Below are 57671 nucleotides of genomic sequence, written 5' to 3' on the forward strand. Positions count from 1 at the left end.
GGGAACATGGCGGCCGTGGAGCCGAACTCCGGGCTCATGTTGCCGATGGTGGCCCGGTTCGCGAGCGGAACCTGGCCGACTCCTTCGCCGTAGAACTCCACGAACTTGCCGACCACACCGTGCTTGCGCACCATCTCGGTGATGGTGAGCACGACATCCGTCGCCGTGACGCCGGGCGGGATGGAGCCGTTCAGCTTGAACCCGACGACCTTCGGGATGAGCATGGAGACCGGCTGGCCGAGCATCGCGGCCTCGGCCTCGATGCCGCCAACGCCCCAGCCGAGCACGCCGAGGCCGTTGACCATCGTGGTGTGCGAATCGGTGCCGACGCAGGTGTCGGGGTAGGCCCGCAGCACGGTCTGGCCGAAGGAGTCGACCACCTCGCGGGTGTAGGTGACGCGCGCCAGGTATTCGATGTTCACCTGGTGCACGATGCCGGTTCCGGGCGGCACGACCTTGAAGTCGTCGAACGCGGTCTGGCCCCAACGGAGGAACTGGTAGCGCTCCCCGTTGCGCTGGTATTCGATCTCGACGTTGCGCTCGAGGGCGTTCTCGGTGCCGAAGAGGTCGGCGATGACCGAGTGGTCGATCACGAGCTCAGCCGGAGCGAGCGGGTTGATCTTGGTGGGGTCGCCGCCCAGGGCGCTGACCGCTTCGCGCATGGTCGCGAGGTCGACGATGCAGGGCACACCGGTGAAGTCCTGCATCACGACGCGCGCCGGGGTGAACTGGATCTCGGTGTCGGGCTCGGCCGTCGGAATCCACCCGCCGAGCGCCTTGATGTGCGCATCCGTGATGTTCGCACCGTCTTCGGTGCGGAGCAGGTTCTCGAGCAGCACCTTCAGGCTGAACGGAAGCTTCTCGTGCCCGGGGACCTTGTCGATTCTGAAGACCTCATAAGACGTGTCTCCGACCTTCAGAGTGTCTTTCGATCCGAAACTGTTCATTGCCGACACGTCGACCTCACCTTCGCTGACTCACGACAATCTTTGTTCGCGAGGGGGTGGATGGCTAGCAAGGCCAGCCTTACCGCCGGCCATCCCGAGCGACATCCACCGCTACCGTATTTATCTTGACGTCAAGATAAATATAGCGCATTCATTCGCGATCGGAGACGAGGCCCCGAGCGCGGGCGATGCGATACCACGCCTCGACGCCGAGAGCGCCGGCGACGCCCACCCCGACCGCGTAGTACAGGGCCGGGATGCTCTGCACCTCGAGCGCGAAGAAGTCGCGCGTGAGCGGCACCAGATAGGCGAGCACGAACGCCGCGCTGACGGCCGCCACCATTCCGATGCGCCAGCCGCTGAGCGGCCGGGCGAGCACGCAGAGCACCCAGAGCGACACGATGAACAGGGTGACGGTGGCCAGGCTCCGTGCCTCGCCGAGCGGCAGGGCGTCGCGCAGCACGGCGAAGCTCGCCACGCAGGCCGCAGCGGCGATGAGACCGGTCGGAATGGAGAACGCCAGCACCCGCTTCAGCACGCCCGGACGGTAACGCCGGCTGTTGGGTGCCAATGCGAGGAAGAAGGCCGGGATGCCGATGGCGAGCGACGAGACCAGGGTCATCTGCCGGGGCAGGAACGGGAACTTCCACAAGAGCACGGCGCTCACCAGGGCGAGCACGATGCCGTAGACGGTCTTGGCGAGAAAGAGGTTCGACACCCGTTCCACGTTCGCGATCACGCGGCGGGCGTAGGCGAGCACGGTGGGCAGACGGTCGAACCGCCCCTCGAGCAGCACGATCCGCGACACGGCGCGCGTGGCCGGCGTGGCGTTGCCCATGGCGATACCGAGATCGGCGTCTTTGATGGCCATCGCATCGTTCACGCCGTCGCCCGTCATCGCCACGGTGCGGCCTTGCGCCTGCAGGGCGTGCACCACGGCACGTTTCTGCTCGGGCGCCACCCGGCCGAAGACGCTCGACTCGCCCAGGGCGTCGACGACGGCCCCGTCGGCGGTGAGCGCACTGGCGTCGACGGCCTCGCCCGGTAGGCCGAGCTCCCCCGCGATGGCGCCGACCGTGACGGGGTTGTCTCCGGAGAGCACGACGACCCGCACGTCCTGCTCGTCGAAGTACTCCAACGTCGGGCGCGCATCCGGACGCACCGATTCATGGAACACGGCGATGGCGGCCGGGCGGAAACCGGCGCCGGGCGACTCGGTGTCGGCGTAGTCGCCCGCGAGCCCGGTGCCGAGCCCCAGGGCGAGCGAGCGGCGGCCCGACGCGGCGATCTCGGTGGCCTGCCGCAGCGCATCCGGGGCCCCGCTCAGAAGCCGCTCGGGTGCGCCGAGCAGCCAGGTCTGAGGTCGGCCGTCGCGCTCGAAGGTGATTGCGCTGAAGGCGCGCCGGGAGCTGAACGGCAGGCGTTCGAGCACGGGCGAGGCGTCGACCCCGAAATGCGGGCGCAGTGCCAGCGCGGTCTGGTTGGCGGCGACGTCGTGCGCGATGAGTCCGAGCACGGCGTCGAGCTCGTCGTCGCGGAAGCCGTCGTCGATCGTCACGAGACGCTCGAAGCCGATTTCGCCGGTCGTGAGGGTTCCGGTCTTGTCGAGGCAGAGCACGTCGACGCGCGCGAGCACCTCCACCGCGGCGAGCTCCTGCACGAGCACCTTCTGCCGGCCGAGCTGGATGACGGCCACCCCGAAGGCAAGGCTGGTGAGCAGCACCAGCCCCTCGGGGATCATGCCCACCACGCTCGCCACGGTGTCGAGCGCCGCGAGCCGCCAGGACTCGATGGGAACCTGCCCGAGGTCGGAGAGTTCGAACACCCCGTCGGGGCCGATCGCGCCGTAGACCAGCACGCGGCCGACGATCACGATCAGGATGACGGGGATGAGCAGCCAGCTGAGATACACCAGGATGCGCGTGGTCGCCGCCCGCAGCTCCGAGTGCACCAGGGTGTGCCGCTTGATCTCCCGGGTGAGGGTGTTGGCGTAGGACTGCGCCCCGACGGCCGTCACACGGCACTCGGCCGTGCCCGAGACGACGAGCGAGCCGGAGAGCAAGGTGTCGCCCGGCCGCTTGGCGACCGGTTCGGATTCGCCGGTCAGCATCGACTCGTCGACCAGCAGATCCGCGACCGCGTCGAGCTGCGCATCCGCGGTCACCTGATCGCCGGGGCGCAGCAGCATCAGGTCGCCCTGCACCACCTGCTCGGGCGCGATCACCACCACCTCACCGCCGCGGCGCACCACTGTCTCGGGAGCGGCCAGCAGCGCGAGACGCTCGAGGCTCGCCTTGGCCCGCAGCTCCTGCACGATGCCGATCAGCGAGTTCACGATCACGATGCCGAAGAACAACCCGTCGCCCAGGTCGCCGAGCAGCACCACCGCGAGGAAGCAGACGGTGAGGATGGCGTTGAAGAAGGTGAAGACGTTCTCGCGCAGGATGCTGCCGACCGACCGCGAGGTCGACGTGTCGGCGACGTTCGTCAGGCCGCGCGCGATCCGATCGGCGACCTCCGCCTCGGTGAGACCCCCGTCTCCCATCCCCGTCGCTCCCCCGAAGGCCGGATCAGGACGGCTCGGCGGATGCCGTGGGCCGGGACTTCGAATACGCGGCCCGCACCAGCAACCAGGTGACCCAGAGCATTCCGGCATAAAGAGGAACGCCGAGGATCAACTTGACCGAACCGAGCAGCTCGGTCTGGGCGGAGAGGTAGAGCGGCACCTCGAAGGCGAGGCGCGTCGCGAACAGGCCCACCCAGCACCACGTGGCCACGAGCACCACGCGCCCCTTGGCACGATCGGTGCGGTAGCCGCCCGGGTCGTTCACCAGCAGGCTCACGATCACGCCGATCAGCGGGCGCCGGGCGATGAGCGAGACGAGCAGCACGACAAGGCACACGATGTTGATCACGATGCCGAGCACGAAGTTGTCTTCAGCGCGGCCGGTGAACAGGGCGAGACCGGCGGAGACGCCGACACCGAGCAACCCGGCGACGGCAGGCATCACGGCGCTGCGGGTGACGAGCCGCACGATGACGAAGACCACCGAGAGCGCCACCGGCGCGGTGACCGAGAGCACCAGGTTCTTCGTGACGGTGAAGATGACGAGGAAGGCGAGCCCGGGCAGGATCGACTCGATCAGCCCGCGGACACCGCCGATCGCCTTGAGCAGCGACGATCCGGTCGGCGTCTCGCCCGGGGTGACCTGAGCGATGCCGGCGTTGCGCGCCGCCTGGGCGAAGGCCTCGTGGAAGGTGACGGGCTGCTGCGGCTCGTCGGGCGCATCCGGCACGCCTGCTGCGGCGGGGTCTCGGTCGTCGGGCATCGTCAGGAGGCCGCAGGGGCGGAACCGCCCGAGGCCGCGGTCTTCGGAATAGTGAGCGGGATGAGGTCGCGCGGCGGCATGGGCTGGGAACCGCGCACCACGACGACGCTGCGGAACAGGTCTTCGAGTGCGGTCTGAGCTGCGGGGTTCGTGATCGCGTCGCCCGCGATCACGCCGCGCAGGAGCCAGCGCGGTCCGTCGACGCCGATGAAGCGGGCGATCCGAAGCCCCTGTGTGCCATCGGGCGCGGTGGCCGGCACACCGGCGACGAGCTCGGGCCCGAAGACGCCGATCTGCGCGGTGCTCTGGCCACCCTGCTTGAGGATCTGGTCTTCGATCTGCTCGCGGATCTCGTGCCAGAGCCCGGTCGACCGGGGCGCGGCGAAGGCCTGCACCTGCAAAGTGGATCCGGCGTAGTCGAGGCCGACCGCCACCACGCGGTTGGTGCCCTCCTCGACCTCCAGACGGAGGTGGAGCCCCTCGCGGGGAAGGATCTTCAGGCCGCCGAGGTCGACGTAGGGCCGGGCGGGGTTCGCCTCGGTGGCGTCGAAGGGTCCGTTCGTCTCACGATCTGCCGGTGCCGACTTGGCGTCGCGATCGGCGTCGGTGTCGGGGGCGTCGAGGGCGTCGGCTTCGGCGCTCACCTCGAGCTCGGAGTCGGGCTGCGCGTCGCCGGGGACGATTTCGTTGTCGCTCATGACTGGTTTCCGTTCGTAGGCGACGAGTATCCGGTGGAGCCGAAGCCGCCGTCGCCCCGATGGCTCCCGGGGAGCGTCTCGACGGGCACGAACACGGCTCGCGTCACCGGCATCACGATCAGTTGCGCGATTCTGTCGCCGACGGCGATATCGTACGGCACCTGGCTGTCGGTGTTCAGGAGGATGACCTTGATCTCGCCACGGTAGCCCGCATCGACCGTTCCGGGAGAGTTCACGACGGTGATGCCGTGCTTCGCGGCGAGGCCGCTCCGCGGCACCACGAACGCGACGAAGCCGTCGGGCAGGGCGATCGAGACGCCGGTGCCGACCATCCGCCGCTCCCCCGGCGCCAGGGTGAGGTCTTCGGAGGAGAGCAGATCGGCACCCGCGTCGCCTGGGTGCGCATAGTTGGGCACGTTCTGCGCGCTGATGAGGATCTCGATGGAAGAAGTCACGAGTCGAGGGTAGTGCAGAAAGGATGATCGAATAGGGGCATGTCGCACTATCGGGAGAGGCTCTCTCCTTCGCTCTGGGTCTTCGTGTCCGTCGCCCTCGTCGTGCCGGCGAGCATCATCGTCTTCGCCCCGCTGACCACGATCGACGGGTGGCTGGTCGGCACGGTGGTGGGCGTGGTGCTCTACCTCGCGCTGATCGGCACCCTCTGGGCGATGAGCCCGGTGCTGGAGGTGTCCCCCGGAACGGTGCGCGTCGGGCGCGCCACGATCCCGGCCGATCTTCTCGGCGAATGCACGGCTTACCGAGGCGACGACGCTCGGGATCAGCGCGGCCGCCTGGCGGATGCGCGCGCCTGGCTCTGCATCCGGGGCTGGATCGATCCGGTGGTGAAAATGCAAATCGCCGATCCGCAGGATCCGACACCCTACTGGCTGGTGTCGACCCGGCGTCCCGGCGATTTCATCGATGCGGTGACGGCGTCGCGCTAAGAGGCGCACTCCACGCAAATTGCCCCGAGCTTCTCCTCGTGATCGATCTGTGAGCGGTGCTTCACGAGGAAGCAGCTGATACACGTGAATTCGTCGGCCTGCGGAGGCAGGACGACCACGTCCAGATCGAGGTCGGAGAGGTCAGCGCCCGGCAGTTCGAAGCCGCCGGGGTTGTCGGCGTCATCGACATCTACGACGCCGGACATCTTGTCCGGAACTCGCTCCTTCAGCGCTTCGATCGAATCGGAATCGTCATCGGTCTTGCGCGGTGCGTCGTAATCAGTCGCCATGCCCATCCACTTCTTGAATACAGCCCATTAACGAAATCGGCGGCGTTAGTTTGCATCAAACGGGCGCGAATAGCAAACCGTCGCATGAGCAGTAATTACTCACGGCCCTTGCAACTTGCGGCACGCCCGGAACATTCCCGGATTCCGGGGCGTCTCCGTGGCATCCTGTCAGCGAACAGTGACCTCTGGAGGCCTTTCACCATGCAGGATTTGACGGTAATCGGAGTCGAGAACGGCGCGTTGCTCGTCTCGAGCGACGGCGGCGAACGTTTTCGGATCGTGATCGACGACGTCCTCCAATCGCGACTCCGTCAGGGCGTCGCTGCCCAGACCAGTGGCAAGAAAGTCTCGCCGCGCGAGATCCAGACCCACATCAGGGCCGGCCTCTCCGCCTTCGAGGTGGCCGAACTCACCGGTGCCTCGGTCGAATACGTCGAGCGCTTCGAAGGCCCCGTGGTCGCCGAGCGTCAGTTCATGGTCGACTCCGCCCTCCGCGTTCCCGTGCAGCCCACGACTCCCGCCGACCCGCTCGGCGAAGAACCGCTCTCCACGTTCGGCGACGCCCTCGAGGAGCGCCTCGAGGGGCTCGACGCGAAAGACATCCGCTGGGCGAGCTGGAAAGACGAGACCGGCTGGATCGTGAAACTCACGTTCAGCTCCCGCGAGATCGAGCACGACGCCCGCTGGCAGTTCGATCCCAAGCGGCACGCGCTGACCCCGCTGAACAACGAGGCGACCACGTTGTCGCGGCACGGCGAGTTGAGCGAAGGCCTCATCCCGCGGCTCCGTGCGGTGTCGACCCCGGCCGAGGGCGGCGACGCGCGCTTCGACAGCGGGTCGTTCTCACCGCTCGAACGGGTGCCGGCCACGTCGGCCGAACCCGACGCCGAATCGTCGTCCGATGCCGCGACGACGGATGCGCCCTCGAGCGATCCGGCACCGGTCACCGAGTCGGCAGCCTCGGCCTCCGGCTCCGCCGGCGCCACGTCGACGGCCGCACTGTTCTCGGCCGGCCGGCCGGCGAAGGAGGCGCAGCGCCCCTACGACGGCTTCGCGGTGAAGCGCGCGCCCGACACCTCCGACACGGCCGACCACAACCAGACCGCCGATCTGCTCGAGGCACTGCGACGTCGCCGTGGGGAGCGCGAGGCGGCAGCCTTCGAGCCCGCGCACGACGAAGAGCCGGTGTTCGGCGGGCCGCGCCCCGTGCCGATCGATCCCGTCGACACCCCGTTGGAGGGTCTCGAGGCCGAGATCATCGTGCCGCCGATCCCGCAGTCGGGTTCGTCCGCACCCTCCGTCTCGAGCGGATCATCGGGCAAGCAGCCGTCGGCCAAGCGTCAGCGCGCCGCGATGCCGAGCTGGGACGAGATCGTCTTCGGCGCGCGGTCGGACGACGATCCGGCCTAGCTCCTCGCAGCCCTGTGCGCGCGCTCAGCGCGTGAAGATCGGGAGGCGCATCACTGGGCCAGGCGGTACGCCCCTGCCCGCAGCAACGGCACCAGGGTCTCCTCAGGGGTCATGGAGCCGTGCTGGCCGATCATCGAGCGCCCGGTCTCGTCGCCCCCGCGCCCGTCGTAGTAGGCGACCAGCTTGCGGGCGGCCACGATCACGTCGCCGATCCTCGGCAAGACCTCGGGGTCGACCGGTCCGAACCATCCGGCGTCGATCGCCTCCTCGCGGGTGGCGATCCAGGCGCGCCGCCCCTCGCGGGCGCGCCAGGCTTCGGCGAGCCGCGTGCGCGCATCCGTCGTCGCGTCCGGGCCCAGGTAGAGCTGCAGGCACCGCGGATCGCCGCCCACCTTCACGACCCCGTCGACCAGCTCGGGCGTCGCGCCGAACAGAATGTGCCCGGTCGTCGGAACGTCGACCACACCGTGGTCGGCGGTGAGCAACAACCCCTCGCCTCGGCGGAGCGTCGACGTGAACCGGGCGTACTCGGCGTCGAGCAGTTCGAGTGTGGCGAGCCAGCGGCTGGACTGCCAGCCGCGCGAGTGAGCGAGCTGGTCGAGTTCGGGAACGTAGAGGTAGATGAGCCGGCGGCCGCCCTCGTCGAAGAGGCGGCGGGCGGCGGCGAAGCGCTCGGCGATCGAGCCGGCCGCCACGTAGTCGGCGCCGCGCAAGATGGCCTGGGTAAGACCGGAGCCCGCATACTTCGCCGGGCCGATGGTGTTCGAGGGCACCCCGGATGCGCGCAACCGCTCGAAGATCGTCGGCAGGCGTTGCCAGGTGGCCGGCGGCATCGCCTCCGACCAGCCGGAGAGCTGGTTGACCACGTCGCCGAGCTCCGGCACGAGCGCTGTGTAGCCCACGATCCCGTGTTCGCCGGGGCGACCACCCGTGGTCAGGGTGGCGAGGGCAGCGGCGGTCGTGGTGGGGAATCCGCTCGAGATGGTGGTGCGCTTGGTGAGGCCGGCGTTCAGAGCCCGGGCATGGCCCGAGCGCGCTCGGAGGACTGTGGAACCGAGCCCGTCCACCAGCACCACCACGACGCGCTCGGCCGCCGGCAGCTCCAGTCGGTTGGGCTGGCCGCCCAGCGACGAGACGCAACTCGGCAACACGTCGGCGAGCGTCGGCCCCTCGGCCGCCCGCGTCGGTAGCATGGTGGACATTCGGCCCAGTCTGGCACACGACCTCCGGTCGCGGCCCGATACCCTCCGCGCCGACCGGAATCATCCGGAACCACCCCGACACGCTCGAGAAACACAGGAATGACAGCAGCCACGAACGATCCCACTTCCACCGATTCTGGCACGGGCGCTGAGAAGATCCTCGATGTCGACGTCTCGACGGAGATGCAGGATTCGTTCCTCGAATACGCGTATTCGGTCATCTATTCGCGTGCCCTCCCCGATGCCCGTGACGGCCTGAAGCCCGTGCAGCGGCGCATCCTCTACATGATGAGCGACATGGGCCTGCGCCCCGACCGGGGACATGTGAAGAGCGCCCGGGTCGTGGGCGAGGTGATGGGCAAGCTCCACCCGCACGGCGACACCGCCATCTACGACGCCCTGGTTCGCCTGGCGCAGTCGTGGACGATGCGGGTTCCGCTGATCGACGGCCACGGCAACTTCGGTTCGCTCGACGACGGACCCGCCGCCTCCCGGTACACCGAGGCCCGCCTCGACCAGGTCGCGATGGCGATGGTGGAGGGGCTCGACGAAGACGTCATCGACTTCGTGCCCAACTACGACAACCAGCTCGTGCAGCCCGACGTGCTGCCGTCGGCCATTCCCAACCTCTTGGTGAACGGCGCGAGCGGCATCGCGGTCGGCATGGCCACCAACATGGCGCCGCACAACCTGATCGAAGTGGTGGCAGGCGCGCGCTACCTGATCGAGCATCCGGATGCCACGCTCGACGACCTGATGTCGTTCATCCCCGGCCCCGACCTCCCCGGAGGAGGCACGATCGTGGGCCTCGCCGGGGTGCGCGACGCCTACGAGACGGGCCGCGGCAGCTTCAAGACGCGCGCGAAGGTGTCGATCGAGACGCTGAGCGCCCGCAAGACCGGGCTCGTGGTGACCGAGTTGCCCTATCTCGTGGGGCCGGAGAAGGTGATCGCCAAGATCAAAGACGGCGTCACCTCGAAGAAGATCCAAGGCATCAGCGACGTCACCGACCTCACCGATCGCACGCACGGCCTCCGCCTCGTGATCGGCATCAAGACGGGATTCAACCCCGAAGCGGTGCTCGAGCAGCTGTTCAAGCTCACCCCGCTCGAAGACAGCTTCAACATCAACAACGTCGCGCTGGTCGACGGCGGCCCGCTCACGCTCGGGCTCCGCGATCTCCTGGTCGTCTACGTCAACCACCGCATCGACGTCGTGACACGGCGCACCCGCTACCGACTCGATCGGCGCCGCGAGCGCCTGCACCTGGTCGAGGGCCTGTTGATCGCCATCCTCGACATCGACGAGGTGATCCAGGTCATCCGCACCAGCGACGACACCGACCAGGCGCGTGTGCGACTGATCGACGTGTTCGAGCTGAGCGTGCTGCAGGCCGACTACATCCTCGAGCTTCGCCTGCGCCGACTCACGCGCTTCTCCCGCATCGAGTTGGAGGCCGAGCGCGACAAGCTGCGGGAGGAGATCGCGCAGCTCGAAGCCCTGCTCGCCGACCCGGCGCTTATCCGGGCCACCGTCTCGAACGAACTCGACGAGGTGGCCGAGAAGTTCGGCACACCCCGTCGCACCCTGCTCACCGAAGCGCGACCCTCGCTCGCCACCACCTCGAAGAAGGCGCAGCCCGTGCTCGAGGTGGCCGATGTGCCCTGCACCGTGTACCTCAGCACTACCGGGCGCGTCGTGCGCGTCGATCGCGAAGAGAGCGACGAAGAGCGAGGTGACGGGCCGGCCGTCAACATGCGACGCAGCAAGCACGACGCCATCCGCAGCCAGGTCGACACCACGCGCCGTTCAGAAGTTGGGGCGATCACCGACACCGGCCGGCTCATCCGGATGCCCGTGATGGACCTCCCGGCGGTGCCGGCGAACTCCGTGCAGCTCGGGGCCGGCGTGAAGGTGGGCGACTACCTCGCCATCGACTCCAAGCGCGAGAAGATCGTGGGCCTGGTCTCGTTGAGCTCAAGCGTGCCGATCGCTCTCGGCACCGCCCAGGGCGTCGTCAAACGGGTGACGGCCGGCGCCTACCCGCCTCGGCCCGACTTCGAGGTCATCGCGCTCAAGCCCGGCGATTCGGTCGTCGGCGTCGCGCAGCACGCCGAAGAAGACGAACTGGTCTTCATCACCTCGGATGCGCAGCTGCTGCGCTTCTTCCAGGCGAGCGTGCGGCCGCAGGGCGTGGCCGCGGGCGGCATGGCGGGCATCAACCTCGGCGCGGGTGCCACCGTCATCTGGTTCGGTTCGGTGCCCGATGGCGACGACGCCGTGGTGGTCACCGTCTCCGGCAGCACCTCGACCCTCGCGGGCACCGATGCGGGGTCGGGCAAGGTCTCCGATTTCGCCGAATTCCCGCCGAAGGGCCGGGCCACGGGCGGGGTGCGCGCGCACCGCTTCCTGAAGGGCGAAGACGTTCTGACGGCGGCCTGGGCGGGTCGCGCACCCGCGCTGGCCGTGGGAACAGACGGTTCCGCCCGCACCCTTCCGGATGTCGGCGCCAAGCGCGACGCATCGGGAGTGGCGCTGGGCGGCGTGGTGGGCTCGATCGGTGCGACTCGGATCTGACGCTCGCCAGGCTGCCCCCGGGCACCGGCCGCCCCCGGGCACGGGCCGCCTCCCGGGCAAACGAAAACGGCCCGCGCCGCGATCAGATCGCAGTGGGGGCCGTTTCGGAATCCGGTTAGGGGCGCTCGTTCAGCTTTGCTGACTCGTCGTGCCATCCGGTGGCCACCTGGGAGAGCTTCTCCTGGTACTTGCGCCCGTGGTGGGCACAGAACAGGAGTTCTCCACCCGAGGGCATGTCGACGCGGATGTAGGCCTGGGCCCCGCAGCTGTCACAACGGTCGGCCGCTGTGAGCTGATAGGCGTTCTCCAGGTCGGACACAGCGCTGGTCTCTGCTGCAACTGACTGCATCTTCGGCTCCTTAGCGTCTCGAACGTGAACTGGCTGGTAGAGCCATCAAAGCACTGTTATGTAACGGCCAAGCGACAATCGGCTGTGTTTCGCTGTGCGCGTACCGGGAATACGCGGAGGGTGTCGTGCGCAGGCGCTCCCCCTGCAGGCGGTTAGCCTTGGAGATCGGAACGCCCGTGCGTTCCCCGCGACACCCGAAGGAGACCCGGTGGCATCACCGTCCGACTACTCTGCCCGGCACCTGTCCGTTCTCGAAGGACTCGAGGCGGTTCGCAAACGGCCCGGCATGTACATCGGCTCCACCGACTCACGCGGTCTCATGCACTGCCTGTGGGAGATCATCGACAACTCGGTCGACGAGGCGCTCGGCGGCCATGGCACCGACATCGACGTGGTGCTGCACGACGACGGCAGCGTCGAGGTGCGCGACACCGCGCGCGGCATCCCGGTCGACATCGAGCCGAAGACCGGTCTCTCCGGTGTCGAGGTGGTCTTCACCAAACTGCACGCCGGCGGCAAGTTCGGCTCGGGTTCGTACGCCGCATCCGGCGGTCTGCACGGTGTGGGAGCATCCGTCGTCAACGCCCTCTCCGAGCGCCTCGACGTCGAGGTCGACCGCGACGGCAAGACCTGGGCGATGTCGTTCCACCGCGGCGAGCCCGGCGTCTTCGACGACAACGGCAGGCCGGTGAGCCCGGATGCACCCTTCACGCCCTTCGAGAAGAAGAGCGAACTGCGTGTGGTCGGCAAAGTCGCGCGCGGCAAGACCGGCACACGTGTTCGCTACTGGGCCGACCGCCAGATCTTCACGCGCGGTGCCGAGTTCCAGACCGACGAGCTGACCGTGCGCGCGCGACAGACGGCGTTCCTCGTGCCCGGACTGAAGCTCACCATCGACGACGAACGGGGTGAGGAGCCGCGTCACGAGTCGTTCCGCTTCGAGGGCGGCATCTCGGAGTTCGTGGAGCACCTCGCGCCCGACTCCCCCATCACCGACGTCTGGCGCATCCAGGGCACCGGAACCTTCACCGAGACCGTGCCGGTGCTCTCCGAGCACGGCGCCATGGTGCCCACGGAGCTCTCGCGCGAGTGCGCCGTCGACCTCGCGATGCGCTGGGGCATCGGCTACGACACCGAGTTCCGCAGTTTCGTCAACATCATCTCCACCCCGAAGGGCGGCACGCACCAGGCCGGATTCGAGGCAGGGCTTCTGAAGTTCCTGCGTCAGAGCGTCGAAGCCAACGCCCGCCGCCTCAAGGTGGGAAACGACAAGCTCGACAAAGAAGACGTGCTCGCCGGTCTCACCGCCGTGCTCACCGTGCGCCTGCCCGAACCGCAGTTCGAGGGTCAGACCAAGGAGGTGCTCGGCACCCCGGCCGTGCGCGCCATCGTGTCGCAGGTCGTCACGAAGGGGCTCGCCGACCGGTTCGCCTCGCCCAAGCGCGACGACAAGGCGCAGTCGGCACTCGTGCTCGACAAGGTCGTGGCCGAGATGAAGTCGCGCATCTCCGCGCGCGCTCACAAGGAGACCCAGCGCCGCAAGAACGCGCTCGAATCCTCGACGCTGCCGGCCAAGCTCGTCGACTGCCGCTCGTCCGACGTGGCGCAGAGCGAGTTGTTCATCGTGGAGGGCGACTCGGCCCTCGGCACAGCGAAGTTGGCGCGCAACAGCGAGTTCCAGGCACTGCTGCCGATCCGCGGCAAGATCCTCAACGTGCAGAAGGCCTCCATCGCCGACATGCTCTCGAATGCCGAGTGCGCCTCCATCATCCAGGTCATCGGCGCCGGCTCCGGCCGCTCCTTCGACCTGTCGGCGGCGCGCTACGGCAAGATCATCCTGATGAGCGACGCCGATGTCGACGGTGCGCACATTCGCACCCTCCTCCTCACCCTCTTCTTCCGGTACATGCGGCCGCTGATCGAAGACGGCCGGGTCTACGCCGCCGTGCCGCCGCTGCACCGGGTGGTGGCGATCAACCCGGGCTCGAAGCCGAACGAGACGATGTACACCTACTCCGAGGCCGAGTTGAACGCCGTGCTGGCCGCGCTGAAGAAGTCGGGCCGCAAGTACCAAGACCCGATCCAGCGCTACAAGGGTCTCGGCGAGATGGATGCCGACCAGCTCGCCTCCACCACGATGGACAAGCGCTACCGCACCCTGCGCCGGGTGGGCGTGGCTGATGCCGCGGTGGCGGAGAAGATGTTCGAGCTGCTCATGGGCGACGAGGTGGCACCGCGCAAGGAGTTCATCATCGCCGGCTCCGACAACATGTCGCGCGACCGCATCGACGTCTGATTGCTAGTTATTACGCAAATGATGAGGACCGACGCCCTCTATGGGGTCGGTCCTCTTCATTTGCATAATTTCTAGCTGCTACTCGCTGAGCGGGGCCGCCGCGATCGTTTCCCGAGCGTGGCGGGCCCGGTCGTCGACCACGCGCAGGGCCTCGGGGGCGGCGTCGACGTACGACAGGCCGCGGCGCGAGCGGGCGGTGTCGAGCAGGGAGTCGGCGAGGCCGGGGTTGTTGGCCAGCACGGGGCCGTGCAGGTGGGTGCCGAGGAGGTTGTCCTCCCAGAAGCCCTCCTCGCCGGGGGTCTCGGTGTTGCCGCGCCCGTAGACGACTCGGCCGAGCGTCGGATGCCCTCCCACGTCGACGAACGACCCGCGGTTCTCGAAGCCCACGACTGTGCCGAGCCGCGGTGACTCCACCACGAAGTCGCCGACCACCCGGGTTCCGCCGTGGCGGGTGGTGACCGGGAAGACGCCGGCGCCCTCGAGCACCTCGCCACCCTCGAGCGTCACGCTCTCGCCGAGCAGCTGGAAGCCGGCGCCGATCGCCAGGAACGGCACGCCGTCAGAAGCCAGAGCACGCAATTCGGCACCGATGCCGAGCACGAGCGGATGCGCGCGAACCTCGGCCGAGACGGGGCCGCTGCCCATGAACACGAGGTCCGCCTCGTCGAAGCGGAGCGGATCGCCCCCGTCGTAGCTGATGACCTCGACCGGCAGCTCTCGCCACTCCGATCGGAGCCGAAGGATCTCGACATTGCCGCTCTCGCCGTTCAGGCCGAGGAGGCGCGGGAAGAGGTGCAGGATGCGCAGAGTCACGCTTGTCCCCCGCCCTCGAGCTCCTTGAAGCCCAGGATCTTGCGGATCAGCATCATCTGCTCGTAATTCAAGATCATCACCTTGTGGCCGATCGCGGGAGCAGGCAGAGCGAGGAACGCCTTCAACGCGGCCTTGACGTCGAGGTCGACCGACCCGACGGGAATCCCGAGGTAACCCAGGCGCACGGCGAACTGCCAGGCCTTCGATCCCGTGATCCCGTCGACGTGGTCGAGCGCCGAGAAGTCGATGTCGTAGATCCACGACGGATCGGGCGTGCCTTCGTCGACGGCCATGAACACCTGCTCCGGGGCGCCCTCGAGCGAGTCGAGGTTGAGTTGCAGGCTCGCCGGGTTCTTCATCATGATGATCTCGATCTGCTCGCCCTCCACCTCGAGCAACTCGCCGCGGCCGTAGACCGTCTCGAGGGTGTCGAGGGCGCGCGTGACCAGCTCGGGCTTGAAGCGGTCGCCCAGCACGCTGCGTGCGGCAGCGGCGGCGCCGGCGGCATCGAGGGCGTAGTGCATGCCGCGGGCGGGCAGCTTCACGGAGACCAGGGTGCCGTCGATGTCGAGCGTCGCCCGGGCTCCCTCGAGCGCGACGACCTCGACCGCGGCCGGCCGCGACCCGGGTGCGACGGTGGAGTCACCGAAGCGGTCGGCCGACGCTACACCGTGACTCGCGGCATCCACCAGCGCGGGCACGCCGCCGAAGAACGACACGGCACGACCCTCGCGGGCCGGAATGCGGGCGTCGAGATCGACCAGGAAGTTGTCTTCGCGATTCAGCACCAGACCCTCGGTGGCAGAGGCGGCGACGCGACCGAGCATCCCGGCCACGCGATCGGGCTCGTGGTAGCGGTTCAGCTGGTCGATCTGGATGTTGAGCAGCAGCACCGTGCGCGGCTTCAGCAGTTCAGCGAGCCTGGTTCCGTAGCCCTCGTCGACCTCGAGGATCGCGATGTCGGAGTCGAGCCGACCGCCGAGCGACACCTCGGAGAGCAGCGCCGAGGCGATGCCCTGGGGAAGGTTGCCGCCCGAGGGGTTGGTGAACACCGTCAGACCGTGCTGCCGCATGATGGCGGCGAGCATGTTCGTGGTGGTCGATTTACCGTTCGATCCGGAGACCGCCACGACGCCGTCGGGAATCCGCGCGATGGTGCGTTCGAGGAATCCGGGGTCGATCTTCAGCGCGATGTTGCCGGGGATGGCCGAGCCGCCGCCGCGCAGGCGCGCGGCGACGCGGACGGCTCGCCCGACGAGAACGGCCGTGCTGGTGCGGAGCCCCACCGGCCTACTCGAGGTAGTCGCGCAGCGACTGCGACCGGGACGGGTGGCGGAGCTTCGCCATCGTCTTCGACTCGATCTGACGGATGCGCTCACGCGTCACACCGAAGGTGTCACCGATCTGGTCGAGGGTCTTGGGCATGCCGTCACCGAGTCCGAAGCGCATCCGGATGACGCCCGCCTCACGCTCGGAGAGCGAATCGAGGAGCGATTCCAGCTGCTTCTGCAGCATCGTGAAGCCCACCGCGTCGGCCGGAACGACCGCCTCGGTGTCTTCGATCAGGTCGCCGAACTCGCTGTCGCCATCTTCACCCAGCGGCGTGTGCAGCGAGATGGGCTCACGGCCGTACTTCTGCACCTCGACGACCTTTTCGGGCGTCATGTCGAGTTCGCGGCTCAGTTCTTCGGGCGTGGGCTCGCGACCCAGGTCTTGCAGCATCTGGCGCTGCACGCGGGCAAGCTTGTTGATGACCTCGACCATGTGCACCGGGATGCGGATGGTGCGCGCCTGGTCGGCCATCGCACGCGTGATGGCCTGACGGATCCACCAGGTCGCGTAGGTCGAGAACTTGAAGCCCTTGGTGTAGTCGAACTTCTCGACGGCACGGATGAGGCCCAGGTTGCCCTCCTGGATCAGGTCGAGGAACTGCATGCCACGACCCGTGTACCGCTTGGCGAGTGAGACCACGAGGCGCAGGTTCGCGCCGAGCAGGTGGCTCTTGGCCCGCTGGCCGTCTTTCGCCACCCACTGCAGCTCGCGCTTCAGCACCGGCGTCAGGTTCTCGGTGTTGGCCAGTTTGTCTTCGGCGAAGAGACCCGCCTCGATGCGCATGGCGAGCTCGACCTCTTCGGCCGCGTTCAAGAGCGCGACCTTTCCGATCTGCTTCAGGTAGTCCTTGACCGGGTCGGCCGTGGCGCCGGTGATCGTGCTCGAGTAGACGGGAACATCGTCTTCGTCGTCGACCAGCGAGAGCACGAGGGCACCGCTCGGCAGGGGCGCCTCGGCGGCCGCGGGCTTGGCGGTCTTGTCGTCGCCGTCGGCATCCGCATCGTCGGCGTCGTCGGCGACGACCTCGACGTCGTCGGCGGTCTCCTCGACAGCGTCGTCGACAACGGCCTCGTCATCGGGTTCGATGTCGTCGGAGTCGTCGTTGCTCTTCGCGGTCGCCTTGGCAGCCTTCTTGGGCGCGGCTTTGGCGGCGGTCTTCTTGGCCGGCGCGCGCTTGGCCGCTGGGCGCTGCGCTGCCGACTCGACCTCGTCAGGCGTCGTTGCCTTCTCGAGGATGTCTGCGGACTTGGGGGTGGCCATTACTTCACCTTTCATGCCACGCGACCGGGATGGGAGGTGCAAGATCCCTGGCAAGATTCCCGTCGTGTGAAGATGTTTTTGGACATTACTAAGACCCATGTCAAGTGCCGGGTTTTTGCAGCCGAAGGTGAAGCTGCATCCGTGCACAAGAACGGGTCTTGATTATCAATTATTGCATGGAATGACCGGTCGGAACGCCGTCAGGGCCCCCGGCGCCTCCATGCTCTGTACAGTGCAACCCAGATGGGGCCCACAGATATTCCCTCGTCCTCCTCGAGCTTGCGCCGCGTGCGCCGCCTGGCGCGTACGAACATGAGCACACCGACGCCGATCACGAGGTATTGAACCGTGAATGCACGACGGAATGCGTCGAGGTCGTAGAGGCTCGAACTCACCCCGGCATCGAACTGGAAGTCGAGCAGCACACCGATCAGGAACATGATCACGAAACTCGCGGTGAATCCACCGACGTTCACGATGCCGTTGGCCGATCCGAGCGAGCGGATGGGGTTGAATGAGCGGGCGAAGTCGAAGCCGATGAGCGACCCCGGTCCGCCGACGCCCATCGCGATCACGAGCACGATGACCAACCAGGTCGGCGGAACCCCGGGCCACAGCAGCAGCACGGCCCAGACGAGACCCAGGGTCGCGGTGATTCCGAGCACCAGATTCGACCGGCGCAGCGGGAAGCGCGCGGTCAGGAGGCCGAGGATCGGCCCGGCGATGAGCCCGGACACGACGATCAGCACGAGCATGAACGACGCGAAGCCCGGTTCGAAGCCGAGGGCCGACACCATGAACGGGAAGCCCCAGAACAGCGCGAACACGGTGCCTGAGGACTGCGTGATGTAGTGCGACCAGAACCCCAGCTGGGTGCCGGGGCGACGCACGGTCTGCGCCAGACCCTGCATCGCCTCCCGCACGGATGCGGCGCGAGCCGGCTCCGGCACGTGCGGCGGCCGGTTCGCCAGCAGCGTGACGCCGAGCACGAAACCCACGAAGGAGACCGCCGCCGCCGAGGAGAAGGCCACCGACCAGCCGGCCTGGTGCAAGATCCAGGCGAAGGGCAGAGCGGACAGGATCTGTCCGATCGCGCCGATGTTGCCCGTCCATTGCGAGAGCTGGGGCACCAGTCGCCCCTGGAACCACGAGTTGATCAAGCGGATCAGCGAGATGAAGACCGCGGCGTCGCCTGCACCCACCAGGATGCGCGCGACGATCGCGACGGAGATGGTGGGCGCGAACGCCAGGGTGACCTGGCCCACGACCATCACGGCGCTTCCGGTGCAGATCAACAGCTTCGGGCCCACCCGGTCGATCAGCAGCCCGATCGGGATCTGCAGCGACGCGTAGACGATGAGTTGAACCACCGCGAGGCTCGAGAGCAGGGCCGCGGTGGTGTCGAAGCGATCGGCCGCATCCACTCCGGCCACTCCGAGCGTGGTGCGCTGCAGCACCGCCGCCATGTAGGCGAACACGCCCACGGCGAAGACGAGCCAGGAGCGACGGGAGTTCACCGCCGTCAGCCTACTCGCGGAGAGCCGGGCTTTCGGTCAGCGGGTTCGACCGTCGTTCGGGTCGTCGCCGGGGCGATTGCCCGCCAGGAAGCGCTCCAGCTCGGCGGCGATCTCATCGGCCGAGGGCAGTTCGCCATCGACGTCGGTCAACGGCGAACGAAGGCTGTTGCCTTCCATATAGGTGTCGTGGCGCTCCTCGAGCGTGTGCACGAGGCGGCCGAGTTCGGCGTTCGACTCGACCTGCTCGTCGATCTTGCCGATGAACACCCGCCCCTCCTCGCGGAGCCGATCCGTCGGGAAGATCAGCCCGGTGGCCGAACTGATGCTCTCGAGCGCCACGAGCGCAGTGCTCGGGAACTCGGTGTCGGCGAGGTAGTGCGGAACCAGCAGCACGAATCCGGTGATCGGATGCCCGAGCTCCTGCAGGCGGTACTCCACCAGGTGTAGCGCGTTCGCCGGAGCCTGCGTGCTCGGCCGCCAGATCGACAGGGCGTCGATCAGCTCGATGCGGTTGCCGCTGACGGTGACGCTGATCGGCCGGGTATGAGGAACGGGCATCGGGATGGCGTGCACCCACGTGGTGGTCTTCACGTGGAACATCTGCACCAGCTCGATCACGGCCGCACTGAACCGCTCCCACTGGAAGTCGGGCTCGAAGCCGTTGAGAAAGAGGAAGCGCTGACCCAGCTCGTCGCTCATGAGGTAGAGCCGCAGACTCTGCGGCTCGTAGTCGCTCAAGTGGTCTTGATCGAAAGTGATGATGGGCCGGCGCGCGCGGTAGTCGAGCAGGGTGTCGGCGTCGAATTCGGCCACCACCGTGTTGTCGAGGTTGTCGAGCAGGTACTCGCCCAGCTGGGCGACCGCGCCGCCCGCATCCGTGAATCCGGTGAGTGCGGCGACGAGATGGAGCCCGTCGGGAACGAGACCGGCATCGGCCACGACTTCATAGAGTCCGCTCGGTTGTTCCATGCATCAACTCTAAACCGGCGCTCTTCGCGCGTCTGGCTCCGCTGGCATGCCGAGAGCGAACACGGATCGGGAATACCGGGGCGCCGGGCCGAGGGCGTTCAGCCGGCCGCGGCTAGCATGGCGGCATGACCTCAGCGATCGTCTCCCTCCTCTCCGGTTCCGAACCCCATGAATCCGATGTCTTCGTCGTGGCCGCATCGGTGGGTGGCGAACGCGGCGCGGAGACCGTCGAGGTGCGCGGGGAGGTTCTGGACGGGCTCTCGGCGTCGCTCATCGCCGTGGGCTTCACCGGCAAGAAAGACGAGCTGGTGCGGCTGCCGGCCCCGGCCGACGTCACGGCGGCGAGCATCGCGGTGGTCGGGCTGGGCAGCGGAGCGGTCGGCGCCGAGGAACTCCGCTATGCAGCCGGCGTCGCCGCTCGACGCCTCGGCGGACGCGAGCGCCTGGTGATCGATTTCGGTGTCTCGTCGGCCACCGAACTGGAGGCGGTTCTCGAGGGAGCCGGCCTCGGCTCCTACGACTACACCGACTACCGCGGCGCCGGCCGCGACGAAACGGCGGGATCGGGCGCCGCTGCGGTGCCGGGCGAGCCTCGCGAGATCGCGGTCGTCGGCGCGGATGATGCGGAGGCGGATGGCCGCGCACTCCGCCGCGCACGCGCATCCGTCGACGCCGTCGCCCTCGTGCGTGACCTCGTCAACATCCCCGCCCTCGATCTCTACCCGTCGAACTTCGCCTCGCGCGTTCAGGAACTCGCCGCGGGGCGGCCGCTCAGTGTGAGCGTCTGGAACGAGCAGGAGCTGGTGGCCGAAGGCTTCGGCGGCATCGCCGGCGTCGGCCAGGGCTCGACGCGCCCGCCCCGACTGGTGCGGGTCGACTATTACCCCGCGGGCGCCGACCGGCACGTCGCCCTGGTGGGCAAAGGCATCACCTTCGACACCGGCGGGCTCTCGCTGAAGCCGCCGGTGTCGATGATCGGCATGAAGTACGACATGGCCGGATCGGCGACCGTGCTCGCCACCGTGCTCGCCGCCGCCGACCTCGAGCTGCCGGTTCACCTCACCGCCTGGCTATGCCTGGCCGAGAACATGCCGTCGGGCGACGCGATCCGCCCGGGCGACGTGCTGACCATCCGCGGCGGCCGCACCGTCGAGGTGTTGAACACGGATGCCGAGGGCCGGCTCGTTCTGGCCGACGGCCTGGTGGCCGCGAGCGAGGAGCATCCGGACGCCATCATCGACGTCGCCACCCTGACCGGCGCCGCCGTGGTCGCCCTCGGCAACCGCTACGTGGCGACGATGGGCGACGACGCGCTCGTGGCCGAGGTGCTCGAGTCGGCCCGCGAGGTGGGCGAGACGCTCTGGCACATGCCGTTGCCCTCCGAGCTCCGGCCGCTGCTGGCCTCCGACATCGCCGACATCGCGAACGTCAAGCCCGGCAACACGGCGGGCGGGATGCTGGTGGCCGGTGTGTTCCTGCAGGAGTTCGTCGGCAAGGACGAGCAGGGTGAGCGCATCCCGTGGGTGCATCTGGACATCGCGGGGGCCGCTCAGAACAAGGATTCCGGCTACGGATTCACGGGCAAGGGGCCGACCGGAGTGACCGTTCGCACCCTTCTCCGATTTGCCGAGCGGTCCTCCCGCGCGTAGTAAGGTCGTATGGGCGAAAAAATCTCGCCCATCTCCTCCAGCGTCTGAACGGCGCACGGCGGAATCCTGATGCACGAGGGAGTTGCTTGGTGTCGGAACAGAATTTTGACATTGTGGTTCTCGGCGGCGGCAGCGGCGGCTATGCGGCCGCTTTGCGGGCCAGCCAGCTGGGTTTCTCGGTCGCGATGATCGAGAAAGACAAAGTCGGCGGCACCTGTCTCCACCGCGGCTGCATCCCCACCAAAGCGCTCCTGCACTCGGCCGAGGTGGCCGACGTGTCGCGCGAGTCGAGCAAGTACGGCGTGAACACCACCTTCGGCGGCATCGACATCGCCGCGGTCACCGCTTATCGCGAAGGCATCGTCGCCAGCAAGTTCAAGGGACTCGAGGGGCTCGTTAAGGCCCGCGGCATCACCACCATCGCAGGCGAGGGCCGCCTGACCTCCCCCACCAGCGTGCAGGTCGGCGACGACACGATCGTCGGCAAGAAGATCGTGCTCGCCACCGGCTCGTACTCCCGCACCCTCCCCGGCCTCGAGATCGGCGGCCGGGTGATCACCTCGGAGCAGGCGCTCACGCTCGACCACGTTCCGCAGAAGGTCGTCATCCTCGGCGGCGGCGTGATCGGCGTCGAGTTCGCCAGCGTCTGGAAGTCGTTCGGAGCCGACGTCACCATCGTCGAAGCGCTCCCCCACCTCGTGCCCAACGAAGACGAGGCGATCTCGAAGCAGTTCGAGCGCGCTTTCCGCAAGCGCGGCATCGCCTTCAACCTCGGCACCCGCTTCTCGGGCGTGACGCAGAACGAGAACGGCGTCGTCGTGTCGCTCGAAGACGGCAAGACCTTCGATGGCGAGCTCCTCCTGGTGGCGGTGGGCCGCGGCCCCGCGACCCAGGGTCTCGGATTCGAGGAAGCCGGCGTCACGATCGACCGCGGCTTCGTCATCACGAACGACCGCCTCGAGACGAGCGTTCCGGGCGTCTACGCCGTGGGCGACATCGTCCCCGGGCTGCAGCTCGCGCACCGCGGGTTCCAGCAGGGCATCTTCGTGGCCGAGGAGATCGCGGGCCTGAACCCGCAGGTCGTCGAAGACGTCAACATCCCGAAGGTCACCTACTCCGACCCCGAGGTCGCCTCCGTGGGGCTCACCGAGGCGAAGGCCGCCGAGAAGTACGGCGCCGACAAGATCTCGGCCTACGACTACAACCTGGCAGGCAACGGCAAGAGCCACATCATCGGCACCACGGGTTCGGTGAAGGTCGTGCGCGTCAACGACGGCCCGGTCATCGGCATCCACATGATCGGCGCCCGCGTGGGCGAGCTGATCGGCGAGGGCCAGCTCATCGTGAACTGGGAGGCGTACCCGGAAGACGTGGCGTCGCTCATCCACGCGCACCCCACCCAGAACGAGGCGCTCGGTGAAGCGCACCTCGCGCTGGCCGGCAAGCCCCTGCACGCCATCTAGTCCTGCCAACACGGCGTATCAACGAACGGTTCCATAAGGAGACAAGGTCATGAGCGAATCCGTCAACCTTCCCGCACTCGGCGAGAGTGTCACGGAAGGTACGGTCACCCGCTGGCTCAAGAACGTGGGCGATCGGGTGGAGGTCGACGAGCCGCTGCTCGAGGTCTCGACCGACAAGGTCGACACCGAGATCCCGTCGCCCGTCGCGGGCGTGATCGAGGCCATCCTCGTCCAGGAGGACGAGACGGTCGAGGTCGGCACGGCTCTCGTGACGATCGGAGACGGATCGAGCGCTGCCCCGGCAGCCGAGGCTCCCGCCCCGGCGGAGGAGAGCGCTCCGGAGCCGGAGGCGGCCCCCACGCCGGCACCGGTTGCCGCGGCCGAGCCCACCGCCCCGGCGGAGGAGGCACCGGCCGAGGTCGTGACCCCGTCGACCGAGGCACCCGCACCCGCAGAAGCCACGCCCGCCGCAGCCCCCGAGCCTGTGCAGGAGGCGCCTGCCGCGGCACCCGCGCCGGCCCAGGAGGCGCCAGCGCCGGTGGCTGCCGTTCCGGCGCCTGCTGCTGCAGCGGCGCCCGCTGCTCCGGCCCCCGCTGCTGCGCCGGCCCCTGCTGCTGCACCGGCTCCCGCGGCTGCACCGGCTCCGGCTGCTGCGCCGGCTGCCGATTCGGCACCTGCCGCGGGCGCCGGCAACGCCGGCTACGTGACTCCGCTGGTGCGCAAGCTCGCGCACGACCGCGGCATCGACCTGGCGACCGTGTCGGGTTCGGGCGTGGGTGGCCGCATCCGCAAGGAAGACGTGCTCGCAGCGGTCTCGGCACCTGCCGCATCCGCCGCAGCCCCGTCGGCCCGCACGCCGCTCGAGACCTCTCCGTTGCGCGGCACCACGCAGCCGATGTCGCGGCTGCGGAAGGTCGTCGCCGAGCGCGCCGTCGCCTCGATGCAGGCGTCGGCCCAGCTCACCACGGTGGTGCAGGTCGATGTCACGAAGGTGGCCGCGTTCCGCGACCAGGTGAAGGGCCGCTTCCTCGAGAAGACCGGCACCAAGCTCTCCTTCCTGCCGTTCTTCGCCCTCGCCGCCGCTGAGGCGCTGAAGGCCTACCCGATCATCAACGCCACGGTCGACGGCGAGAACATCGTCTACCCCGATCACGAGAGCATCAGCATCGCGGTCGACACCGAGCGCGGTCTGCTCACCCCCGTGGTGAAGAACGCCGGCGACCTCGACATCGCCGGGTTCGCCGCGCAGATCGCCGATCTCGCCGAGCGCACGCGCCAGAACAAGCTCAAGCCCGACGAGCTTGCGGGGGGCACGTTCACGCTCACCAACACCGGCTCGCGCGGCGCGCTGTTCGATACCCCGCTGGTCTTCCTGCCCCAGGTCGCCATCCTCGGCACGGGCATCGTGGCGAAGCAGCCGACCGTGGTGAAGGTCGACGGCGGCGAAGCCATCGCCATCCGTTCGATCGTCTACCTTGCCCTGAGCTACGACCACCGGATCGTCGACGGAGCCGACGCGGCGCGGTTCCTCACAGCCGTCAAGAACCGTCTCGAAGACGGGTCGTTCGAAGCCGACCTCGGCATCTAGTCGGGCCCCTGGCCGATCCGGTACGACCGGAGCCTCCAGCCGGTCTCGCCCCTCATCACGAGGAGCGAGACCGGCTTCGTCGTTTCACCACCTCCGTCACTCCCTTCGCCCGCCACACCGCTCAGCAGCGCAGTCGCACCGATCCGCTCGACGAGCGAGATGTCGGAGACGGATGCGAGCGGATCGTCGGGTGGACCGCTGCCCCGCGCGAGCTCCTGATCCGCCACCAGGGCCGATGCGTTCCACTGATCGACGGAATCGAGGCAGTTCGGTTCGCCCGTGCGGAGGCATTCCCGCCGCAGCTCGAGCAGCGCCGGCATCGCCCGGAGCGGGTCGTCCGATCGGATCGCCGCCCGATCGGCCTCGCCGTTGTCCGCTGCACCGGCAGCGGCAGCGGTATCGGCACCCATACCGGCACCGGCACCGGCTTCCACGGAGCCCTCCTCAGGCGCAGCAGGGGCCGTTCGCTCAGCGGCTGACGCCGCAGCCCGATCGTCGGTGCTCGACCCTCCCGAAGGGATCATGAGGCACCCCGCCACCGCGGCTGCCACCACGAGAGCACCCCCGGCCACCAGGAGTCGCCGTCGCCGCGGAGCCATCGCCCCGGCCGACCGGGTTCGCACGAGACCGCGGAGGGCGGCGCCACTCTCGCGGATGGCCAGCACTGCCGGTTCGAGGGTCTCCAAGAACGCCAGCTCACGGCCGGGCTCGTCGACCGTGTCGTCGGTCCACCGCCAGGCGTCGATGAGGCTGTCATCGCCCGCACGCGAGTCCACGGCCCCGGCCGACGACGCCACCACACCGCCCGAGGTCGCCGAATCGTCGGCTTCGCGAACACCACCCGTGTTCGAGAAGAGCCGTTCGGGGCCACCCGCAAGCCGAGACGAGCCTCGCCCCGGCACGGCAGCCCGCGCCGTCGAGAACCCCACGACCGCGGGCCTTCCACGCGTGAGAGCCTCGACCGCACGCAGGTCGGCACTCACAGCGGCAGCGAAACCGGCGTCGCCCGCGAACCGCGCCGCCCGGAACCCGACCAGAGACGCGACACCCTGGTCGTCGACCAGCACCGCGCCCGGATCGAGGCTGCCGTGCGCGACTCCCGCCTCGTGTAGTTCTCGCACCAGGCGCGCCAGGTCGCCGGCATCCAGCGCCGGTCGTGTGGCATGCGGCGCCGACGGCCGCACCGGTCGGCCTCGGCAGAACGTCATCACCAGCACCAACTCACCCTGATCGGTGGTGGCGAGATCGAGCAGGCGTGGCATCGGCGCTATCGGCCGGAGCGCCAGCGCGCGGCACTCCGCCTCCCTCCCGAAGCCACCGTCGACCGGCCCGGCGCCCGGGGCGACATCTCCGCGCACCGCGATCGGCTCGCGTGGCAGGCACAGCTTCACGGCCACCGGGTCGCTGCCGGGCAGGCCCGCGACCCCGCCCCCGACGTCGAGAACCCCGGCATACACGTTCGCCGACGCACCGATGCCGATCAGTTCGTCGAGCCGGTAGCCTGCGACCGCAGGACCAGCAGGGGCGGGAGCCAGGGAAGGTGCGTGTGTCGTCATGCCACGAGCATCCGCCCACGCACCGTTCCCGATCACCGGACGACGAGATCTGGGGACGGATCCGCGCATCCGTTCGCCTGTGGAGGACTGCACGGATCATGGCTTCCGCCGCCGGTCTGACGAAGTATCCTTGGAGGCATGGCACGCAAGACCGACGCAACACCGAAAGCCCCCAAAGAGCCGGGCCGCATGAAGCAGATGTGGCAGGTCTTCAAGATGACCCGCCGCTACGACAAGAACGCCGTGTGGCTGATGGCCCTCGGCTTCGCCGTGCCCGTGCTCGTCGGCGTGGCACTGGCGCTCATCTTCTCGCGCGACAACGTGTTCGCCCTGGTCATGTGGATTCTCGCGGGTGTTCTCGCCGGCCTCCTCATCGCACTCGTCATCCTCGGCCGCCGGGCCGAGCGCGCCGCCTACAAGCAGATCGAAGGCCAGCCCGGTGCCGTGGGCGCCGTTCTGCGCAGCTCGCTGAAGCGCAGCTGGCGCGGCAGCGAGATGCCCGTCGCCGTCAACGGCAAGACGCAGGATGCGGTCTACCGCGCCGTCGGCCGTGGTGGCGTCGTGCTGATCAGCGAGGGTCCGCGCTCCCGCACGAACAAGATGCTCGAAGAGGAGCGCCGCAAGGTGCTTCGCATCCTGCCGAACGTTCCCGTCACCTTCCTGTCCGTCGGGCCGGATGCGGATGCCATCCCCCTGCACCGTGTCGCCGCCAAGATGGGGCGCATCAAGCCGAACCTCACCAAGCCCGAGGTCGTGGCGGTGAGCAACCGGCTCACGTCGTTGTCGTCGTCTCCCCTGCCGATCCCGAAGGGCATCGACCCGATGAGGATGCGTCCGCAGCGCGGGCGCTGAGGCAGGGGTGGTGGCGAACGCCTCGGGCGGTGCAGCACCGAGCGAATGGCCGGGCGAGCGTCTCGGACTCAAGCGAGAAGGCCACGGTTCGATCGCGCGGTCGGGGCGGCGCATCGCCGCGCTGCTGATCGACTTCGCGTTCTGCTACGTGATCTATTTCGCGTTCTTCTTCGAGAATCCGTTCGCCTCGAGCATCATCTTCTTCATCGAACAGGTCGTGCTCATGATCACGCTGGGCGGTGGGCTCGGGCATCTGCTGCTCGGCTTGCGCGTGGTGCGGCTCAACGGAGGCTACGCCGGCTGGTGGCGTCCGATCGTGCGTACCCTCCTGCTCATGCTGGTGATCCCGGCGGTCATCTGGGATTCCGATCAGCGGGGCCTGCACGACGTCTTCGCCGGCACGGTGCTCGTCAAGCGCTGATATTCCAGGCCTCTTCGGAGGGTTCGTAACATCCCGGAAACAATTGCGACACCGCCGGGTAATGCCACCCCTCTAGGGTGGCGGTGGCTGCATCTGCAGCTGTTTTCTGTACCAAGCCATTTGGAGATCTCTCACATGTTCAGTGACTCTTCCGAGGTGCTCAAGTTCATCAAGGACACGGACGTCAAGTTCCTTGATATCCGGTTCACCGATCTGCCCGGTGTCCAGCAGCACTTCAACATCCCCGCCGCCACCGTCGACGAGGAGTTCTTCGCCGTCGGTCAGCTCTTCGACGGCTCCTCGATCCGCGGGTTCGCGTCGATCCACGAGTCGGACATGCAGCTCATCCCCGATGTCTCCACGGCTTACGTCGACCCCTTCCGCGCCGAGCGCACCCTCATCCTCGTCTTCGACATCTACAACCCGCGCAACGGCGAGATCTACTCGCGCGACCCGCGCCAGGTGGCCAAGAAGGCCGAGAAGTACCTCGCGTCGACCGGCATCGCCGACACCGCCTTCTTCGCCCCCGAGGCCGAGTTCTACATCTTCGACGACGTGCGCTACGAGGTGAAGCAGAACTCGAGCTTCTACTCGGTCGACTCCGACGAGGCGGCCTGGAACACCGGCCGCATCGAAGAAGGCGGAAACCTCGCCAACAAGACCCCCTACAAGGGCGGATACTTCCCCGTCAGCCCGGTCGACCAGCACGCCGACCTGCGCGACGACATCTCGCTCAAGCTGATCGACTCCGGTCTCATCCTCGAGCGCGCCCACCACGAGGTCGGCACCGCCGGTCAGGGTGAGATCAACTACCGCTTCGACACCATGGTGCACGCGGCCGACGACATCCTGAAGTTCAAGTACATCGTGAAGAACACGGCGAACCTCTGGGGCAAGACCGCGACGTTCATGCCGAAGCCGCTCTTCGGAGACAACGGATCGGGCATGCACACCCACCAGTCGCTCTGGAACGACGGCACGCCGCTGTTCTACGACGAGGCCGGCTACGGTGGGCTGAGCGACCTGGCTCGCTGGTACATCGGCGGTCTGCTGAAGCACGCACCCGCGGTGCTCGCCTTCACGAACCCGACGGTCAATTCCTACCACCGCCTCGTGCCGGGCTTCGAAGCGCCCGTCAACCTGGTCTACTCGGCGGGTAACCGCTCGGCGTCGATCCGCATCCCGATCACCGGCACCAACCCGAAGGCCAAGCGCATCGAGTTCCGTGCACCGGATGCTTCGGGCAACCCCTACCTCGCCTTCGCCGCGCAGCTGATGGCAGGCCTGGACGGCATCCAGAACCGCATCGAGCCGCACGAGCCGGTCGACAAGGACCTCTACGAGCTGCCTCCCGAGGAAGCCAAGAACATCCCCCAGGTGCCGGCGTCGCTCGGCGAGGCCCTCGACGCGCTCGAGGCCGACCACGAGTTCCTCACCAAGGGCAACGTGTTCACCCCCGACCTCATCGAGACCTGGATCTCGTACAAGCGGGAGAACGAGATCAAGCCGATCGCCCAGCGTCCGCATCCGTTCGAGTACGAGCTGTACTACGGGGTGTAGCCAGTCTCCGCCGGATCAGCGTGGCATCGGCACCGCCGCTGCCACGCTGATCCGCACACAGTCCGCACGAGCCGCCAGAGCCCTTCTGGACAACGGCTCGTGCGGACTTTTTCTTTGCGCCAGACCGCCCGGAGCCGACATCCCGGCCCGCAACCATCGAACATATGTTCTATTCTGGAAGCATGGGAACGAACAAGCGCTACGGAGACTCCCTCGACGCCCGCACCATCAAGCGGTTGGCTGAGAAAGACATACGCCCGCGGATTCAGTCCCTGCCGCCTCTCATCGTGAACGCGGAGGAAGATCCGCCGACCAAAGCCGCTGAACCCGTTCCGGTCACGGCTTGGGTGCCCGTGAGCGCGGGCGTGGTGCAGATCGAAGCGACGGCCGAGGAATGGAACCGAACGGCCGTGCGTATTTCCTGGACGGAGAACGGCGTCGGATGCGGTGCCTGGGTCTACCTCGGCGCCATCAAGCGTCGATGAGCCGGGAAAGACATTTTCGAGGAATCATCCGAAATTTTGCTCCAAAGTGATGCGGATATGCAGAAATCTCCATATGTTGGTGGAGGCAGGTCGATGGCGCCTGAGATCTGCACGGGTCGTTACGCCCCAGCAGTGTCCCCAACACTGCTGCGTGACGGTATCGATTCCCCGCCAGGTGATTCCCCAATAATCGCCCGGCGGGGAGTTTCGAAGGTCGAATGGGGCCGCGGGCTCACACGCCGTAGAACAGCCTCTCGAACACCGTCCGCGCCCGCCGGGTGACGCCGAGGTAGTCCTCTTCGAGCTGCGTCGCCGAGCCCGGCGGATACTCCATGAGACGTGCCACACCCTCGAGCTGGCGGCGGTCTGCGGGGAGCACATCGGAGGTCTTGTTGGTCCACAACGTCATCGCCGAACGGGCGCGGGATGCGAAGATCCAAGCATCGTGCAGCTTGCGTGCGTCGTCGTGGTTGATGAGCGCCGCATCTTCAGCGGCCGAGAGCGCCTCGAGGGTCGACGTGGTGCGCAGCGCCGGGATGCGAGCGGCATGCTGCAGCTGCAGGAGCTGCACATACCACTCGACGTCGGAGAGCGACCCGCGCCCGAGCTTGAGGTGCCGGGCCGGATCAGCGCCCTGCGGCAGCCGCTCCTTCTCGACGCGCGCCTTGATGCGCTTCACCTCGCGGATCTCGGTCTCCGAGATCGCGCGGGGATAGCGCACGGTGTCGGCCAGCGCATGGAAGGACTCGATGAGCGCACGATCGCCCGCCACACCGTTCGCACGCAGCAGCGCCTGCGCCTCCCAGGTCAGCGACCACCGCTCGTAGTAGGCGGCATAGGACTCGAGCGACCGCACGGCCGGCCCGTTCTTGCCTTCCGGACGCAGATCGATGTCGAGGTCGAGCGGCAACCGCGCGTCTTCAGTGAGCCGCACCAGCTCGTTCACGATGAACTGCGCGACGGACTGCGCGGTCGGCTTGTCGACCCGCACCGGGCGGTAGACGTAGAGCACGTCGGCATCCGACCCGAACCCGAGTTCTCCACCGCCGTAGCGGCCCATACCGATGATCGCGAACTCGATGCCGTCGCCGTTGACAAGTGCGGCAGACTGTCGGATGACGCTGAGCGTGCCTTCGAGGTGCACGGTGGTGATGTCGGTGAGTCCCCGGCCGAGCTGCTCCACCGTCACCATGCCGAGGATCGACGCGATGCCGAGTCGCAGCACCTCACGGCGGCGGGCCGTGCGCAAGGCCATGGCCGCGGCATCCGGAGTGTCATGGCGGGCCACGATCGCACGCGTCTCGTCTTCGAGAACCGCGATGTCGCGTGGTCGCAGCTCGTCGTCGTTCTCGAGCCAGGCCGCGGCTTCCGGGATGCGCTCGAGCAGCTCCCCCACGAACCGTGAGCCCGACAGCACCTGAGTGAGTCGCGCGGCCGCGCCCGAGGAATCGCGCAACATCCGGAGGAACCAGTAGCTCTCCCCCAGGGTGTCGGACAGCCGCCGGAACGCGAGCAACCCGTAATCCGGATCAGGCCCGTTCGCGAACCACTGCAGCATCACCGGCAGCAGGGTGCGCTGGATAGCGGCGCGCCGCGAAACCCCGGCCGTCATGGCCGCGATGTGCCCGAGCGCTCCGGCGGGGTTGAGGAAACCGATGGCGGCGAGCCGCGCCTCGGCCTGGGCGCTCGTGAGCGCCTGCTCATCGGGCGAGAGAGCCGCGACCGCCGCCAGGAGCGGACGATAGAACAAGCGCTCGTGCAGGTTGCGCACGCGCACCTTGATGTCGGTCCATCGCACGATCAGTTCGCCGGCACTGGTGGCCAACCCACTGCCCCGGGCGAGCACCCTCTGCTCGGCTTCGTCGCGGGGCATCAGGTGGGTGCGGCTCAGCTGCCGCAGCTGCATCCGGTGCTCGAGCAGGCGCAGGATGCGGTAATCCTGCGCGAACTCCACCGACTCCACCCGGCCGATGTAGCTACCCTCTGCCAGGGCCGCCAGGGCGGGCAGGGTTCCCCGCTGGCGCACACTCTCGTCGACCTGCCCGTGCACGAGCTGCAGCAACTGGACGGTGAACTCGATGTCGCGAAGACCGCCGGGCCCGAGTTTCAGCTGGTATTCCACATCGGTCGGCTTGATGTGCTCGGTCACGCGTTCGCGCATCCGCTGCACCGACTCGACGAAGTTCTCGCGCGACGCACTCGACCAGACCTTCGGAGCCACAATACGGGCGTAGTCGTCGCCGAGCGCCAGGTCGCCGGCGAGGGGCCGCGCTTTCAGCAACGCCTGGAACTCCCAGTTCTTCGCCCAGCGGTCGTAGTAGGCGGCGTGCGATTCGAGCGACCGCACCAGCGCTCCGGCCTTGCCTTCGGGCCGCAGGTTGGGGTCGACCTCCCAGAGGCCGGGTTCGAGGCCGGTCTCGCTGATGCCGCGCATCGTGACCATGGCGAGGCGCGTGCCGATCTCCACAGCCGTGCTCGTCGGCAGATCGGCCTCGTCGTCGCCCTCGGCCACGAAGATGACATCGACATCGCTGACGTAGTTGAGCTCGCCGGCACCGGCCTTGCCCATGCCGATGATGGCGAAACGCGTAGCTCGCACCTGCTCGACGGGGAACTGAAAGAGACCGTGCCCCTTGGTCGAGACCTCCGAGCGCGCGACCGCCAGAGCCGCCTCGAGGGCGCCGGCTGCGAGATCGGCGAGGCTGCGCGCGATCGTGTCCAACCCGGCGACCGGATTCGACTGCTCGAGGTCGAACGCGGTGACCAGAGCGAGCAGCACGCGATACCGGATGCGCAACGCCGTCCAGGCGTCTTCGCCCAGGACGGTGGAGAATCCGCCGACCGCACCGACCGAAGCGAGCAGCTCACGCTTCGCGCTCTCCTGGTCGGGCAGTCGGAGCGGCGCCGAACCGAGGGTGGCGAGTTGATCGGGGTGGCGTGCGAAGAAATCGGTGAGTCCGGCCGAGGCGCCGAAGACCCGCACGACCCGGTCGCGGGCGGCCGGGTCGCGGAGCACGCCGAGCATGACGCCTTCGGCGCGCTGCAGGAGCCGCTTCACGCCCTGCAGCGCGAGGTCGGGGTCAGCCGCCAGCTGGAACGACGCCAACAGCTCGTCGAGCGGCACCTCGGTCGACTCGGCCAGCACCCGCAACTCCTCGCCGGCCCACCCGAGCTGGGCGAAACCGACGCGGGCGAGGTCGGTGAGGCTGGTCTGCGAACGAGGCATAAGAATTCAGTCAGGAACAGTATTTATTCGCGCCGGCCGAAGGACGACGCCATAGTCACAGGATCTCTAGGTTCGACTCCAGCTCGTAGGGCGTCACCTGCGCGCGGTAGGCCTTCCACTCCTGCCGCTTGTTGAGCAGCACGTAGTTGAAGACCTGCTCGCCGAGTGTTTCGGCCACCAGCTCCGACTCCTCCATCAGGCTGATCGCTCGATCGAGCGAAGCGGGCAGCGGGTCGTATCCGAGGGCCTTGCGCTCCGCGTCGGTGAGGCTCCAGACATTGTCTTCGGCCTCGGGCGGCAGCTCGTAGTTCTCTTCGATGCCCTTGAGTCCGGCGGCCAGCAGCAGCGAGTACGACAGGTAGGGGTTCGCCGCCGAGTCGATCGCGCGGTACTCGATGCGCGACGACTGCCCCTTGTTGGGCTTGTAGAGCGGCACACGAACGAGCGCCGAGCGGTTGTTGTGGCCCCAGCACACGAAGCTCGGAGCCTCGTCGCCGCCCCAGAGCCGCTTGTAGGAGTTCACGAACTGGTTCGTGACAGCCGTGATCTCCGGCGCGTGACGCAGCAGCCCGGCGATGAAGTTGCGACCGATCTTCGAGAGTTGGTATTCGGCGCCGGCCTCGTAGAAGGCGTTCGCGTCGCCCTCGAACAGCGAGAGGTGGGTGTGCATGCCCGAGCCCGGATGCCCCGACAACGGCTTCGGCATGAACGTCGCGTAGACGCCCTGCTCGATCGCCACCTCCTTGATGACGGTGCGGAAAGTCATGATGTTGTCGGCCGTGGTGAGCGCATCCGCGTAGCGCAGGTCGATCTCGTTCTGGCCGGGGCCCGCCTCGTGGTGGCTGAACTCCACCGAGATACCGAGATCTTCGAGCATCCGCACGGAACGACGACGGAAGTCGTGCGCCGTACCGCCGGGAACATTGTCGAAGTAGCCGGCCGAGTCGACCGGTTCGGGGCCGTCGGGCCCGTACTGCGACGACTTCAGCAGGTAGAACTCGATCTCCGGATGCGTGTAGAACGTGAATCCGCGGTCGGCTGCCTTCGCGAGCGTGCGCTTCAGCACGTTGCGCGGGTCGGCGACGGCCGGCTGCCCGTCGGGCGTCGTGATGTCGCAGAACATGCGCGCCGTGGGGTCGATCTCGCCCCGCCAGGGCAGGATCTGGAAGGTGGTGGGGTCGGGATGCGCGAGCACGTCGGCCTCGAACGACCGCGTGAGCCCCTCGATGGCCGAACCGTCGAACCCGAGGCCTTCGGCGAACGCGCCTTCGACCTCGGCCGGAGCGATAGCGACGGATTTCAGGGTTCCCACGACGTCTGTGAACCACAGTCGCACGAACTTGATGCCTCGTTCTTCAATTGTGCGAAGAACGAAGTCCCGTTGCTTATCCATCGGCGGAACAAACCCTCTCTCCGGCATCGGTTCATGCCCCTATTAGGCTAGTGGCTATGCCGAGACTTCGCTTAGCGTTGGCCCAAACGAACCCTGTTCTGGGGGACCTCGAGGGCAACGCCCGTTCCATCGTCGACACGGTTCGGGAGGCGGCCGCGAAGGGCGCCGATCTGGTGGCTTTTGGCGAGATGGCGATCTCCGGCTACCCCATCGAAGACCTCGCTCTGCGGCCGAGCTTCCTCGCCGCCGCGCACGAGCGCGTGCACCGTCTGGCCCGTGAACTGGCCGACGCCGGCCTGGGCGATGTTCCGGTGATCGTGGGGCACCCCGACGGGCCGTTCGAGCCGCGACTGCTCGGCACGAGCAACGCCCCGACCGCCATCGCGCAGAACGCAGCGAGTGTGCTGCAGGGCGGCAAAGTCGTGGCCCGTTACGCGAAGCACCACCTGCCGAACTACTCGGTGTTCGACGAATACCGCATCTTCATCCCGGGCGACGAACTGCTGGTGCTGCGCATCCGAGACATCGACGTGGCCCTCATCATCTGCGAAGACCTCTGGCGCGACGGCGGGCCCGTGGGGCGTGTGCTGCACGCCGACGCCGGCCTGCTGGTGGTGATCAACGGATCGCCTTACGAGCGCGACAAAGACGAGGTGCGACTGCCGCTGGTCACCCGCCGCGCCATCGAGACCGACACCATCGTGGCCTACGTCAACCTCGTCGGCGGCCAGGACGACCTGGTCTTCGACGGCGACAGCGTGGTCGTGGGCAGCGACGGCGCCATCCTCGCCCGGGCGCCGCAGTTCGTCGAGCACCTGCTCGTCGTCGATCTCGACGCGGAGGGGGCGACGGATGCGCAACTCCCCGACGACGTGCGCCGCGTCTCGCTCTCCCCCGGCACCGCGACCGACGCGAAGCCCGACATCCCGATCGAGATCGCCGAACTCCCTGACGACCGCGAGCAGATCTGGAACGCCTTGGTGCTGGCCCTCCGCGACTACGTGGAGAAGAATCACTTCCCGTCGGTCATCCTGGGGCTCTCCGGCGGCATCGACTCGGCGGTCTGCGCGGCGATCGCGGCCGACGCCCTCGGGCCCGACCGCGTGTTCGGTGTCTCGATGCCGTCGCGCTACTCCTCCGAGCACTCGCGTTCCGATGCCGACGACCTCGCCGAGCGGATCGGCCTGCACTTCCGCACCGAAGCCATTGCCGATCTCGTGGTTCCCTTCGAACAGCAGCTCGGCCTCACCGACATCGCTGCCGAGAACCTGCAGGCGCGCGCCCGCGGGGTCATCCTGATGGGGCTGTCGAACCAGGAGGGACACCTCGTTCTGACCACGGGGAACAAGAGCGAGCTCGCCGTCGGCTACTCGACGATCTACGGCGACTCGGTGGGCGGCTTCGCTCCGTTGAAGGACGTGCCGAAGATGCTGGTGTGGGAGCTCGCCCGGTGGCGCAACGCGCACGCCGCCTCGCTCGGTACGACCGCACCGATCCCGGAGAATTCGATCTCGAAGCCGCCGTCGGCCGAACTCCGCCCCGACCAGACCGATCAGGACTCCCTGCCCGAGTACGACGTGCTCGACGCCATCCTCGAGGCCTACATCAACGGCGGTGAGAGCATCAGCGAGATCGTCGCCCGCGGTTTCGAGCAGCCCACGGTCGAGCGCATCACCCAACTCGTCGACCGCGCAGAGTGGAAGCGCCGACAGAGCGCCATCGGTCCGAAGATCTCCCGCACCGCTTTCGGTCGCGACCGTCGTCTCCCCATCACGTATCGGCCATCGGGGGTCTAGGTACCGGCCCGCCGCTGCTCGGGCTCGCCCGGCCTTCGGCTGGGCGAGCCCTTATTGCTCGCGCCGCCGCTTCTGCGGCGCGAGGCGACATGTTCGGCTGAGGTCGCTGACGCGGCCTCGGCCTCACCCTGGGTCGTCGAGCGCGGCCCGCGGCCTGCGGTCTCGTTCCCCACGACTTGGGAAGCGAGAACGAGAACGAAACGACGGAGGCGGCGCGGAACTGCTGGCGGAGGCTCCGTCGTTTCCGGTGTGGGGCCCGAAACTCCGTCGTTTCGCGCACGCGGGGGCGGCACGGCACGCAACAGGCCCTACTCAACGACCCAGGGTGACGGCGAGGCCGCGTCAGCGACCTCACCGGAACATGTCGCGCGGCGCCGGGCAGGGACCGGCGCCGCCCGAGGACGCCGCGCGAAGCACGGCGCCCGAGGCAACCAGCACAGCACGGCGCCCGAGGAAACTAACTCGGCAGCACAGCCACCCAGACGAACCACACGATCATCGCCAGCCAGACCAGGGTGGCACCGGCCGCCAGGGCGGCGGAGCCGCGGCCGCCGAGGCGCCAGACCGGGATGACGCCGAGGAATCCGACCCCGAGCAGGATGCCGAGCCACGGCACGATCGTGGGCACACCGGCCAGCGTGAACGCGGGTGTCGCGATCATGGCCGACGAGACCGTGATCCACAGCGAGATCAGGAAGACGGCCCCGGTGACGGGCGCGATCCCGCTGGCGATCAGGAGGCCGAAGGGCTCGTGGCGTAGCACCTGCACGAGCACCGCGATCAGCCAGCCCACGAGCCACAACCCCGCGAACACCGCGAAGATCAGCGGGATGGTGAGCTGGAAGAGGTCTTTCTGATCGACGGCCGCCACCACGGAGGCGAAGCGGGAGGTCGGATGCACGGAGTCGGCCGAGAGGATCGGGAACGCTGCCACCTCATCGGTGCACGTCGTCTCCACCGCCGTACCGGGTGCGGCCAGCCACGTGGCGAGCTGATCCATGGCGCACACGTCAGCCGTCATCCCCGCACGCCCACCCGATTGGGTGACGACGAGCTGGTTCGACGGGAACGTCACCTGGCCCGACTGTGCTGCTCCCACGGAGATCAGCGGATCGGTGTCGCTCGCGAAGATCAACGTCGGCTGCGGGATCGGCGCCGCCGCACGATGCTCCGCCGGCGAAGGCACCAGCCCGAGAGACCCGCAGATCTGGTCGGCGGCAGTGAAGTAGGTGAGCACCGGCAGGGGCGTCGGATCGGGGTCTTCGGCGCCCTCAGCGGCCGGGATCACGGGATCGGCGCCCCAGAACGGCTGTTCGTCGCGGCACGACTCCACCCAGTACTGCCCGAGGCTCGTGCGCGTCAGGTGCGACATGGCGTCGGGGATGAACGGATTGATCGCATCCGTCTCGCCGTCGGCCAACCGCGACAGCAGGTACGGCACGGCTGCTGCCGTCGCGGGATCGTAGAGAGCCTGCTGCACGATCGTGACGACATCCGACCCGGTGAGCGAGTAGTAGCGCTGCTTGCCGGTGACCGGATTCGTCATCAGTCCGTGCACCGGGTCGTCGCTGAACACCTCGGCGGCAGCGGTGAGATCGGCGTTCAGGTCGGGATATTCTCCGCCCGAACGTTCTGAGAGTCGCGAGAGCGTGTCGGACAGGGCCAGGTAGGCGTCGCCCTTGAGATCGCGGTCGACCGGGGTCAGCGCGTTCAGCACCACGGCGTCGACTCCCGCGGAGTCGCGATTGGCGACCAGTTCCATCACCTTCGTCGACCAGGAGTCGCCGAACAGCGTCCAGATCGGGTACTGCAGTGTTTGGCGCAGCTCGATGACGTCGTTGGCGGTCTCGGATTTCGTGTACCCCTGCACGTCTCCGCCGTCTTCGGCGAAGGCCGTCAGGCACTCCTTCATCGCGAGGCCCACTTCGGCCATCTCGTCGGCGGGCGACTCCTCCTCGGTGAAGGTGTCGACGTAGGCCGAGGTGGCGTTCGGGCAGTCCAGCGGCGCGCTCGACTCGAGGCTTCCGCGCTGGGCCAGCACCACGACGTCGCGGGCCCCACCGATGCGCGGGTCGGCGGCGAGGGCCTCGGCGACGGCCGTCGACGACTGGCCGGGGCCACCCGCCATCGTGATGATCGGAGTTCCGGTGGCCGGCTGAGTGGATGCCGGGATGACCACGTAGGGCAACTCGATGCCCCGAGAACTCGGGTTGCTGCGGTTCTCCGGAACGGTGAGCGTTCCGCACCGAGCGGCGGCCGGCAGGCCGGCCTCGCAGCTGCGCTCGGCGATCGTCGCCGCATTCGCGGTCGGCGCCTGCCCTGCGATCAGAAACGCGGCGACCGCGGCCCCCAGCACGAGCTGCGCAATAGTTCGACGGCCCACGTCTCCCTTTCGAGTTGGGGTCACGATTCACGCATTCGGGTTACGTAAGCCATAACCTAACGCATCAGCGAGACGATGCCGCGGAACTAGACTGATGACATGCCAGAGCAGTCATCGCCCGCTGAGAATGCGGTCATCAAGCGCGTGCGCACCCGTCATTTCCAGAACGCGAAGGAAACGGGAATCCTGATCACCGGGCTCACCAGCTACGACCAGCTCTCGGCGCAGATCTTCGACGAAGCGGGCATCGACTTCCTCCTGGTGGGCGACTCGGCCGGCAACAACGTGCTCGGTTACGACACCACGCTCCCCGTCACGGTCGACGACCTGATCCCGCTCGCCCGCGCTGTCGCCGGTGCAGTGAAGCGGGCGTTCGTGGTGGCCGACATGCCCTTCGGCTCCTATGAGAACAGTGCCGAAGAGGCGCTGAACACCGCGGTGCGGTTCATGAAGGAGACCGGCGCTCACTCCGTGAAGCTCGAGGGCGGCGTGCGCAGCGCCGACAAGATCCGCCGCATCGTCGACGCCGGCATTCCGGTGATGGCGCACATCGGTTTCACGCCGCAGAGCGAGCACGGGCTGGGCGGCCACATCATCCAGGGCCGCGGCGAGGGCGAAGACCAGTTGGTCGCCGACGCCCTGGCCGTGCAGGATGCCGGGGCGTTCGCCGTGGTGCTCGAGATGGTGCCTGCGGTCGCGGCGAAGCGCGTCACCGAGGCCCTGCGCATCCCCACCATCGGAGTGGGTGCCGGGCCGCACGTCGACGGGCAGCTGCTCGTCTGGACCGACTTCGCCGGGTTCTCGACCGGGCGCATCCCGAAGTTCGTGAAGCAGTACGCAGATCTGCGCGGCGCGCTCACCACCGCCGTGGAGCAGTTCCGGGGCGATGTGGCCGACCGGAGCTACCCTGGCCCCGAGCACAGCTACGACTGACCGAACGCAAGCGAGAATCCACGTGAACGATGAGACCCACCGCAACGGAGGAATGATGAGCGAAGACCCCTCGACCCAGTATTGGTACAACATGAAGACCGGAGAGGTCGAGAAGGGCTACGTGTCGTCGGTCGTCGACCGCGTCGGGCCGTTCGAGACGCACGAGGAGGCCGAGCACGCGCTCGAGAAGCTCCGCGCGAACAGTGCGAAGTGGGCCGAAGACGACGCCTCCGACAACAAGTGATCCCCGGCCGACTGGAGACAAGCAGATGACCGAGAACATGCCCAACACCGTCGCCGTCGGAATCGACATCGGCGGCACCGGGATCAAGGGGGCCATCGTCGACGTCACGACCGGCGAACTCCTCACCGACCGCAAGAAGATCGCGACGCCCGAGGGCGGCAAGCCCGACGACATCGCGAAGACCGTGAGCGACCTCGTCGAGTCGCTCGGCGAGATCCCCGCCTCCGCCTCGGTCGGCATCTGCTTTCCCGCCGTCGTGCGCCACGGCGTCACGATGTCGGCCGCGAACGTGTCGAAGAAGTGGATCGGCTTCGAGGCCGAGAAACTCTTCGAGGGCATCCTCTCGCGCGACATCACCTTCGTGAACGACGCGGACGCCGCCGGCTTCGCCGAGGTGCATTACGGCGCCGCCAAGGGCAAGGGCGGGCTGATCATGATGACCACGCTCGGCACCGGAATCGGCAGCGCCATCATCTACAACGGGGTGCTCATCCCGAACGCCGAACTCGGGCACCTCGAGATCGACGGCGTGGACTACGAGACCAAGGCGGCCTACTCGGCCAAGGAGCGCGAAGACCTCAGCTGGAAGAAGTGGGCCGAGCGCCTGCAGAAGTACTACTCCACGCTCGAGCGCCTCTTCTCGCCCGACCTGTTCATCGTGGGCGGTGGCGTCTCGAAGAGCTACGAGGAGTTCATCCCGCTGCTCCAGTTGGACACTCCGATCATCCCGGCGGCGCTCCGTAACAACGCGGGCATCCTCGGGGCGGCGTGCCTGTCGACGATGAAGACGACCTTCCTCGAGTAGCGGGCTCGCCGGTGCCGTAGGCTGGTCGACGTGAATGGGCCGGCAGACGGTCGCGTCGCCGCACGCAGGTGCGGTGCCGAGGAACGTCCGGGCTCCACAGAGCAGGGCGGTGGGTAACACCCACCCGGGGCAACCCGCGAGACAGTGCCACAGAAAGTAGACCGCCCCGAGCTTCGGCTCGGGGTAAGGGTGAAACGGTGGTGTAAGAGACCACCAGAGGCTGCGGTGACGCAGTCGGCTCGGTAAACCTCGCCCGGAGCAAGGTCAGACAGGAAGCGCTAACGCTGCTCGCTCAGTTTCCGGGTAGACCGCTGGAGGGCTGCGGCAACGTAGTCCCGAGATAGATGGCCGTCAGGGAGTTCACTCCCCCACAGAACCCGGCGTATCGCCGGCCCGTTCACACTAGTCGCCTCGGGGGCCGTGCTTCGCGCGGCCTCCTCGGGCGTCGCCGATCGCTGCCCGGCGCCGCGCGACATGTTCGCCACCTCTACACCGAGACTTCCACCACCCATTCGCCAAGAAGCGTCGGTATTCCGGCGACGGTTACGGCGTGTTTTGGCGATTCGACGCCGGGGTCAAATGCCCGACTCCTCCGTGCGCACCAGGATGCAGTTGCTGTCGGGGTCGAGCACCACGTCGTCGGGCGCCGCGGCACGGATCTGCGCGAGGTCGGTGCCGTTCAGCGCCACGTTGCTGCCGAGGGAGATGCCGCGGTGCAGCAGGGCGGCACCGATGCCGTAGCGCTCTCGCTGACGCTCGTAGAGGGCGAGCAGTTCGGGCCCGACGCCGGCCGCGATGGCGGAACGCTCCGACTGTGCGACCTCGAGCTGAGCGTTGATCCGCTGCTTCTGCTCGTCGCGCTGGCCGGCCAGCAGCCGTTCCTCGGTCGCGATGTCGTCGCGGCGGGCGGTGATGGCGGCCAGACGCTCTTCGATCTCCTCCATCCGCTCCATCACCTCGAGCTCGATGTCTTCGAGGTTCGAGCGACGCACCTTCAGCGAGGCGAGTTCGTGTTCGAGGCCCTGGATGTCCTTCGTCGAGGCACTCGCCTGCAGGCGCTCCCGGTCGCGCTTCTCGCGCGCGGCCACCGTCTCGATGTCGGCTTCGACGCGGCTGATCTCCACCCGCGCGTCTTCGAGCTCGCCGTTCACACCGCCGAATTCCTGCCGAGCGGCGATGGAGTCACGCTGCAGCTCCGCGAGCCGAGCCTCCTGCGGCAGGGTGCGCAGCGTGTGGTTCAACTGCGAGATGCGGTTGTCGGCGGCTTGCAGGTCGAGGAGCTTGCGCTGTTCGAGGGCCGGAGCCTTCATCGGGGTTCCTTCGTGTTCAGTTCGAGGTGTTCGGTCATCGGCATTGTTTTCGCGCGCTCACGGCGCTCTGCGTCATTGCGTGATGACGAAATCCCAGGGGTCGGTGCGGAGGTCGCTCACGATGAACTCAACCTCCGGCAGGGCTTCGGCGAGCTGCCGGGCAGCGGTTTCGAGCCACAGCCACTCGCTCGCCCAGTGCGAGACGTCGATGAGGGCCGGGCCGGAGCCGGCACCGCCGAGCAACGACTGCTCGCGCGATTCGGAGGCCGGATGGTGCCGCAGATCGGCGGTGATGTACACGTCGGCCGCACGCACGGCCGGATTCGCGAGCAAGGAGTCGCCCGCCCCGCCGCAGAGCGCCACCGCCCCGACGGGTTGCTCGAACTCGCCTGACACCCGCACACCCGTCGCCGTGGCGGGGAGGATCTCGCCGAGCGCCAACGCGAGCCGGCCGAGCGTCGTGGGTTCCGACATCCGGCCCACCCGTCCGATGCCGGTTCCGGGGCGAACTCCCGGTTCGATCGGCCGCTGGTCGAGAAGGCCGAGTCGGGCGGCGAGAACGGATGAGGTTCCGTCGTCGACGATGTCGGCATTGGTGTGCGCCGCCACCAAGGAGCAGCGGGAACGGATGAGCTTGGCCAGCAGGGCGCCCTTGTATCCGGTCTCGGCGATGGTCGTGACGCCGCGGAGGAGGAGCGGATGATGCACCAACAGCACGTCGGCGCCGGTTCCGACGGCCTGTTCCACCGTCGCCGCCACCGCGTCGACCGCCAGCAGCACCCGGTCGACACGGTCGTCGGGCGCGCCGCTCAGAAGACCCGGCGCATCCCACGACTCGGCGAACTCGCTCGGCCACAGCCTCTCGACCGTGGCGTTGAACTCGGAGAGGGTGGTGGGCATCTCCCCAGACTACTGGCCGCGCGAGCTCGCGCGCAGGGCAGCGGAACGGCGGGTCAATCCGGCAGGTCGACGATCTCGGCGGTGCGCGCCCAGAGCGCCCGTTGGAGGTCGGGGTCGTCAGCCGCGCGGGCGACGGCCCCGTTGGCCCGCAGCCGGTCGAAGTACACGCCGCTCACGGCGGGAACGGGCGAATCGGCCGCGAGGGCGACGAGAGGCGCGGCTCCCACCTCGGCTGTCGCGCCCCAACGTCCGCCGGTCACCGCGGTGCCGAAGCGGATGAGAGGCGAACCCGATCCGAAGTTGGTGACGACCGAGCCAGGATGCACGGAGTAACCGTCGACCCCCGGCGTCCCCTCGTGAGCTGCGGTACGTCGTGCCAGCTCGCGAACGAAGAGCACGACCGCGAGCTTCGCCGAGCCGTAGGCGCGCCAGCCGCCGTGCCAGGGCCGAGACGTGAAGTCGAGGTCGGCGAGGTCGATCCGCCCGAAGCGGTTCGCCACGCTCGAGGTCGAGACGATGCGCGCCGTGCCCCCGCGACGCGCCGATTCCTGGAGGCGCGGGAGGAGCATCCGGGTCAGCAGGTATGGCGACAGGTAGTTCGACTGGATGGTCGCCTCGTGCCCGTCGACGGTGTCGGTGCGGGTCGAGACGAGCCCACCAGCGTTGTTGAGCAGCACGTCGATGGCGTCGTAGCGCTCCGACAGGGTGGATGCGAGCTCCCGCACCTCGTCGAAGCGGGCGAAGTCGGCGACGAAGGCGGTGCCGCCGATGCTCTCGGCGACCGCACGGGTGCGCTCCGGATTGCGGCCCACCACCACGACCCTGTCACCCCGCTCCGCCAGCCGAGCCGCGGCCACCGCTCCGATGCCCGAGCTCGCTCCGGTGACGACGACGACCCGCGGCTCATTCTCGCTCATGCGGCAACGCTACTCTTGCGATCCGAGCAGTCAGGACTCCCGTCAGGACTCCGGACGGCCGACGATCTCGACGGCGAGTGCCCGGTGGTCGGAGAGACCGTCGGGTGAGAGAGTCAGCGAACGCAACGCATACTGCCGAGGAACGAGGAAGTAGTCGTTCGCCTGACTCGATCCGGCGAACGACACGTAGTGCTCGATCTCCGAGGTGAGCACGTAGTCGGCACGCCACAGGTGGGCGTGCCGCTCGAGGTGGTTGATGTTGAAGTCGCCGCCGATGATGCGCTTCTCGCCGCGGGACTTCAGGATGCTCAGCACCTCGTCGAGCTGATGCAGAGCGAAATCGTCCCGCACCGACAGGTGCACGTTGGCGAATTTCCACACGGCGTCGTCGCCGGTTCGGGCGGCCAGATCGAAGAACTGCACCAGCCGGTTGTGCGGGTCGCCCTCCTCATGCAGCAGGATGAGCGTCTCGCTCTGCGTCACGGGGAGTCGACTCAGCACGGCGAGGCCTTCCCGATAGGCGCCTTGCGGGCTGGGTTGGAGTCGGCTCACGCTCGCGTGCCGATAGGGGAAGCCCAGCACGTCGTTCAGCTGTTCGAGCTGCGTGAACGGCGAGACGTCGGGCAGGTAGACGACCTCTTGCAGCAGCACCACCTCGGGCTGCTGGGCCCGCAGGTAGTCGACGATGAGTGGGAGCCGCTCGGGCCAGTCGAAGAAGCCGCGGAGATTCAGACTGACGATCTTCATGGTCTCCTGCGCCGCGTGAGTGGGCCCTACCGGGCTCGAACCGATGACATCCACGGTGTAAACGTGGCGCTCTACCAACTGAGCTAAAGGCCCCTCGCGCCCTCGGCGCGTCAAAAGCATACAGGCTTAGACTCTGCCTGTGGCCGACGTCGAGCAGGAGCGAGCGCAGGCCGAGCACCGGTGGCCCGCCGCCATCGGCGTCATCGCGATCATCGCCAGCTACCTGCTGCTGCCGCCGAGCTTCTTCGGGATCGTGCGCTATGGCGTGGTCGGCCTCTGCGTGGGCCTGCTGGCGGCCGTGATCATCATCAATCCGCACAGGATGGTCAAGCAGACCTCGTGGTCGCGGCGCCTCGGCGTCATCCTGGTGATCGTCATCGGCGTGACCAACACGGCCCTGTTGGTGACTCTCGTCACGCTGCTGGTGCAGAACAATCAGGACGGGCCGGCGCTGTTGCTCGCTTCGTTGCAGGTATGGCTCACGAACGTGATCGGATCGGCCCTGCTCTACTGGGAACTCGATCGCGGCGGACCGGTCGTGCGCACCCAGCGGCCGCGCTCGGAGATCCCGCCCGCCGACTTCCGCTTTCCGCAGGACGAGGATCACGACGCCTCACCCGAGGTGGCGGCGCACTCCTCGAAGAAGAGCAACTGGCTCCCCGGATTCGTCGACTACCTGTACTTCTCGTTGTCGAATTCGATGGCCTTCAGCCCGACGGATGTCATGCCGCTCACGCACCGCGTCAAGCTGCTGATGGGGCTCGAAGCCTTTGCCGGCTTCGTGCTGCTCGCTCTCGTGATCGCTCGCGGTGTCAGCCTGTTGGGCTGAGCCCGAAGGTCAGACCCGCGCGGGAACCAGGTCTTCGAGGGCGGCGCGGTAGGCGGCGATCGAACGCGCCTCTCCGGGAGCCGTGATGAAGGACGCACGGATGATGCGGTTCTGATCGATAACGAAGGTCGCCCGGTTCGCGAACCCCTTCTCCTCGAGGAACACTCCGTAGTCTTTCGCCACGTCGCCGTGCGGCCAGAAGTCGGCCACGAGCGTGAAGTCGTAGCCCTCTTTCTCGGCCCACGCGCGGAGCGTGGCTTTCGAGTCGACGGAGATGCCGATCAGCTCGACGTCGGCGTCTTTGAACAGCGCGAGGTTGTCTTCGAGGGCGCACAGCTCGCTGGTGCACACTCCTGAGAAGGCGAGCGGGAAGAAGACGAGTGCAACGGGCTTCTTGCCCTGGAACTGACTCAGGCGGATGCGCTCACCGTACTGATTGGGGAGCTCGAAATCGGGGGCCAGAGTGTCGTTCTCCAAAGCCATGATGGCTTCCTTTCCACTGCCGGGGCGTCTCACCGGCAAAAGCGCCCCCATCTTAGCTCTGCTCCCGCATTCCGCCAAACGACGACCGCTGGCCCGCGCGCCGCGCCGCTCTTTAAACTCACTAGGCTGTTCTGTGGCGTTCCGCACCACATCCCGGCGCGCGCGCCCGACACGAAACGATCTGTAATCAACAGAAAGGTCGACGGTGACTGTCAACGACCAGGACCCCTACTCGGCGGGCCATATCGACTCCGATCCCGACGAGACCGCCGAGTGGAACGAATCCCTCGATGCACTCGTCGAAGCCCGCGGTCACGGCCGAGCGCGCGACATCATGCTCAGTCTGCTGAAGCGCTCGAAGGAACTGCACCTCGGCGTGCCGATGGTGCCGACGACCGACTACATCAACACCATCGCTCCCGAGAACGAACCCGAATTCCCGGGCGACGAGTCGCTCGAGCGCAAGTACCGCGCCTGGATCCGCTGGAACGCCGCGATGCTGGTGCACCGCGCCCAGCGCCCCGGCATCGCGGTCGGCGGCCACATCTCGACCTATGCGTCGAGCGCCGCACTCTACGAAGTGGGCTTCAACCATTTCTTCCGCGGCCAGGACCACCCGGGCGGTGGCGACCAGATCTTCATCCAGGGCCACGCCTCCCCCGGCACCTACGCGCGGGCGTTCCTCGAGGGCCGGCTCTCCGCCGACCAGCTCGACGGCTTCCGCCAGGAGAAGTCGCACTCAGGCGGCGGACTCAGCTCCTACCCGCACCCGCGCCTCATGCCCGAGTTCTGGCAGTTCCCCACGGTCTCGATGGGTCTCGGCCCGATCAACGCGATCTACCAGGCGCAGCTCAACAAGTACCTCACGAACCGCGGCATCAAGGATGCGTCCGACCAGCAGGTCTGGGCCTTCCTCGGCGACGGCGAGATGGACGAGGTGGAGAGCCGCGGCCAGCTGCAGGTGGCCGCGAACGACGGCCTCGACAACCTCAACTTCGTGATCAACTGCAACCTCCAGCGCCTCGACGGCCCGGTGCGCGGCAACGGCAAGATCATCCAGGAGCTCGAGAGCTTCTTCCGCGGCGCGGGCTGGAACGTCATCAAGGTCGTCTGGGGCCGTGAATGGGACGACCTGCTCTCCCGCGACACCGACGGCGCCCTGCTGAACCTCATGAACACGGTTCCGGACGGCGACTTCCAGACCTACAAGGCCGAGTCGGGCGCCTACGTTCGCGAGAACTTCTTCGGCCGCGATCCCCGCGCCCTCGAACTCGTCAAGGACTACTCCGACGACGACATCTGGAACCTCAAGCGCGGTGGCCACGACTACCGCAAGGTCTACGCGGCCTTCAAGGCGGCAAGCGAGCACAAGGGTCAGCCCACCGTCATCCTGGCGCACACCATCAAGGGCTACGGCCTCGGGCCATCGTTCGAGGGTCGCAACGCGACCCACCAGATGAAGAAGATGACGCTCGACAACCTGAAGACCTTCCGCGACGAGATGCACATCCCGATCACGGATGCGCAGCTCGAGGAGAACCCCTACCTCCCGCCCTATTACAACCCGGGCGAGAACGACGAGGCCATCCAGTACATGCACGAGCGTCGTCGGGAGCTCGGCGGCTACCTGCCCGAGCGCCGCACGAAGCACACGGCCATCACGCTGCCCGACGACTCGGCCTACCAGACCCTCAAGAAGGGCTCCGGTCACCAGGAGATCGCCACCACCATGGCCTTCGTGCGTCTTCTGAAAGACCTCACCCGCTCGAAGGACTTCGGCAACCGGGTGGTGCCGATCATCCCCGACGAGGCACGCACCTTCGGCATGGACGCGTTCTTCCCGTCGAACAAGATCTACAACCCCAAGGGCCAGACCTACACCTCCGTCGACCGGGAACTGCTCCTGGCCTACAAGGAGAGCCCGCAGGGTCAGATCATCCACGTCGGCATCAACGAGGCCGGTGCGCTGGCGTCGTTCACCGCGGTCGGCACGTCGTATTCGACGCAGGGCGAGCCCCTCATCCCGATCTACGTGTTCTACTCCATGTTCGGCTTCCAGCGAACGGGCGACGCCCTGTGGGCGGCGGGCGACCAGATGGCGCGCGGCTTCGTGATCGGCGCCACCGCCGGTCGCACGACGCTCACCGGCGAGGGCCTCCAGCACGCCGACGGTCACTCGCTGCTGCTCGCCTCGACCAACCCGGCGGTCGTGAGCTACGACCCCGCCTACGGCTACGAGATGAACCACATCGTGCGGGCCGGGCTCGACCGGATGTACGGCGGCACGCATCCCGACCCCAACGTCATGTACTACATCACCGTGTACAACGAGCCGCACGTGCAGCCGGCCGAGCCCGAAGGTCTCGACGTCGACGGATTGGTGCGCGGCATCTACCGGCTCAAGGGCGGAACGATCGAGGGCCCGAAGGCCCAGATCCTCTCCTCCGGGGTCGCGGTGCCGTGGGCGCTCGAGGCGCAGGAACTGCTCGCGAACGACTGGGGGGTGTCGGCGGATGTCTGGTCGGTCACCTCGTGGACCGAGCTCCGCCGCGACGGCCTGAAGGCAGAGGAGCACAACTTCCTGCACCCGACCGAGGAGCGCCATGTGCCCTACCTCACCCAGAAGCTGCAGGATGCGCCCGGCCCCTTCGTGGCGGTCACCGACTACATGCACGCGGTGTCCGACCAGATCCGGCAGTTCGTGCCCGGGGAATACGCGACCCTCGGAGCCGATGACTTCGGCTTCTCGGACACGCGTCCCGCCGCCCGCCGCTTCTTCAAGATCGACGGACCCTCGGTCGTGGTGCGCGTGCTCGAGCAGCTCGCAGCGCGCGGCGAGGTCGATCAGAACGCGCCGAGCTGGGCCATCGAGAAGTACCGCCTTTACGACGTGACGGCCGGAACCTCCGGTACGGCAGGCGGCGAGAGCTGATCCGAGCGTCGATGAACCCACGATTGATCACGGTCGGCAACGACGCCCCGGAGGTGTGATGGAACGCACGAAGGCGCAGACCCTCGCGTGGCTTCGCACCATCTCGGGTGAGCTCTCGACCGCGACGATCAAGCGACTCGACCAGACGCTGCCCTGGTATGGCGACATGCCACCAGGGCGGCGTTCGGCCGTGGGTCTCGTGGCGCAGGCCGGCATCAAGTCGTTCATCCAGTGGTACGACGACCCGACCACCACCACCTGGATCGCCGCCGACGTGTTCGGCGCTGCGCCCAGGGAACTCCTCCGCTCGGTCAGCCTGCAGCAGACGCTGCAGCTGATCCGCGTCGTGGTCGAGGTCGTCGAGGAGCGAGTCGCCGGGGCGGAAGCATCGCTCCGCGAAGCGATCCTGCTGTATTCCCGCGAGATCGCCTTCGCAGCGGCCGACGTCTACGCCCGGGCCGCCGAAGCCCGCGGCCTCTGGGACGCCCGGCTCGAAGCCCTCGTGGTCGACTCCATCCTGAGCGGCGAGTACGACGACGAGCTGCCCAGCCGTATCGCTGCTCTCGGCTGGCACGGCCACGGCGAGGTCAGCGTGCTGGTGGGCACCACCCCGCGTCAGCTCGACGTCGATCAGCTGCGCCGCACCGCCCGCCACCTCAACGCCGACCTGCTGATCGGGGTGCAGGGCGGCCGGCTCGTGCTCGTGATCGGACGCGCGCATCCGGTGAATGGAAATCCGCTCGACGCAGGGACGCCGGACGGGGCGACGGATGCGCCGGCAGCGACGTCGGCAGCCGCATCCTCATCGACGCCGGCGCCGGAGAATGCCGGCGTCGTCGACGATGCTCCCGCGAACGGCAGTGAGCCGATGCTCTCCTTCCTCGACATCGCGAAGCAGCTCGAACCAGGCTTCGGCCCCGGCTTTCTCGTGCTGGGCCACGAGGTGCCGAGCCTCGTCGAGGCCTCGCGGAGCGCCAAGGCCGCCCTGGCCGGCTTCGCGGTGGCGCGCGCCTGGCGCAACGCCCCGCGCCCGATGCTCGCCGACGACCTGCTGCCCGAGCGCGCCCTCGCCGGCGATCCGCTCGCCCGCTCCACGCTGGTCAACCGGGTCTACCGCCCATTGCAAGACCAGTCGCCCGAGCTCATGACGACGCTCTGGTGCTATCTCGACAACGGCCGCTCCCTCGAAGCCACCGCCCGTGAGCTGTTCGTGCACCCGAACACGGTGCGGTACCGCTTGAAGCGGGTCACCCAGGTGATCGGGTGGGACGCCACGGGCGCTCGCGAGGCCCTCATCCTGCAATCCGCGCTCATCCTGGGGTCGATGAACGACCACGAGCCCCCCGGGCACCGCCGCTGAGCCTGGCGCGGTCTTGTCGGGCTTCGACAACGAATCTCCGAATCTCTTGACCCCGTTCAACACAACCATCGACCGAACTCTTGGGAGACTGAAGCAATGATCGTCGTCGTATGTCCTGGACAGGGCTCGCAGACCCCCGGCTTCCTCGCGCCGTGGATCGCCGACCCCGAGTACCGCACCACCGTCGAGGAGCTCGGCGAAGCCGCCGAGGTCGACCTCGTGACCCACGGCACCGTGAGCGACGCCGACACCATCCGCGACACCGCTGTCGCGCAGCCACTCATCGTGGCAGCCGGTCTCCTCACACTGAGCGCGTTGTTCGCCGACGGACGCCGTGAGCGGATCGCCGGCATCGCGGGGCACTCGGTGGGCGAGATCACAGCGGCGGTGGGGGCGGACATCCTGAGCCCCGCCGAGGCGATGCTCTTCGTCGGCGAACGAGGCCGCGCGATGGCGGAGGCTGCGGCTCTCACCAGCACCGGCATGAGCGCCGTCGTCGGGGGCGACGAGCACGAACTGCTCGCCCTCTTCGACGAGGTGGGCGTGCTTCCGGCGAACTACAACGGCGGTGGCCAGATCGTGGTGGCCGGCGAGCCGGCGGCCCTCGCTCTGCTCGCCGAGCGCGCCCCGCGCGGCGTGCGGGTCATCCCGCTCCCCGTGGCCGGCGCCTTCCACACCCACTACATGGACTCCGCGGTCGACCATCTGAAGGCCGTCGCAGCATCGCTCGAGCCCGTCGACCCGACCCTCACGATCTGGACCAACCACGACGGTTCGATCGTCGAGAGCGGCGACCGATTCCTCGAACTGCTGGTCGGCCAGGTGTCGTCGCCGGTGCGGTGGGATCGCGACATGGCGGCCTTCGAGGCAGCCGGCGTCACCGGCATCATCGAGGTCGCTCCGGCGGGCGCCCTCACGGGCCTCGCCAAGCGTGCCCTCAAGGGTGTTCCGGCGGTCGCGGTGAAGACACCCGACGATCTGGCTGCCGCCTTCGACCTCATCGACCAGGTCGCCTGAGCGACCGACCCGACCCCCTACGCACGGAAGGCATCGCCACAGCGCCATGACCCACGCCCCCCTGAAGCAGGCCACCGGCCCGCAGTTCACCCGTATCTACGCGATCGGTGCCGCCCGCGGCGACCTCTCGGTGCCCAACGACGACCTGGTGGGCCCGATCGACTCCTCCGACGAGTGGATCCGCCAGCGCACCGGCATCATCGAGCGCAAGCGCGCCTCGCACGACGTGTTCGCCGTCGACCTCGCCGAGGCGGCCGCCAAGGAGGCGATCGAGGGCGCCGGCATCATGCCGTCGCAGATCGGCGCCATCCTGGTGTCCACGATCAGCAACCCCGTCATCACCCCGTCGCTCGCGACCCAGGTGGCCGAGCGGATCGACGCCCCGTTCGCCGCCGCCTACGACATCAGCGCGGCCTGCGCCGGCTACGCCTACGGCATCGGACAGGCCGACTCGCTCATCCGTGCGGGCATGGCCGAGTACGTTCTCGTGATCGGGGCCGAGAAGCTCTCCGAGTACGTGAACCCGGCCGACCGCTCCATCTCCTTCCTCCTCGGCGACGGCGCCGGGGCGGCGGTCGTGGGCCCCAGCGATTTCGCGGGCATCTCCCCCACCATCTGGGGCTCGGATGCGACCAAGCGCGACGAGATCCACATGACCGGCACGAGCATCCAGTTCCGCGACCAGGAGACCGAGTGGCCGACGCTCTGGCAGAACGGCCAGGTCGTGTTCCGCTGGGCGGTATGGGAGATGGTGAAGGTCGCCAAGGAGGCGCTCGACGCAGCCGGCGTCACGGTCGACGACCTCGCCGCGTTCATCCCGCACCAGGCCAACATGCGCATCATCGACGAGTTCGCGAAGCAGCTGAAGCTGCCCGAGACCGTCGCGATCGGCCGCGACATCGAGACCACAGGAAACACCTCGGCCGCCTCGATCCCGCTCGCCACCCACCGGCTGCTGGCCGAGGATCCGTCACTCTCGGGCGGTCTCGCCCTGCAGATCGGCTTCGGCGCGGGCCTCGTGTACGGCGCCCAGGTCGTGGTGCTGCCTTAGACATCCCTCTGGCCTGACTAAACTAAGTCTCGGTCAAACGACACCCCCAAGGAGAGAACAATGGCATTGTCCACCGAAGAAGTACTGGCCGGACTGGCTGAGCTCATCAACGACGAGACCGGCATCGCGACCGACACTGTCGAGCTGGACAAGTCCTTCACCGACGATCTCGACATCGACTCCATCTCGATGATGACGATCGTCGTCAACGCCGAAGAGAAGTTCGACGTCAAGATCCCCGACGAAGAGGTCAAGAACCTCAAGACCGTCGGCGACGCCGTGACCTTCATCGTCTCGGCACAGGGCTAGCCCCACCCTCACAAGCGGCTGGTCGGCAGGATTGCGGCCCGAACTCTCAATCCTGTCGACCGAACTGCGCCATCCCGGCGCGCACTGGACTGACCACCCACAGAAAGTTTTGCCATGAGCACGAAGAAGATCGTCGTCACCGGTATCGGGGCCACCAGCCCCCTCGGCGGCACCGCAGTCGAGAGCTGGAAGAACCTGCTCGCCGGGCAGTCCGGTGCCACCACCCTCGAGCAGGACTGGGTGGCCGAACTCGAGTTGCCGGTGACCTTCGCGGCTCAGGCCCGTGTTCCCGCCAACGAGGTGCTCGAGCGCATCGAGACCAAGCGTCTCGACCCGGGCAGCCAATTCGCGCTCATCGCCGCGCGCGACGCGTGGGCGGATGCCGGCTCACCCGACGTGGTTCCGGAGCGCTTCGGCGTCGACTGGGCCACCGGCATCGGCGGCGTCTGGACGCTGCTGGATGCGTGGGACACGTTGCGCGAGCGCGGCCCGCGCCGCGTGCTGCCGATGACCGTGCCGATGCTCATGCCGAACGGCCCGGCCGCGGCGATCGAGATGGCGCTGGGCGCTCGGGCCGGTGCACGCACCGTCGTCTCGGCCTGCGCCTCCAGCACCGAGTCGATCGTGAACGCCTACGACCATCTGCAGGCCGGCTACGCCGACATCATCATCGCAGGCGGCTCGGAGGCGGCCATCCACCCGCTGCCGATCGCCTCGTTCGCCGCCATGCAGGCTCTCTCCAAGCGCAACGACGACCCGGCCACCGCCTCCCGGCCTTACGATCTCACCCGCGACGGCTTCGTGCTCGGCGAGGGCGGAGCAGCTCTGGTGCTCGAGACCGAGGAGCACGCGCTCGCCCGCGGCGCGAAGATCTACGCCGAGCTGCTCGGCGGCGCGGTCACGAGCGACGCCTACCACATCACTGCTCCCGACCCCGAGGGGTCTGCCGCGGCGCGTGCCATGATCGCGGCCGTGGCCAACGCCGGGTACTCGCTCGACGACGTGCAGCACATCAACGCGCACGCCACCTCGACGCCCGTGGGCGACATCGCGGAGTACAAGGCGCTGCTGCACACCTTCGGCGACCGCCTGCACGACATCCCGGTCTCGGCCACGAAGGCGTCGACCGGTCACCTCCTGGGTGGCGCTGGAGGCATCGAGGCGATCTTCACGGTGATGGCGCTGCACGACCGCCTCGCCCCGCCGACGATCAACCTCTCGGAGCAGGACCCCGACATCCCCCTCGACGTGGTGCGCGAGCCGCGGGCCCTGCCCGCCGGCGACGTCTTGGCGATCTCGAACTCCTTCGGCTTCGGCGGCCACAACGCGGTAGTGGCCTTCAAAACTGCCTAGCTGCCTCGGGGGCCGTGCTGCGCGCGGCCTCCTCGGGCGTCGCCGGTCCTTGCCCGGCGCCGCGCGACATGTTCACGTGCGGTCGCTGACGCGGCCGCGCGCTCACCCTGGGTCATCGAGTAGGGCCGGTCGCGTTCGCATCCCGCCCCACCTTTGCTGAAACGACGGAGTGTTCACGCCCCCACGGGCTGACACTCCGTCGTTTGCGCTTTGTGGCCCCAAACTCCGTCGTTAGCCGACCCCGCGGTGGAGGTAGATGACCGGGGACATGTCGCTGGCGTAGCGGAAGGGCTCGAGCTCGTCGTCCCACGCCTGCCCGAGGGCCAGGCGGAGTTCGCGGTGCAGGTCGAGGGCGTTGGTGCCTGCCGACTCCATGGCGTTGCGGATGCGGTCTTCGGGAATGACGGTGTTGCCCGCGTTGTCGACCTGCGCGTAGAAGATGCCGAGGTCGGGGGTATGCATCCAGCGACCTCCGTCGGTGCCGTCGCTCGCGTCTTCGGTGACCTCGTAGCGCAGGTGCTCCCAGCCGCGCAACGCCGAGGCGATGGCAGCTCCCGTGCCGGGCGCGCCCTCCCAGAAGAAGTCGGCTCGCTGCGATCCGCGTAACACCGGCTGCTCGATCCAGTCGAAGTTCACTGCACGACCGATAGCGCGACCTGCAGCCCACTCGATGTGTGGGCAGAGCGCGCGAGGGGCGGAGTGGACGTAGACCACCCCGCGAGCAACGGTTGCCGCCATTTTTCTCTCCATTCGTGAGGTACGTCTTCCCCAACGACCTGTGAACGGATTCGAACGGCGCCTGTATGCAGTTGTGCTCTCATCATGCCAGAGCGTTCGAGCGAATCACAACCGTGTAATGCGCGGTTCGCGAACTGCTCAGACCTATACTGAGCGAGCAATTCCACTGCACCACGGGAAGGACGGCCCGATGTCGATTCGCTCAGGCATCCTGCTCGTGTTGTGCGAAGCGGATGCCTACGGCCTGCAGATCCACGGCGAGCTCGAGGATCGCACCGACCGCCGAGGGCGCATCAACGTCGGCCAGATCTATTCCACGCTCGACCGCTTGTCGTCAGCGGGACTCGTGCAGGCATCCGGAGCCACGGATGACGGCCTGCCGCTCTACGGCATCACCCCCGACGGCCGCCGTGCCGCCGAGGAGTGGCTGGCCGACACCGACGTCGACTCCGCCTCGGCCTGGACCGACCTGACCTTCAAGGTACAGCTGGCCACCAGCCTCGGCGCCCGCTCGGCCGACCTCGTCGATGCCTACCGGCAGGCGTGGCGTCGCTCGCTGGACACTGCTGTCGACGACCACTCCCCTGCGTCTCTGGCCCGCCACCGGCTCGCCGAGGCTGCGCTCGGCTGGCTGAGCGACCTCGAGTCGCTCCCCGGCGGGTTGGAGGGGTTGCAGCGGCCGCTACGGAACGAGCGTCCCCGTCGGGGTCGTCGCCCGGCGCCGACGCCAGAGTGACGCCGGCAGCAGGCGCGCGCGATACCGCTCCTTGGTCGGCGCGCGGCCTTCGATCGCGCTGATCAGCACCACCACGTCGCTCCGGATGCTTTCCCGCGTCACGACGTCGGCCGACCCGGGCGGAGCGTATTGCTCGTACTCCACCTGCCGGCGCAGTCGGTCGATGGCCGGCTCCGGCAGATCGACGTCGTCGCGCAGTCGGCGCTCCAGGTCGAACATGGTGTCGCCTGCCGAGCGCTGCACCCGGTAGTCGTCGAGGGTGTCTTCGAACTCCGTCCAGGCGAGCGTGCCCGGCAGCGGTTCGGTGGCGAGCCGACGGAGTCGTGCCCTCCGGCGCAGCCAGCGCACGGTCCACGGCCCGATGCCGATCACGAAGATCGCGCCGAGCACCGCGGCGAAGGTGCCCCAGCCGCGGATCTGCCCCATCAGGATCTGCTCGGGGGTGAGCGAGCCGAACGCGTTCTGCTGGTCGTCGCGCTGGGCGTTCGGATCCGCCGTCGCGGTGCCGGTGCTCTCGTCGTCTGCCGACGTGCCTGCGCCTCCCGCCTGGGCGTAGTCGGGCAGGCTGTAGTCGGGAGGCGTGATGTCGAGCCCCGGGGTCGGCTCGAACGGCAACCAGCCGATGCCGTCGAAGTACAGTTCCGGCCAGGCGTGCAACTGATCGGTGTAGACCTCGAACGCCGCCCGGCCGCCCTCCGCGACACGGTCGGCCGCCTGACCCGGCGCGTATCCGACGGCGATACGCGAGGGGATGCCGAGGGTGCGCGCCATGACGGCCATGGAGGCCGCGAAGTGCACGCAGTACCCCTCCTTGGCCTCGAGGAAGGCCGCGATCATCTCGGCGTTGTCGCCGTCGTAGCCACCCGACACCGGCGCCGCCAAGGAATAACGGAACTCGCCGGAGCGGAAGTACTCCTGCAGGGCCACAGCCCGGTCGTAGTTCGTCGCCGCGCCACTGGTGACCTCGGCTGCGGTGGAGGAGATGACGGCCGGCAGGTCGCCGGGCAACGCCAGGTAGTCGCGCACCGCATCCGGCACGACCGCTCCGGCGCCCGCCAACTGTTCGGCGGTCGGATTGATGTCCAGTCCCTCGACCTGATAGTTCAGCCCACGGGTGTCGCCCTGGAGGTCGGTGACGGTGAACGACGTCGGCGTGAGCAACCAGCTTCCGTTGAGCTCATCCACGCGCTGGGTGGGATACGGCAGGGGAAGCCAGTCGCTGCGGAGCGACGCGATCGACACGGTCGTGTCGACCTCCTCGAGCGGCACGTCCTGGGCGAGGCCCGGTGGGGTTCCGAACTCCTGTCCGTCGTATCCCACGGCATTGAGAGGCAGCTCGGGTTGCCAGACCCCTCCGGAGAAGTCGGCGAGGTTCACCATCTTGAGATAGAGACCATCGGTGGAGGTCGTCGTGTAGGTGAGCGAGAGCACGGGATCGCTTCGGCGCAGATCACGACCGAGTTGGATGGTGGGGTCGATTCCCGTGGCATAGACCGAAGGGAAGCGGTTGCCCGACCCGTCGTCGGCCAGCGACTCCGCCGTGAGCCCCGGGGTGATCACCGGCAGCACGATCATGGTGGCCACCGCACCCGCCGCGATGCCGAAGGCGAGCGCCGGGTTGCGGCCGCCCTTGACCGTGGGCCTCGTCTTCACCCGGGGCGGATCCGCCCCGATCCGCGAACTGCACCAGATCACGGCCAGGAACGCCACGGCGGTCAGCACGTACACGGCGACGTTCGGTTCGGTCCGCCGCACGATCGGGGCGATGGAGAGCACGGCGAGCGGCCCGACGCCGCTCAACACGGGGGTGCGGAGCCCGGTCGCGAGTTCGTCGGTGATGACCGCGATGAGGCCCACCGACATCACGATCAGCTGGGTGATGGCACCGTCGGCGATCGCCGGAACCTCCTGTTGGGCGATCGAGAGGCGGGCATCCGCGAGGTCGCCCGAGATGTCGGTGAGCGTGGAGAGCGTCGGCAATAGGAACCACAGGGTCGATCCGGCGTAGATCACCACGACCAGAGCGCCCCAGACGATCGCGGTGATCGCCACGACCGAGACCTCCGGCACGCCCCGGCCACGCAGGGTGGCGGCGACGCCCAGCAGCAGCACGACCATCGCCATCGTGGCGAACCACCAGCCGAAGCCCTGGAGCAGCGGAGTCAGCCCGATCAACGCGGCACCGATCACCACGGCGACGGCGAGGGTGCTCTTCCAGGCGCCCGTCTTCTCCTCCCGGCGCAGCTGGGCCGCACTGCGGCGGCGCGAGGCGCTCATCCGATCCCCCGCGCGTCGCCCAGCGCCTTCCAGAGCGAGGGCAGGTCGTCGTGCGCGCCGCACTCGAGCACCGACCACCCGGCGGCACGGAGCTCGGTGGCCACGGTGCGATCGGTGCCGAGACCCGCGCGGCCGGCAGCGGCGTCGCCGCCCACGACGAAGGCGATCGGATGCGACGACATCGCTGCCAGTTGCCGGATGCGGTCGGCGGCACCCGGGGCGGTCGAGACGATCGCGAACACGGGTGGCGCATCCGGAGACGTCAGTGCTGCGGCCTCGACGGCTTCGCGGAAGTCGAGCGGATCGTGGAGCGCTTCACGGGTCGCGAACGCCAGATCGCGCACGGCGCGGGAGAGGCCCTGCGGTGCCGAGAACACCTCGTCGTCGTCGGAGACGCGCCCCGGCGCGTGGCCGACGAGGCGCAC

Annotated in this window: 48 protein-coding genes, 1 tRNA gene and 1 other RNA gene (2 of these 50 only partly in view); 24 read left to right on the plus strand and 26 right to left on the minus strand. The window is 68.0% G+C overall.

Annotated features, from left to right (window positions below; genetic code table 11):
• From acnA to dut, 5 genes are all read right to left on the minus strand, one after another.
• On the minus strand, nucleotides 1-956 hold the beginning of the coding sequence (gene acnA, locus N1027_RS15565) for an aconitate hydratase AcnA (protein ID WP_308199802.1). Its footprint begins 1882 nt before the window's first position; 956 of the gene's 2838 nt are visible here — the first part of the coding sequence; the start codon lies at nucleotides 954-956; its stop codon lies off the left edge, out of view.
• Between the two features lie 142 nt (nucleotides 957-1098).
• Entirely contained in the window at nucleotides 1099-3492 is a 2394-nt protein-coding gene (locus N1027_RS15570) for an HAD-IC family P-type ATPase (RefSeq protein ID WP_259509046.1), read from the minus strand.
• A gap of 25 nt (nucleotides 3493-3517) precedes the next feature.
• Entirely contained in the window at nucleotides 3518-4276 is a 759-nt protein-coding gene (locus tag N1027_RS15575) for a DUF3159 domain-containing protein (RefSeq protein ID WP_259509047.1), read from the minus strand.
• Nucleotides 4277-4278: 2 nt separating this feature from the next.
• Nucleotides 4279-4974, minus strand: a complete 696-nt coding sequence (locus N1027_RS15580; protein ID WP_259509048.1) for a DUF3710 domain-containing protein — start codon at nucleotides 4972-4974, stop codon at nucleotides 4279-4281.
• Nucleotides 4971-5429 carry a dUTP diphosphatase gene (dut, locus tag N1027_RS15585; protein ID WP_259509049.1) on the minus strand — a complete coding sequence of 153 codons (459 nt, stop codon included), beginning with the start codon at nucleotides 5427-5429 and terminating at the stop codon, nucleotides 4971-4973. Before dut ends, N1027_RS15580 begins: the two co-directional genes overlap by 4 nt.
• Nucleotides 5430-5468: 39 nt before the next feature.
• Between dut and N1027_RS15590 the strand changes: the two genes are divergently transcribed.
• Nucleotides 5469-5918, plus strand: coding sequence for a DUF3093 domain-containing protein (locus tag N1027_RS15590; protein WP_259509050.1), 450 nt, complete (start codon nucleotides 5469-5471; stop codon nucleotides 5916-5918).
• On the opposite strand, the gene N1027_RS15595 is transcribed toward N1027_RS15590, so the two are convergent.
• Nucleotides 5915-6208 (minus strand): DUF4193 domain-containing protein, encoded by a 294-nt coding sequence (locus N1027_RS15595; RefSeq protein WP_022897746.1) that lies wholly within the window; start codon nucleotides 6206-6208, stop codon nucleotides 5915-5917. The genes N1027_RS15590 and N1027_RS15595 overlap by 4 nt on opposite strands.
• Before the next feature lie 201 nt (nucleotides 6209-6409).
• Here N1027_RS15595 and sepH point away from each other — a divergent pair, with 201 nt between their 5' ends.
• Nucleotides 6410-7618 carry a septation protein SepH gene (sepH, locus tag N1027_RS15600; protein ID WP_259509051.1) on the plus strand — a complete coding sequence of 403 codons (1209 nt, stop codon included), beginning with the start codon at nucleotides 6410-6412 and terminating at the stop codon, nucleotides 7616-7618.
• Nucleotides 7619-7668: 50 nt separating this feature from the next.
• Here sepH and N1027_RS15605 read toward each other — a convergent pair whose 3' ends face one another.
• Entirely contained in the window at nucleotides 7669-8820 is a 1152-nt protein-coding gene (locus N1027_RS15605) for an alkaline phosphatase family protein (RefSeq protein ID WP_259509052.1), read from the minus strand.
• Nucleotides 8821-8919: 99 nt separating this feature from the next.
• Here N1027_RS15605 and N1027_RS15610 point away from each other — a divergent pair, with 99 nt between their 5' ends.
• A complete protein-coding gene (locus N1027_RS15610) occupies nucleotides 8920-11397 on the plus strand; it encodes a DNA gyrase/topoisomerase IV subunit A (RefSeq protein WP_259509053.1) in 2478 nt (825 codons plus the stop codon).
• Nucleotides 11398-11512: 115 nt separating this feature from the next.
• Here N1027_RS15610 and N1027_RS15615 read toward each other — a convergent pair whose 3' ends face one another.
• Nucleotides 11513-11746, minus strand: a complete 234-nt coding sequence (locus N1027_RS15615) for a DUF7455 domain-containing protein (protein ID WP_092552672.1) — start codon at nucleotides 11744-11746, stop codon at nucleotides 11513-11515.
• A 208-nt stretch (nucleotides 11747-11954) separates the two neighbouring features.
• Between N1027_RS15615 and N1027_RS15620 the strand changes: the two genes are divergently transcribed.
• Nucleotides 11955-14042 (plus strand): DNA gyrase/topoisomerase IV subunit B, encoded by a 2088-nt coding sequence (locus N1027_RS15620; RefSeq protein WP_259509054.1) that lies wholly within the window; start codon nucleotides 11955-11957, stop codon nucleotides 14040-14042.
• 78 nt (nucleotides 14043-14120) lie between these two features.
• On the opposite strand, the gene N1027_RS15625 is transcribed toward N1027_RS15620, so the two are convergent.
• The 5 genes from N1027_RS15625 to N1027_RS15645 all read right to left on the minus strand — a co-directional run bounded on the left by N1027_RS15625 (nucleotide 14121) and on the right by N1027_RS15645 (nucleotide 19933).
• The gene (locus N1027_RS15625) at nucleotides 14121-14855 is read right to left on the minus strand and encodes a type 1 glutamine amidotransferase (protein WP_259509055.1); all 735 of its coding nucleotides are present in this window, start codon (nucleotides 14853-14855) and stop codon (nucleotides 14121-14123) included.
• Nucleotides 14852-16141, minus strand: a complete 1290-nt coding sequence (locus N1027_RS15630; RefSeq protein ID WP_259509056.1) for a MurT ligase domain-containing protein — start codon at nucleotides 16139-16141, stop codon at nucleotides 14852-14854. The genes N1027_RS15625 and N1027_RS15630 overlap by 4 nt, the downstream gene beginning before the upstream one ends.
• 4 nt (nucleotides 16142-16145) lie before the next feature.
• Nucleotides 16146-17447 (minus strand): RNA polymerase sigma factor, encoded by a 1302-nt coding sequence (locus tag N1027_RS15635; RefSeq protein WP_259509057.1) that lies wholly within the window; start codon nucleotides 17445-17447, stop codon nucleotides 16146-16148.
• Nucleotides 17448-17647: 200 nt separating this feature from the next.
• Nucleotides 17648-18964 (minus strand): MFS transporter, encoded by a 1317-nt coding sequence (locus N1027_RS15640; protein ID WP_259509058.1) that lies wholly within the window; start codon nucleotides 18962-18964, stop codon nucleotides 17648-17650.
• A 36-nt stretch (nucleotides 18965-19000) separates the two neighbouring features.
• On the minus strand, nucleotides 19001-19933 hold the full coding sequence (locus N1027_RS15645; protein ID WP_259509059.1) for a proteasome assembly chaperone family protein: 933 nt from the start codon (nucleotides 19931-19933) through the stop codon (nucleotides 19001-19003).
• 125 nt (nucleotides 19934-20058) lie between these two features.
• Between N1027_RS15645 and N1027_RS15650 the strand changes: the two genes are divergently transcribed.
• The 3 genes from N1027_RS15650 (at nucleotide 20059) to sucB (ending at nucleotide 24633) form a co-directional block, all read left to right on the plus strand.
• Entirely contained in the window at nucleotides 20059-21582 is a 1524-nt protein-coding gene (locus tag N1027_RS15650) for a leucyl aminopeptidase (RefSeq protein ID WP_259509060.1), read from the plus strand.
• 89 nt (nucleotides 21583-21671) lie between these two features.
• Nucleotides 21672-23045 carry a dihydrolipoyl dehydrogenase gene (gene lpdA / locus N1027_RS15655; protein ID WP_259509061.1) on the plus strand — a complete coding sequence of 458 codons (1374 nt, stop codon included), beginning with the start codon at nucleotides 21672-21674 and terminating at the stop codon, nucleotides 23043-23045.
• A 49-nt stretch (nucleotides 23046-23094) separates the two neighbouring features.
• On the plus strand, nucleotides 23095-24633 hold the full coding sequence (sucB, locus tag N1027_RS15660; protein ID WP_259509062.1) for a 2-oxoglutarate dehydrogenase, E2 component, dihydrolipoamide succinyltransferase: 1539 nt from the start codon (nucleotides 23095-23097) through the stop codon (nucleotides 24631-24633).
• Here the strand turns inward: sucB and N1027_RS15665 are convergent.
• Nucleotides 24630-26189, minus strand: coding sequence for a BUD32 family EKC/KEOPS complex subunit (locus tag N1027_RS15665; RefSeq protein WP_259509063.1), 1560 nt, complete (start codon nucleotides 26187-26189; stop codon nucleotides 24630-24632). The two genes, sucB and N1027_RS15665, sit on opposite strands and share 4 nt — an antisense overlap.
• 138 nt (nucleotides 26190-26327) lie before the next feature.
• On the opposite strand from N1027_RS15665, the gene N1027_RS15670 reads away from it, so the two are divergent.
• The 4 genes from N1027_RS15670 to N1027_RS15685 all read left to right on the plus strand — a co-directional run bounded on the left by N1027_RS15670 (nucleotide 26328) and on the right by N1027_RS15685 (nucleotide 29507).
• A complete protein-coding gene (locus N1027_RS15670) occupies nucleotides 26328-27041 on the plus strand; it encodes a DUF4191 domain-containing protein (RefSeq protein ID WP_259509064.1) in 714 nt (237 codons plus the stop codon).
• 10 nt (nucleotides 27042-27051) lie between these two features.
• Entirely contained in the window at nucleotides 27052-27462 is a 411-nt protein-coding gene (locus N1027_RS15675; RefSeq protein WP_259509065.1) for an RDD family protein, read from the plus strand.
• Nucleotides 27463-27597: 135 nt separating this feature from the next.
• Nucleotides 27598-29022, plus strand: coding sequence for a type I glutamate--ammonia ligase (gene glnA, locus N1027_RS15680; RefSeq protein ID WP_259509066.1), 1425 nt, complete (start codon nucleotides 27598-27600; stop codon nucleotides 29020-29022).
• A 182-nt stretch (nucleotides 29023-29204) separates the two neighbouring features.
• Nucleotides 29205-29507 (plus strand): hypothetical protein, encoded by a 303-nt coding sequence (locus N1027_RS15685; RefSeq protein WP_259509067.1) that lies wholly within the window; start codon nucleotides 29205-29207, stop codon nucleotides 29505-29507.
• A 232-nt stretch (nucleotides 29508-29739) separates the two neighbouring features.
• Here the strand turns inward: N1027_RS15685 and N1027_RS15690 are convergent, their stop codons facing one another.
• Together N1027_RS15690 and N1027_RS15695 are read right to left on the minus strand one after the other, a co-directional pair.
• On the minus strand, nucleotides 29740-32733 hold the full coding sequence (locus N1027_RS15690) for a bifunctional [glutamine synthetase] adenylyltransferase/[glutamine synthetase]-adenylyl-L-tyrosine phosphorylase (RefSeq protein ID WP_259509068.1): 2994 nt from the start codon (nucleotides 32731-32733) through the stop codon (nucleotides 29740-29742).
• Nucleotides 32734-32788: 55 nt separating this feature from the next.
• Nucleotides 32789-34126 carry a glutamine synthetase family protein gene (locus tag N1027_RS15695; protein WP_092552591.1) on the minus strand — a complete coding sequence of 446 codons (1338 nt, stop codon included), beginning with the start codon at nucleotides 34124-34126 and terminating at the stop codon, nucleotides 32789-32791.
• 56 nt (nucleotides 34127-34182) lie between these two features.
• Here N1027_RS15695 and N1027_RS15700 point away from each other — a divergent pair, with 56 nt between their 5' ends.
• Nucleotides 34183-35922: an NAD+ synthase gene (locus N1027_RS15700; RefSeq protein WP_259509069.1), complete on the plus strand. Its 1740-nt coding sequence runs from the start codon at nucleotides 34183-34185 to the stop codon at nucleotides 35920-35922.
• 457 nt (nucleotides 35923-36379) lie between these two features.
• Here N1027_RS15700 and N1027_RS15705 read toward each other — a convergent pair whose 3' ends face one another.
• Nucleotides 36380-38305 (minus strand): hypothetical protein, encoded by a 1926-nt coding sequence (locus N1027_RS15705; RefSeq protein WP_259509070.1) that lies wholly within the window; start codon nucleotides 38303-38305, stop codon nucleotides 36380-36382.
• Nucleotides 38306-38404: 99 nt separating this feature from the next.
• Between N1027_RS15705 and panB the strand changes: the two genes are divergently transcribed.
• The 4 genes from panB to rnpB all read left to right on the plus strand — a co-directional run bounded on the left by panB (nucleotide 38405) and on the right by rnpB (nucleotide 40688).
• The gene (gene panB / locus N1027_RS15710) at nucleotides 38405-39238 is read left to right on the plus strand and encodes a 3-methyl-2-oxobutanoate hydroxymethyltransferase (protein ID WP_259509071.1); all 834 of its coding nucleotides are present in this window, start codon (nucleotides 38405-38407) and stop codon (nucleotides 39236-39238) included.
• Nucleotides 39239-39260: 22 nt separating this feature from the next.
• Nucleotides 39261-39482: an SPOR domain-containing protein gene (locus N1027_RS15715; protein WP_308199803.1), complete on the plus strand. Its 222-nt coding sequence runs from the start codon at nucleotides 39261-39263 to the stop codon at nucleotides 39480-39482.
• A 25-nt stretch (nucleotides 39483-39507) separates the two neighbouring features.
• Complete coding sequence (gene ppgK, locus N1027_RS15720) at nucleotides 39508-40287, plus strand: polyphosphate--glucose phosphotransferase (protein ID WP_259509072.1); 780 nt, start codon at nucleotides 39508-39510, stop codon at nucleotides 40285-40287.
• A gap of 34 nt (nucleotides 40288-40321) precedes the next feature.
• An RNA gene (gene rnpB, locus N1027_RS15725) (RNase P RNA component class A) lies at nucleotides 40322-40688 on the plus strand.
• Between the two features lie 174 nt (nucleotides 40689-40862).
• Here rnpB and N1027_RS15730 read toward each other — a convergent pair.
• From N1027_RS15730 to N1027_RS15750, 5 genes are all read right to left on the minus strand, one after another.
• A complete protein-coding gene (locus tag N1027_RS15730; protein WP_259509073.1) occupies nucleotides 40863-41597 on the minus strand; it encodes a zinc ribbon domain-containing protein in 735 nt (244 codons plus the stop codon).
• Nucleotides 41598-41669: 72 nt separating this feature from the next.
• Nucleotides 41670-42497, minus strand: coding sequence for a Nif3-like dinuclear metal center hexameric protein (locus N1027_RS15735; protein ID WP_259509074.1), 828 nt, complete (start codon nucleotides 42495-42497; stop codon nucleotides 41670-41672).
• Nucleotides 42498-42550: 53 nt separating this feature from the next.
• Nucleotides 42551-43414 carry an SDR family NAD(P)-dependent oxidoreductase gene (locus N1027_RS15740; RefSeq protein WP_259509075.1) on the minus strand — a complete coding sequence of 288 codons (864 nt, stop codon included), beginning with the start codon at nucleotides 43412-43414 and terminating at the stop codon, nucleotides 42551-42553.
• Nucleotides 43415-43456: 42 nt separating this feature from the next.
• Nucleotides 43457-44161 (minus strand): endonuclease/exonuclease/phosphatase family protein, encoded by a 705-nt coding sequence (locus N1027_RS15745; protein ID WP_259509076.1) that lies wholly within the window; start codon nucleotides 44159-44161, stop codon nucleotides 43457-43459.
• A gap of 20 nt (nucleotides 44162-44181) precedes the next feature.
• Nucleotides 44182-44254: transfer RNA gene (locus tag N1027_RS15750), tRNA-Val, on the minus strand.
• A gap of 46 nt (nucleotides 44255-44300) precedes the next feature.
• Between N1027_RS15750 and N1027_RS15755 the strand changes: the two genes are divergently transcribed.
• Nucleotides 44301-44990 (plus strand): hypothetical protein, encoded by a 690-nt coding sequence (locus N1027_RS15755; protein WP_259509078.1) that lies wholly within the window; start codon nucleotides 44301-44303, stop codon nucleotides 44988-44990.
• Nucleotides 44991-44999: 9 nt separating this feature from the next.
• On the opposite strand, the gene N1027_RS15760 is transcribed toward N1027_RS15755, so the two are convergent.
• Nucleotides 45000-45473, minus strand: coding sequence for a peroxiredoxin (locus N1027_RS15760; protein WP_259509079.1), 474 nt, complete (start codon nucleotides 45471-45473; stop codon nucleotides 45000-45002).
• 205 nt (nucleotides 45474-45678) lie between these two features.
• Between N1027_RS15760 and aceE the strand changes: the two genes are divergently transcribed.
• The 6 genes from aceE to N1027_RS15790 all read left to right on the plus strand — a co-directional run bounded on the left by aceE (nucleotide 45679) and on the right by N1027_RS15790 (nucleotide 53495).
• A complete protein-coding gene (aceE, locus tag N1027_RS15765; protein WP_259509080.1) occupies nucleotides 45679-48405 on the plus strand; it encodes a pyruvate dehydrogenase (acetyl-transferring), homodimeric type in 2727 nt (908 codons plus the stop codon).
• A 58-nt stretch (nucleotides 48406-48463) separates the two neighbouring features.
• Nucleotides 48464-49765: a PucR family transcriptional regulator gene (locus tag N1027_RS15770; protein ID WP_259509081.1), complete on the plus strand. Its 1302-nt coding sequence runs from the start codon at nucleotides 48464-48466 to the stop codon at nucleotides 49763-49765.
• 96 nt (nucleotides 49766-49861) lie between these two features.
• On the plus strand, nucleotides 49862-50782 hold the full coding sequence (locus N1027_RS15775; protein WP_259509082.1) for an ACP S-malonyltransferase: 921 nt from the start codon (nucleotides 49862-49864) through the stop codon (nucleotides 50780-50782).
• Nucleotides 50783-50828: 46 nt separating this feature from the next.
• Nucleotides 50829-51833 (plus strand): beta-ketoacyl-ACP synthase III, encoded by a 1005-nt coding sequence (locus N1027_RS15780; protein WP_259509083.1) that lies wholly within the window; start codon nucleotides 50829-50831, stop codon nucleotides 51831-51833.
• Nucleotides 51834-51893: 60 nt separating this feature from the next.
• Complete coding sequence (locus N1027_RS15785; protein ID WP_259509084.1) at nucleotides 51894-52142, plus strand: acyl carrier protein; 249 nt, start codon at nucleotides 51894-51896, stop codon at nucleotides 52140-52142.
• Between the two features lie 114 nt (nucleotides 52143-52256).
• Nucleotides 52257-53495 carry a beta-ketoacyl-[acyl-carrier-protein] synthase family protein gene (locus N1027_RS15790; protein WP_259509085.1) on the plus strand — a complete coding sequence of 413 codons (1239 nt, stop codon included), beginning with the start codon at nucleotides 52257-52259 and terminating at the stop codon, nucleotides 53493-53495.
• Nucleotides 53496-53726: 231 nt separating this feature from the next.
• Here N1027_RS15790 and N1027_RS15795 read toward each other — a convergent pair whose 3' ends face one another.
• The gene (locus N1027_RS15795) at nucleotides 53727-54233 is read right to left on the minus strand and encodes a DUF3145 domain-containing protein (protein WP_259509086.1); all 507 of its coding nucleotides are present in this window, start codon (nucleotides 54231-54233) and stop codon (nucleotides 53727-53729) included.
• A gap of 190 nt (nucleotides 54234-54423) precedes the next feature.
• Between N1027_RS15795 and N1027_RS15800 the strand changes: the two genes are divergently transcribed.
• Nucleotides 54424-54969 (plus strand): PadR family transcriptional regulator, encoded by a 546-nt coding sequence (locus tag N1027_RS15800; protein ID WP_259509087.1) that lies wholly within the window; start codon nucleotides 54424-54426, stop codon nucleotides 54967-54969.
• On the opposite strand, the gene N1027_RS15805 is transcribed toward N1027_RS15800, so the two are convergent.
• Together N1027_RS15805 and N1027_RS15810 are read right to left on the minus strand one after the other, a co-directional pair.
• Nucleotides 54916-57246, minus strand: a complete 2331-nt coding sequence (locus N1027_RS15805; RefSeq protein WP_259509088.1) for a transglutaminase TgpA family protein — start codon at nucleotides 57244-57246, stop codon at nucleotides 54916-54918. The two genes, N1027_RS15800 and N1027_RS15805, sit on opposite strands and share 54 nt — an antisense overlap.
• On the minus strand, nucleotides 57243-57671 hold the 3' end of the coding sequence (locus N1027_RS15810; RefSeq protein WP_259509090.1) for a DUF58 domain-containing protein. It continues 897 nt past the right edge of the window; 429 of the gene's 1326 nt are visible here — the last part of the coding sequence; the start codon falls outside the window, past its right edge; its stop codon occupies nucleotides 57243-57245. The genes N1027_RS15805 and N1027_RS15810 overlap by 4 nt, the downstream gene beginning before the upstream one ends.

This window comes from Herbiconiux aconitum, from assembly GCF_024979235.1.
In the GTDB taxonomy this organism is placed as follows: Bacteria; Actinomycetota; Actinomycetes; order Actinomycetales; family Microbacteriaceae; genus Herbiconiux; species Herbiconiux aconitum.

What these genes read in the sequence shown, in the direction of transcription:
- N1027_RS15570 (WP_259509046.1), bottom strand. Translation starts at nt 3,492, where the DNA reads ATGGGAGACGGGGGTCTCACCGAGGCGGAGGTCGCCGATCGGATCGCG.
- N1027_RS15575 (WP_259509047.1), bottom strand. Translation starts at nt 4,276, where the DNA reads ATGCCCGACGACCGAGACCCCGCCGCAGCAGGCGTGCCGGATGCGCCC.
- N1027_RS15580 (WP_259509048.1), bottom strand. Translation starts at nt 4,974, where the DNA reads ATGAGCGACAACGAAATCGTCCCCGGCGACGCGCAGCCCGACTCCGAG.
- N1027_RS15590 (WP_259509050.1), top strand. Translation starts at nt 5,469, where the DNA reads ATGTCGCACTATCGGGAGAGGCTCTCTCCTTCGCTCTGGGTCTTCGTG.
- N1027_RS15595 (WP_022897746.1), bottom strand. Translation starts at nt 6,208, where the DNA reads ATGGCGACTGATTACGACGCACCGCGCAAGACCGATGACGATTCCGAT.
- sepH (WP_259509051.1), top strand. Translation starts at nt 6,410, where the DNA reads ATGCAGGATTTGACGGTAATCGGAGTCGAGAACGGCGCGTTGCTCGTC.
- N1027_RS15605 (WP_259509052.1), bottom strand. Translation starts at nt 8,820, where the DNA reads ATGTCCACCATGCTACCGACGCGGGCGGCCGAGGGGCCGACGCTCGCC.
- N1027_RS15610 (WP_259509053.1), top strand. Translation starts at nt 8,920, where the DNA reads ATGACAGCAGCCACGAACGATCCCACTTCCACCGATTCTGGCACGGGC.
- N1027_RS15615 (WP_092552672.1), bottom strand. Translation starts at nt 11,746, where the DNA reads ATGCAGTCAGTTGCAGCAGAGACCAGCGCTGTGTCCGACCTGGAGAAC.
- N1027_RS15635 (WP_259509057.1), bottom strand. Translation starts at nt 17,447, where the DNA reads ATGGCCACCCCCAAGTCCGCAGACATCCTCGAGAAGGCAACGACGCCT.
- N1027_RS15645 (WP_259509059.1), bottom strand. Translation starts at nt 19,933, where the DNA reads ATGGAACAACCGAGCGGACTCTATGAAGTCGTGGCCGATGCCGGTCTC.
- N1027_RS15650 (WP_259509060.1), top strand. Translation starts at nt 20,059, where the DNA reads ATGACCTCAGCGATCGTCTCCCTCCTCTCCGGTTCCGAACCCCATGAA.
- sucB (WP_259509062.1), top strand. Translation starts at nt 23,095, where the DNA reads ATGAGCGAATCCGTCAACCTTCCCGCACTCGGCGAGAGTGTCACGGAA.
- N1027_RS15665 (WP_259509063.1), bottom strand. Translation starts at nt 26,189, where the DNA reads ATGACGACACACGCACCTTCCCTGGCTCCCGCCCCTGCTGGTCCTGCG.
- N1027_RS15670 (WP_259509064.1), top strand. Translation starts at nt 26,328, where the DNA reads ATGGCACGCAAGACCGACGCAACACCGAAAGCCCCCAAAGAGCCGGGC.
- glnA (WP_259509066.1), top strand. Translation starts at nt 27,598, where the DNA reads ATGTTCAGTGACTCTTCCGAGGTGCTCAAGTTCATCAAGGACACGGAC.
- N1027_RS15685 (WP_259509067.1), top strand. Translation starts at nt 29,205, where the DNA reads ATGGGAACGAACAAGCGCTACGGAGACTCCCTCGACGCCCGCACCATC.
- N1027_RS15690 (WP_259509068.1), bottom strand. Translation starts at nt 32,733, where the DNA reads ATGCCTCGTTCGCAGACCAGCCTCACCGACCTCGCCCGCGTCGGTTTC.
- N1027_RS15695 (WP_092552591.1), bottom strand. Translation starts at nt 34,126, where the DNA reads ATGGATAAGCAACGGGACTTCGTTCTTCGCACAATTGAAGAACGAGGC.
- N1027_RS15700 (WP_259509069.1), top strand. Translation starts at nt 34,183, where the DNA reads ATGCCGAGACTTCGCTTAGCGTTGGCCCAAACGAACCCTGTTCTGGGG.
- panB (WP_259509071.1), top strand. Translation starts at nt 38,405, where the DNA reads ATGCCAGAGCAGTCATCGCCCGCTGAGAATGCGGTCATCAAGCGCGTG.
- ppgK (WP_259509072.1), top strand. Translation starts at nt 39,508, where the DNA reads ATGACCGAGAACATGCCCAACACCGTCGCCGTCGGAATCGACATCGGC.
- N1027_RS15730 (WP_259509073.1), bottom strand. Translation starts at nt 41,597, where the DNA reads ATGAAGGCTCCGGCCCTCGAACAGCGCAAGCTCCTCGACCTGCAAGCC.
- N1027_RS15735 (WP_259509074.1), bottom strand. Translation starts at nt 42,497, where the DNA reads ATGCCCACCACCCTCTCCGAGTTCAACGCCACGGTCGAGAGGCTGTGG.
- N1027_RS15740 (WP_259509075.1), bottom strand. Translation starts at nt 43,414, where the DNA reads ATGAGCGAGAATGAGCCGCGGGTCGTCGTCGTCACCGGAGCGAGCTCG.
- N1027_RS15745 (WP_259509076.1), bottom strand. Translation starts at nt 44,161, where the DNA reads ATGAAGATCGTCAGTCTGAATCTCCGCGGCTTCTTCGACTGGCCCGAG.
- N1027_RS15760 (WP_259509079.1), bottom strand. Translation starts at nt 45,473, where the DNA reads ATGGCTTTGGAGAACGACACTCTGGCCCCCGATTTCGAGCTCCCCAAT.
- N1027_RS15770 (WP_259509081.1), top strand. Translation starts at nt 48,464, where the DNA reads ATGGAACGCACGAAGGCGCAGACCCTCGCGTGGCTTCGCACCATCTCG.
- N1027_RS15775 (WP_259509082.1), top strand. Translation starts at nt 49,862, where the DNA reads ATGATCGTCGTCGTATGTCCTGGACAGGGCTCGCAGACCCCCGGCTTC.
- N1027_RS15780 (WP_259509083.1), top strand. Translation starts at nt 50,829, where the DNA reads ATGACCCACGCCCCCCTGAAGCAGGCCACCGGCCCGCAGTTCACCCGT.
- N1027_RS15785 (WP_259509084.1), top strand. Translation starts at nt 51,894, where the DNA reads ATGGCATTGTCCACCGAAGAAGTACTGGCCGGACTGGCTGAGCTCATC.
- N1027_RS15790 (WP_259509085.1), top strand. Translation starts at nt 52,257, where the DNA reads ATGAGCACGAAGAAGATCGTCGTCACCGGTATCGGGGCCACCAGCCCC.
- N1027_RS15795 (WP_259509086.1), bottom strand. Translation starts at nt 54,233, where the DNA reads ATGGCGGCAACCGTTGCTCGCGGGGTGGTCTACGTCCACTCCGCCCCT.
- N1027_RS15800 (WP_259509087.1), top strand. Translation starts at nt 54,424, where the DNA reads ATGTCGATTCGCTCAGGCATCCTGCTCGTGTTGTGCGAAGCGGATGCC.
- N1027_RS15805 (WP_259509088.1), bottom strand. Translation starts at nt 57,246, where the DNA reads ATGAGCGCCTCGCGCCGCCGCAGTGCGGCCCAGCTGCGCCGGGAGGAG.